The 57671-nt window shown below is 30.2% G+C and carries 57 protein-coding genes (2 of these 57 cut by a window edge); 33 read left to right on the top strand and 24 right to left on the bottom strand.

Annotated elements, in window-relative coordinates:
* The 3 genes from WHD08_RS05785 to WHD08_RS05775 all read right to left on the bottom strand — a co-directional run.
* On the bottom strand, positions 1 to 292 hold the 5' portion of the coding sequence (locus WHD08_RS05785) for a hypothetical protein (protein ID WP_244183239.1). 1301 nt of this gene lie to the left of the window's left edge; only the first 292 of its 1593 coding nucleotides appear in the window; the start codon lies at positions 290 to 292; its stop codon lies beyond the left edge, outside the window.
* Between the two features lie 2 nt (positions 293 to 294).
* Positions 295 to 1887, bottom strand: a complete 1593-nt coding sequence (locus WHD08_RS05780; protein ID WP_208888879.1) for a peptide chain release factor 3 — start codon at positions 1885 to 1887, stop codon at positions 295 to 297.
* A gap of 354 nt (positions 1888 to 2241) precedes the next feature.
* Positions 2242 to 2919 (bottom strand): peptidylprolyl isomerase, encoded by a 678-nt coding sequence (locus WHD08_RS05775; RefSeq protein ID WP_208888880.1) that lies wholly within the window; start codon positions 2917 to 2919, stop codon positions 2242 to 2244.
* A gap of 122 nt (positions 2920 to 3041) precedes the next feature.
* Here WHD08_RS05775 and idi point away from each other — a divergent pair, with 122 nt between their 5' ends.
* From idi to WHD08_RS05740, 7 genes are all read left to right on the top strand, one after another.
* Complete coding sequence (gene idi / locus WHD08_RS05770) at positions 3042 to 3560, top strand: isopentenyl-diphosphate Delta-isomerase (RefSeq protein WP_165730263.1); 519 nt, start codon at positions 3042 to 3044, stop codon at positions 3558 to 3560.
* The gene (locus tag WHD08_RS05765) at positions 3553 to 3966 is read left to right on the top strand and encodes a 6-pyruvoyl trahydropterin synthase family protein (protein WP_208888881.1); all 414 of its coding nucleotides are present in this window, start codon (positions 3553 to 3555) and stop codon (positions 3964 to 3966) included. Before idi ends, WHD08_RS05765 begins: the two co-directional genes overlap by 8 nt.
* Before the next feature lie 31 nt (positions 3967 to 3997).
* Positions 3998 to 4729: a 3-deoxy-manno-octulosonate cytidylyltransferase gene (gene kdsB, locus WHD08_RS05760; RefSeq protein WP_208888882.1), complete on the top strand. Its 732-nt coding sequence runs from the start codon at positions 3998 to 4000 to the stop codon at positions 4727 to 4729.
* Between the two features lie 3 nt (positions 4730 to 4732).
* Positions 4733 to 5431: an HAD family hydrolase gene (locus WHD08_RS05755; protein ID WP_208888883.1), complete on the top strand. Its 699-nt coding sequence runs from the start codon at positions 4733 to 4735 to the stop codon at positions 5429 to 5431.
* A complete protein-coding gene (locus tag WHD08_RS05750) occupies positions 5428 to 6054 on the top strand; it encodes a chloramphenicol acetyltransferase (RefSeq protein ID WP_208888884.1) in 627 nt (208 codons plus the stop codon). Before WHD08_RS05755 ends, WHD08_RS05750 begins: the two co-directional genes overlap by 4 nt.
* 28 nt (positions 6055 to 6082) lie before the next feature.
* The gene (locus tag WHD08_RS05745) at positions 6083 to 6343 is read left to right on the top strand and encodes a hypothetical protein (protein WP_165730272.1); all 261 of its coding nucleotides are present in this window, start codon (positions 6083 to 6085) and stop codon (positions 6341 to 6343) included.
* A 128-nt stretch (positions 6344 to 6471) separates the two neighbouring features.
* A complete protein-coding gene (locus WHD08_RS05740; RefSeq protein WP_165730274.1) occupies positions 6472 to 6666 on the top strand; it encodes a hypothetical protein in 195 nt (64 codons plus the stop codon).
* Between the two features lie 37 nt (positions 6667 to 6703).
* Here WHD08_RS05740 and WHD08_RS05735 read toward each other — a convergent pair whose 3' ends face one another.
* The 4 genes from WHD08_RS05735 to WHD08_RS05720 are packed head-to-tail and all read right to left on the bottom strand — an operon-like array spanning position 6704 to position 9797.
* Positions 6704 to 7165 carry a hypothetical protein gene (locus WHD08_RS05735; protein WP_165730276.1) on the bottom strand — a complete coding sequence of 154 codons (462 nt, stop codon included), beginning with the start codon at positions 7163 to 7165 and terminating at the stop codon, positions 6704 to 6706.
* Positions 7166 to 7175: 10 nt separating this feature from the next.
* Complete coding sequence (locus WHD08_RS05730; protein ID WP_165730278.1) at positions 7176 to 7715, bottom strand: hypothetical protein; 540 nt, start codon at positions 7713 to 7715, stop codon at positions 7176 to 7178.
* Between the two features lie 33 nt (positions 7716 to 7748).
* A complete protein-coding gene (locus WHD08_RS05725; protein WP_165730280.1) occupies positions 7749 to 8297 on the bottom strand; it encodes an RNA polymerase sigma factor in 549 nt (182 codons plus the stop codon).
* Between the two features lie 51 nt (positions 8298 to 8348).
* Positions 8349 to 9797, bottom strand: a complete 1449-nt coding sequence (locus tag WHD08_RS05720; RefSeq protein ID WP_165730282.1) for a TonB-dependent receptor — start codon at positions 9795 to 9797, stop codon at positions 8349 to 8351.
* A gap of 79 nt (positions 9798 to 9876) precedes the next feature.
* Here WHD08_RS05720 and WHD08_RS05715 point away from each other — a divergent pair, with 79 nt between their 5' ends.
* From WHD08_RS05715 to WHD08_RS05695, 5 genes are all read left to right on the top strand, one after another.
* Positions 9877 to 10659, top strand: coding sequence for an MBL fold metallo-hydrolase (locus tag WHD08_RS05715; protein WP_208888885.1), 783 nt, complete (start codon positions 9877 to 9879; stop codon positions 10657 to 10659).
* Between the two features lie 104 nt (positions 10660 to 10763).
* On the top strand, positions 10764 to 11117 hold the full coding sequence (locus WHD08_RS05710; protein WP_165730286.1) for a hypothetical protein: 354 nt from the start codon (positions 10764 to 10766) through the stop codon (positions 11115 to 11117).
* Entirely contained in the window at positions 11118 to 11927 is an 810-nt protein-coding gene (locus tag WHD08_RS05705) for a cell envelope biogenesis protein OmpA (protein WP_208888886.1), read from the top strand. It abuts the gene before it with no gap.
* A gap of 16 nt (positions 11928 to 11943) precedes the next feature.
* Entirely contained in the window at positions 11944 to 12429 is a 486-nt protein-coding gene (locus WHD08_RS05700; protein WP_208888887.1) for a Rab family GTPase, read from the top strand.
* 5 nt (positions 12430 to 12434) lie between these two features.
* Positions 12435 to 13970 carry an ATP-binding response regulator gene (locus WHD08_RS05695; RefSeq protein WP_208888888.1) on the top strand — a complete coding sequence of 512 codons (1536 nt, stop codon included), beginning with the start codon at positions 12435 to 12437 and terminating at the stop codon, positions 13968 to 13970.
* A 50-nt stretch (positions 13971 to 14020) separates the two neighbouring features.
* Here the strand turns inward: WHD08_RS05695 and WHD08_RS05690 are convergent, their stop codons facing one another.
* Entirely contained in the window at positions 14021 to 15877 is a 1857-nt protein-coding gene (locus WHD08_RS05690) for an LTA synthase family protein (RefSeq protein WP_244183240.1), read from the bottom strand.
* 49 nt (positions 15878 to 15926) lie between these two features.
* The gene (gene tsaD, locus WHD08_RS05685) at positions 15927 to 16958 is read right to left on the bottom strand and encodes a tRNA (adenosine(37)-N6)-threonylcarbamoyltransferase complex transferase subunit TsaD (RefSeq protein ID WP_208888889.1); all 1032 of its coding nucleotides are present in this window, start codon (positions 16956 to 16958) and stop codon (positions 15927 to 15929) included.
* Between the two features lie 239 nt (positions 16959 to 17197).
* On the opposite strand from tsaD, the gene WHD08_RS05680 reads away from it, so the two are divergent.
* From WHD08_RS05680 to WHD08_RS05665, 4 genes are all read left to right on the top strand, one after another.
* Entirely contained in the window at positions 17198 to 21583 is a 4386-nt protein-coding gene (locus WHD08_RS05680; protein WP_244183241.1) for a translocation/assembly module TamB domain-containing protein, read from the top strand.
* A 225-nt stretch (positions 21584 to 21808) separates the two neighbouring features.
* A complete protein-coding gene (gene pfkA / locus WHD08_RS05675; RefSeq protein WP_165730296.1) occupies positions 21809 to 22792 on the top strand; it encodes a 6-phosphofructokinase in 984 nt (327 codons plus the stop codon).
* Positions 22793 to 22818: 26 nt separating this feature from the next.
* Positions 22819 to 23820 carry a type I glyceraldehyde-3-phosphate dehydrogenase gene (gene gap, locus WHD08_RS05670; protein ID WP_165730298.1) on the top strand — a complete coding sequence of 334 codons (1002 nt, stop codon included), beginning with the start codon at positions 22819 to 22821 and terminating at the stop codon, positions 23818 to 23820.
* A 96-nt stretch (positions 23821 to 23916) separates the two neighbouring features.
* A complete protein-coding gene (locus WHD08_RS05665) occupies positions 23917 to 24285 on the top strand; it encodes a methylglyoxal synthase (RefSeq protein WP_068449962.1) in 369 nt (122 codons plus the stop codon).
* Here the strand turns inward: WHD08_RS05665 and WHD08_RS05660 are convergent.
* Together WHD08_RS05660 and WHD08_RS05655 are read right to left on the bottom strand one after the other, a co-directional pair.
* Positions 24278 to 24658: a RidA family protein gene (locus WHD08_RS05660; protein ID WP_208888890.1), complete on the bottom strand. Its 381-nt coding sequence runs from the start codon at positions 24656 to 24658 to the stop codon at positions 24278 to 24280. The two genes, WHD08_RS05665 and WHD08_RS05660, sit on opposite strands and share 8 nt — an antisense overlap.
* Before the next feature lie 164 nt (positions 24659 to 24822).
* Positions 24823 to 27483, bottom strand: a complete 2661-nt coding sequence (locus WHD08_RS05655) for a putative LPS assembly protein LptD (RefSeq protein WP_208888891.1) — start codon at positions 27481 to 27483, stop codon at positions 24823 to 24825.
* Between the two features lie 93 nt (positions 27484 to 27576).
* On the opposite strand from WHD08_RS05655, the gene WHD08_RS05650 reads away from it, so the two are divergent.
* From WHD08_RS05650 to WHD08_RS05590, 13 genes are all read left to right on the top strand, one after another.
* Positions 27577 to 28668 carry an N-acetylmuramoyl-L-alanine amidase family protein gene (locus WHD08_RS05650; protein WP_208888892.1) on the top strand — a complete coding sequence of 364 codons (1092 nt, stop codon included), beginning with the start codon at positions 27577 to 27579 and terminating at the stop codon, positions 28666 to 28668.
* Between the two features lie 54 nt (positions 28669 to 28722).
* A complete protein-coding gene (locus tag WHD08_RS05645; RefSeq protein WP_165730306.1) occupies positions 28723 to 29694 on the top strand; it encodes an MlaD family protein in 972 nt (323 codons plus the stop codon).
* Positions 29695 to 29717: 23 nt separating this feature from the next.
* Complete coding sequence (locus WHD08_RS05640; protein WP_165730308.1) at positions 29718 to 31034, top strand: (Fe-S)-binding protein; 1317 nt, start codon at positions 29718 to 29720, stop codon at positions 31032 to 31034.
* A 170-nt stretch (positions 31035 to 31204) separates the two neighbouring features.
* Positions 31205 to 31984, top strand: coding sequence for a (Fe-S)-binding protein (locus tag WHD08_RS05635; protein WP_208888893.1), 780 nt, complete (start codon positions 31205 to 31207; stop codon positions 31982 to 31984).
* 23 nt (positions 31985 to 32007) lie between these two features.
* The gene (locus tag WHD08_RS05630; protein WP_205860165.1) at positions 32008 to 32511 is read left to right on the top strand and encodes a PH domain-containing protein; all 504 of its coding nucleotides are present in this window, start codon (positions 32008 to 32010) and stop codon (positions 32509 to 32511) included.
* Positions 32504 to 34003, top strand: a complete 1500-nt coding sequence (locus tag WHD08_RS05625; protein WP_208888894.1) for a PH domain-containing protein — start codon at positions 32504 to 32506, stop codon at positions 34001 to 34003. The genes WHD08_RS05630 and WHD08_RS05625 overlap by 8 nt, the downstream gene beginning before the upstream one ends.
* The gene (gene menA, locus WHD08_RS05620) at positions 33994 to 34905 is read left to right on the top strand and encodes a 1,4-dihydroxy-2-naphthoate octaprenyltransferase (protein WP_208888895.1); all 912 of its coding nucleotides are present in this window, start codon (positions 33994 to 33996) and stop codon (positions 34903 to 34905) included. The genes WHD08_RS05625 and menA overlap by 10 nt, the downstream gene beginning before the upstream one ends.
* Positions 34906 to 34932: 27 nt before the next feature.
* Entirely contained in the window at positions 34933 to 35610 is a 678-nt protein-coding gene (locus tag WHD08_RS05615) for a metal-dependent hydrolase (RefSeq protein ID WP_208888896.1), read from the top strand.
* A gap of 1 nt (position 35611) precedes the next feature.
* Positions 35612 to 36136, top strand: coding sequence for an SRPBCC family protein (locus tag WHD08_RS05610; protein ID WP_208888897.1), 525 nt, complete (start codon positions 35612 to 35614; stop codon positions 36134 to 36136).
* 98 nt (positions 36137 to 36234) lie between these two features.
* A complete protein-coding gene (locus tag WHD08_RS05605; RefSeq protein ID WP_208888898.1) occupies positions 36235 to 37272 on the top strand; it encodes an o-succinylbenzoate synthase in 1038 nt (345 codons plus the stop codon).
* 2 nt (positions 37273 to 37274) lie between these two features.
* Positions 37275 to 38240 (top strand): CPBP family intramembrane glutamic endopeptidase, encoded by a 966-nt coding sequence (locus tag WHD08_RS05600; protein WP_208888899.1) that lies wholly within the window; start codon positions 37275 to 37277, stop codon positions 38238 to 38240.
* A complete protein-coding gene (locus tag WHD08_RS05595; protein WP_208888900.1) occupies positions 38237 to 39328 on the top strand; it encodes an AMP-binding protein in 1092 nt (363 codons plus the stop codon). Before WHD08_RS05600 ends, WHD08_RS05595 begins: the two co-directional genes overlap by 4 nt.
* A gap of 481 nt (positions 39329 to 39809) precedes the next feature.
* Positions 39810 to 40298 (top strand): thioredoxin family protein, encoded by a 489-nt coding sequence (locus tag WHD08_RS05590; RefSeq protein WP_208888901.1) that lies wholly within the window; start codon positions 39810 to 39812, stop codon positions 40296 to 40298.
* A 125-nt stretch (positions 40299 to 40423) separates the two neighbouring features.
* On the opposite strand, the gene WHD08_RS05585 is transcribed toward WHD08_RS05590, so the two are convergent.
* The 7 genes from WHD08_RS05585 to WHD08_RS05555 form a co-directional block, all read right to left on the bottom strand.
* Complete coding sequence (locus WHD08_RS05585; RefSeq protein ID WP_165730329.1) at positions 40424 to 41524, bottom strand: OmpA family protein; 1101 nt, start codon at positions 41522 to 41524, stop codon at positions 40424 to 40426.
* A gap of 110 nt (positions 41525 to 41634) precedes the next feature.
* Positions 41635 to 42531, bottom strand: a complete 897-nt coding sequence (locus WHD08_RS05580) for a Ppx/GppA phosphatase family protein (RefSeq protein WP_208888902.1) — start codon at positions 42529 to 42531, stop codon at positions 41635 to 41637.
* 6 nt (positions 42532 to 42537) lie between these two features.
* A complete protein-coding gene (locus WHD08_RS05575; protein ID WP_165730332.1) occupies positions 42538 to 43026 on the bottom strand; it encodes a SixA phosphatase family protein in 489 nt (162 codons plus the stop codon).
* A 34-nt stretch (positions 43027 to 43060) separates the two neighbouring features.
* Positions 43061 to 43708, bottom strand: coding sequence for a pyridoxamine 5'-phosphate oxidase (gene pdxH, locus WHD08_RS05570; RefSeq protein WP_208888903.1), 648 nt, complete (start codon positions 43706 to 43708; stop codon positions 43061 to 43063).
* Positions 43709 to 43776: 68 nt separating this feature from the next.
* Positions 43777 to 44964 (bottom strand): NAD(P)/FAD-dependent oxidoreductase, encoded by a 1188-nt coding sequence (locus WHD08_RS05565; protein ID WP_208888904.1) that lies wholly within the window; start codon positions 44962 to 44964, stop codon positions 43777 to 43779.
* Positions 44965 to 45141: 177 nt separating this feature from the next.
* Complete coding sequence (locus tag WHD08_RS05560; protein WP_208888905.1) at positions 45142 to 47697, bottom strand: AAA family ATPase; 2556 nt, start codon at positions 47695 to 47697, stop codon at positions 45142 to 45144.
* 127 nt (positions 47698 to 47824) lie between these two features.
* The gene (locus WHD08_RS05555; RefSeq protein ID WP_208888906.1) at positions 47825 to 49255 is read right to left on the bottom strand and encodes a sodium:solute symporter; all 1431 of its coding nucleotides are present in this window, start codon (positions 49253 to 49255) and stop codon (positions 47825 to 47827) included.
* A gap of 106 nt (positions 49256 to 49361) precedes the next feature.
* Between WHD08_RS05555 and recR the strand changes: the two genes are divergently transcribed.
* Positions 49362 to 49979, top strand: coding sequence for a recombination mediator RecR (gene recR / locus WHD08_RS05550; RefSeq protein WP_208888907.1), 618 nt, complete (start codon positions 49362 to 49364; stop codon positions 49977 to 49979).
* Positions 49980 to 50161: 182 nt separating this feature from the next.
* On the opposite strand, the gene WHD08_RS05545 is transcribed toward recR, so the two are convergent.
* The 6 genes from WHD08_RS05545 to WHD08_RS05520 form a co-directional block, all read right to left on the bottom strand.
* Positions 50162 to 50464, bottom strand: coding sequence for a type II toxin-antitoxin system RelE/ParE family toxin (locus WHD08_RS05545; protein WP_208888908.1), 303 nt, complete (start codon positions 50462 to 50464; stop codon positions 50162 to 50164).
* Positions 50448 to 50681 carry a hypothetical protein gene (locus WHD08_RS05540; RefSeq protein WP_208888909.1) on the bottom strand — a complete coding sequence of 78 codons (234 nt, stop codon included), beginning with the start codon at positions 50679 to 50681 and terminating at the stop codon, positions 50448 to 50450. Before WHD08_RS05540 ends, WHD08_RS05545 begins: the two co-directional genes overlap by 17 nt.
* Positions 50682 to 50727: 46 nt before the next feature.
* A complete protein-coding gene (locus tag WHD08_RS05535) occupies positions 50728 to 51321 on the bottom strand; it encodes a CopD family protein (protein ID WP_208888910.1) in 594 nt (197 codons plus the stop codon).
* A 226-nt stretch (positions 51322 to 51547) separates the two neighbouring features.
* Positions 51548 to 52564 carry a ferrochelatase gene (gene hemH / locus WHD08_RS05530; RefSeq protein WP_208888911.1) on the bottom strand — a complete coding sequence of 339 codons (1017 nt, stop codon included), beginning with the start codon at positions 52562 to 52564 and terminating at the stop codon, positions 51548 to 51550.
* Positions 52565 to 52675: 111 nt separating this feature from the next.
* On the bottom strand, positions 52676 to 53191 hold the full coding sequence (locus WHD08_RS05525) for a TrmH family RNA methyltransferase (protein WP_208888912.1): 516 nt from the start codon (positions 53189 to 53191) through the stop codon (positions 52676 to 52678).
* Between the two features lie 77 nt (positions 53192 to 53268).
* Positions 53269 to 54153, bottom strand: coding sequence for a helix-turn-helix domain-containing protein (locus tag WHD08_RS05520; RefSeq protein WP_165730352.1), 885 nt, complete (start codon positions 54151 to 54153; stop codon positions 53269 to 53271).
* 204 nt (positions 54154 to 54357) lie between these two features.
* Between WHD08_RS05520 and hemA the strand changes: the two genes are divergently transcribed.
* From hemA to hemB, 3 genes are all read left to right on the top strand, one after another.
* Positions 54358 to 55593 carry a glutamyl-tRNA reductase gene (hemA, locus tag WHD08_RS05515; protein WP_208888913.1) on the top strand — a complete coding sequence of 412 codons (1236 nt, stop codon included), beginning with the start codon at positions 54358 to 54360 and terminating at the stop codon, positions 55591 to 55593.
* Positions 55594 to 55604: 11 nt separating this feature from the next.
* Entirely contained in the window at positions 55605 to 57197 is a 1593-nt protein-coding gene (hemC, locus tag WHD08_RS05510; RefSeq protein WP_208888914.1) for a hydroxymethylbilane synthase, read from the top strand.
* Between the two features lie 312 nt (positions 57198 to 57509).
* Positions 57510 to 57671, top strand: partial view of a porphobilinogen synthase gene (gene hemB, locus WHD08_RS05505; protein WP_208891227.1) — the start only. The gene runs 804 nt beyond the window's last position; the window shows 162 of its 966 coding nt (coding positions 1-162); it begins with the start codon at positions 57510 to 57512; its stop codon lies beyond the right edge, outside the window.

Below are 57671 nucleotides of genomic sequence, written 5' to 3'. Positions count from 1 at the left end.
TAAATAAACCACCTTGATCTCCATATACTGCTCCGTGAAAACCAGCACCAGTATATAACCAATCATTTAAAGGAAAATTATAATTTAATCCAAATAAACCCATTCTTGGTTGAAGTGTGTAGGTGCTACCATCTCCGTAATCGTATGTTTTATTGGGTTGGTCTATTAAAATATAATTTAAACGAATAGAATTGTGTAATTCTTTAGGTTTAAAATCTGATAAATCATAAGTCTGTGAAACTCCATTAAAACTGAGAGTTGCTAGCAGTAAAAAAAGAAATTTCTTTATCATAATTATTTTTTAAATTCACTTGTAAAATGCAACTTTACCGTTGGATATTTACTTTGTGTCATTTGTATAGTAAATTCAGAATCTGCTAAAAACACTAACTGACCTTGTTTGTCTTTTGCTAAATAACGTTGTTTAACACGTTTGAATTCTTTAAATTCATCATTCTTAATATCTTCTGGTTCTACCCAACACGCTTTGTGAACACTTAAATTTTCGTAAGAACATTTTGCTCCATATTCGTGTTCTAGTCTGTATTGAATAACCTCATATTGTAAAGCACCAACAGTTCCAATTACTTTTCTACCATTCATATCTAAAGTAAATAGCTGCGCTACACCTTCATCCATTAATTGATCTAAACCTTTATATAATTGTTTAGATTTCATTGGGTCTGCGTTGTTTACGTAACGGAAATGTTCTGGAGAGAAACTAGGAATTCCTTTAAAATTCAATTCTTCTCCTTCAGTTAAAGTATCTCCAATCTTAAAGTTACCGGTATCATGGATTCCTACAATATCACCAGGAAAAGATTCTTCTACAATTTCTTTTTTCTCTGCAAAAAATGCATTCGGACTAGAAAACTTAACTTTTTTACCATTTCTAACATGTAAATAAGGTGCATTTCTTTTAAAAGTTCCCGATACAATTTTAATAAAAGCCAATCTATCTCTGTGTTTTGGATCCATGTTTGCATGGATTTTAAACACAAAACCAGTCATTTTTTTCTCTTTAGAATCTACTAAACGCTCTTCTGCTTTTTTAGGTTGTGGAGCAGGAGCAATTTCAATAAATGCATCCAACAATTCTTTTACTCCAAAGTTATTTAAAGCAGAACCAAAAAATACAGGTTGGAGCGAACCGCTCAGGTACTCTTCTCTGTCAAAATCGGGGTAAACCTCGCTTATCAATTCTATTTCTTCACGTAAAGTATCTGCGGCTTTTTTACCAACTATTTTGTCTAGTTCTGGGTTTGATAAATCATCAAACTCAACACCTTCGGAAATAGAAGTTTTGTTATCACCAGAAAAAAGATTTAATTTCTTTTCCCAAATATTATAAATCCCCTTAAAGTCATATCCCATTCCTATTGGGAAACTCATTGGAGTAACACGCAAACCTAATTTTTGCTCAACTTCATCTAATAAATCAAAGGCATCTTTTCCTTCTCTATCCAACTTGTTGATAAAAACCAACATTGGTATGCTTCTCATTCTACAAACTTCCACCAATTTCTCGGTTTGCGGTTCCACACCTTTTGCAACATCAATTACCACAATAACACTATCTACGGCAGTTAAAGTTCTAAAAGTATCCTCAGCAAAATCCTTGTGACCAGGAGTATCTAAAATGTTTATTTTTTTATCTTGATAAATGAAAGCTAGAACAGAAGTAGCAACAGAAATACCACGCTGACGTTCAATTTCCATAAAATCGGAAGTGGCTCCCTTTTTAATCTTATTATTTTTTACAGCACCAGCTTCTTGAATTGCGCCACCAAAAAGTAGTAATTTTTCTGTTAATGTGGTTTTACCAGCATCCGGGTGCGATATAATACCAAAAGTTCTTCTACGTGCTATCTCTTCTAAAAATGTCATCTACAAAATTTGAGGTGCAAAGATAGGGTTTATTCTATAATTTTTTTAGTGATTTTAATCGCAGATCGATAGCTAAGGATTCAATTCTCTTAGGTTTGTTTCTAAATGAAAAATATTTGCTTTAGAAGTATGTCTAGTATCCTTGATAAAACGTTGTTGATTGGTGATAATAAGAAAAAAAGACACCTTTTTTACAGGCTTTTATTGAGTTTTTCTTTTAACGGACAAAGCACTTAAAAATAGTTATTTGACAAAGTCTTGTTTCTTGTGTCTTTTAGTGCAGCGGTCTTGAGTCCTTTCTTGCTAGACACTATATAGTATCATTTCTTAACAATTCTCTATGGAATAGCTCTTTTATTCTATAATCTCGATGTGCATTTTTACATCATCAAGAGGCCATTCATCTACGCCAACTTCTACTTTAGACATTTTTGTCATGGTATCAAAACCAGAAATGACTTCACCAAAAACAGTATGTTCATTATCTAAATGATGAGCACCTCTTTTACTTTGAACGATATAAAACTCAAAAGGACTTGATAATTTATTAGGGTTATTGTCCCATTGTCTGGCAGCGGCCAATGCACCATATTTATGTTTTCTGTTATTTCTAAATTCGGGTTCTAACAGATAGTTCCCATATTTTCTGCGTTCTCTCTGGGTGTACATTTCATCAGAATTACCACCTTGTAGCACAAAGTTTTTAGCAATTCTATAAAAAACAGTAGTGTTAAAATATTTTATTTTGGTTAAGAAAATAAAATTTGCTCTGTGAATTGGTACATCTTCAAACAAACGCAATTTTATTTTACCAAAATCGGTTGTAATTTCTACAATGGTTTCTGGGTTTTGTTTGCCAAATACGGTTAAAAAAGCCTCTGTATTTTCGCTATTTAGGCTATCCCATGCTTTTACAGCCTTCTCTTCTAGTTTATTTTTATTAGTTTGTTTTTCTACAGGTTTCTTTTCATCTTTACATTGATAAAATGCAATTATGGCAACTATAAAAAAGGCTTTTAAGAAAATTTTCATGAAACAAATTGGGCGTTAAGAATTACAAATATATGTTATCAAAATAAAAGAATAAAAAACTCTTATAGGTTTTGTAATTATTTTATGATTTAATACTCATTGATTTTCTTATTTTTGCGAATATGGAAGAACAAGTAGTTTTAGTAGATGAAAAAGACAATCCGATTGGATTGATGGCAAAAATGGAAGCGCATGAAAAAGCAGTATTGCATAGAGCTTTCTCAGTGTTTGTTTTTAATGATAAAGGAGAATTAATGCTGCAACAAAGAGCTGCACACAAATACCATTCGCCTTTATTATGGACAAATACCTGTTGTTCTCATCAAAGAGATGGAGAAACAAATTTAGCTGCAGGTAAACGAAGATTAATGGAAGAAATGGGATTTGTTACGGAGATAAAGGAAGTTTTTTCGTTTATGTACAAAGCACCTTTTGATAACGGTTTAACAGAGCATGAATTCGATCATGTGATGGTTGGTTATTATAACGATGCTCCCAAAATAAATAAAGAAGAAGTAGAAGCTTATAAGTGGATGACTTTACTTGATGTTAAAAAAGACATGGAGAACAATCCAAATGAATATACAGAGTGGTTTAAAATTATTTTTGATAAATCTTTTGAAAAATTAAAAAATGCCTAAAGTAAAAGTTTATAGAAGAGCACATTTTAATGCGGCACACAGACTATTTAATTCAGAGTGGTCGGATGAGAAAAATGCAGAAGTATTTGGTAAATGCAGCAACCCAAACTATCATGGTCATAATTATGAAATGATTGTGGCGTTGTTTGGTGAAGTAGATCCTATTACTGGTTTTGTATATGATCTAGGCTTGTTAAGAGAATTGATTAAAGAAGAAATAGAAGAGCCTTTTGATCATAAAAACTTAAATATTGAAGTTCCAGAATTTAAAAACTTAAATCCAACTGCAGAAAACATCTCAATAATTATTTATAACAAATTAAGAGCTCACATACCTGCAAACTTAGAAATAGAAGTAACTTTATACGAAACACGAAGAAACTTTGTACGTTATTCTGGAGAGTAATCATTTTACAAGTACCTTTTAAATATAATTTATGAAAATAATTGCCATGATTCCTGCACGATATAGTGCATCTCGTTTCCCTGGAAAGTTAATGAAAGATTTAGGAGGGAAATCTGTTATTTTAAGAACGTATGAAGCCGCTTTGCATACCAATTTATTTGATGATGTTTTTATTGTAACAGATTCTGATATTATTTTTGAAACCATAGAAAAAGCAGGCGGAAAAGCAATTATGAGTACCAAAGAACACGAATGTGGTTCTGATAGAATTGCCGAAGCAGTAGAAAATATCGAAGCAGATATTGTAATTAATGTACAAGGTGATGAACCTTTTATAGATGAAGTTTCGCTTTCTAAATTAATTGATGTCTTTAAAAAAGACGATAAAAAAGAGATTGATTTAGCTTCTTTAAAAGTACAAATTACCAATAAAGAAGATATCGAAAACCCTAATAATGTGAAGGTTATTACGGATGTGGATAATTTGGCAATTTACTTCTCTAGAAGCGTAATTCCGTTTCATAGAGATAAAGATATTGCTGTTAAGTATTATAAACACAAAGGCGTGTATGCTTTTAGAAAGCAAGCGTTAATAGATTTTTACAATACGCCAATGACTCCATTGGAAGCTGCAGAAAAAATAGAAGCCATTAGATACCAGGAAATTGGTAAAAAAATTAAAATGGTAGAAACAGATGTAGAAGCTGTAGGTATAGACACTCCGGAAGATTTAGAAAAAGCGATTCAATTTTTAAAATTATAAATCATGAAAATAAGTAACAACATAAAGGTAATTGCTTTTGATGCGGATGATACTTTGTGGGTAAACGAAACTTATTTTAGAGATGCAGAACATCAATTTGCAAAATTATTAGCAAAGTACGAGACAGAAAATAAAATAGACCAAGAGCTTTTTAAGAAAGAGATTAAAAACTTAGCCTATTATGGTTATGGCGTAAAAGGTTTTATTTTATCTATGGTAGAATGTGCTTTAGAGCTTTCTAATTATAACGTAAATCAAAAAACAATAGCCGCCATTTTAGATATCGGTAAAGATATGCTAGATAAGCCTATAGAATTGCTAGATGGAGTAGAAGAGGTGTTGCAATCTCTACAAGGTAAATATAAATTGATTGTTGCTACCAAAGGAGATTTGTTAGATCAAGAAAGAAAGTTGGAGAAATCTAATTTGCTAAAACATTTTCATCACATAGAAGTGATGAGTGATAAGAAGGCGAAAGATTACAAGAAATTAATAAAGCGTTTAGATATAAAGCCATCAGAATTTTTGATGATTGGTAATTCGTTAAAATCAGATGTTTTACCATTAGTTGCTTTAGGTGCATCTGCAATTCATGTTCCTTTTCATACCACTTGGGTTCATGAAGAAGTGAGTGATCAAGAAAAATCTGATTCAGATTACAAAACAGTTGCTAACATTAAAGACATCGTTCCCTTTTTATGAAGTATTTAGATATTGAAAACTGGAATAGAAAACAACATTACGAACATTTTAGAAATTTAGAAGATCCTTTTTTTGGAGTGACGGTTAATGTTGATGTTACTGCGCTATACAAAAGATCTAAGTTAGAAAAGAAATCTTTCTTTGCCATGTATTTGCATGCTTGTTTGGTAGCGTTAAACAGCATAGAAAATTTTAAGTACAGAATACAAGATGATAAAGTTTTTATCTGTGATACAATTCATGCTTCGGCAACCATTGCAAGAGAAGACTATACTTTTGGTTTTTCTTTTATTCATTATGTAGAAGATTTAGAAATATTCAATAAGAACTTTTTAGAGGAGAAAGAGAGAATTTTAAATTCTACAGATTTATTTCCTCCAATAGTGTCAGATAGTTGTATTTATTGTTCGGCTTTACCTTGGTTTACATTTACGAGTCAAAAAGAACCCGTTTCTGGAGTTAAAAATGAAAGTATACCAAAGTTATCTTTTGGTAAAACTTATCAAGAAAACGATAGAATAATGATGCCTGTAGCTATTGCTGCAAACCATGCATTAGTAGACGGATATCATATTGGTTTATTTTTTGAAGAATATCAGAAACAATTAGATAAAAACACCTAACTTTGCAAAATTAAATTTTAAAGAAGTTATGGCAAGTATAAAAAACTTAAAAAAAGATATCAATTACGTTTTAGGTGATGTTATCGAATATGCATTAGATGTTTCAATCTTAAAAAATGCACCAGAAAAAGGAGAAGCGATTATTGATGAAGCTATCGAAACGTTTGACACTTTAGTTGCTAAAGTTAACAACAGTAAGGTAGAAAACAAAAAAGCGCACTTTAAAGCGATCAACCTAGAATTAGAAGAAAAAGCGAAAGGATTAGTTGAAAAGATTAATACATTATAATCTTAACAATTTTTTAAGCATAATTTAAGACCATCATTTATAAAATGATGGTTTTTTTTCGTTACTTTTGGTAAAGCTACTATAACGATTTAGTAGTTGTGTTTTATTGTCTAATTTAATTAATAGAAATGGCTAGAGCAATGTTTGAGTACACTAAAACGGTACTAAAAAAGGTGAGTTTTAATTCAGATTTGTTTTGTAAAGAACTAGAAAAGGCCTTAAGTCGATTGTTACCTTATGAAGTAGATGAGCTAACGATTTGGTTAAGACAGTTTACTTCTAATAAACCAGAATTATATTCTTGCATGGCATTAATTAAGTAACAAAAAAAAGGAAGCATTTAGCTTCCTTTTTTTTTGTTTAATTTTTAGATTCTGATCTCCTATGTTTGTATTTACTCATTAGTTTTCTACCAAAATCCATTTCTGCTAACTGTAGTTGAACAATCTTTTTATAAGAAATTACTTTTTTAATGTTGTCTATAAAGTTTTTCTGAGATTCGTAAATTTTCTGATCTGTTGTTAATTTTAACATTACTAACTTTTGTGCCTCACTTTCAGAAAAAGCGCTAGTTTCACCTTCTTCTTTCATTGCATTTTTAATTTTATACCTAAGTGTATATCTTAAAGAGTATTGTTCTTTAGAATATGCGTTGTAAATAGGCCAAAATTTTTCAGCTTCACTGGGTGTTAAGTTTAGTTGTTCTGTTAAATAAGAAACTTTAAGTGCTTTAATTTTCTCTTTACTTCCTTTATTGTCTTGAGCAGACAAGGTAAGAGTACAAAAAAGGGTAATGCAAATAAGGGTTATCAATTTTTTCATATTCTTAATTTTAGTTTATTTCATTTAAAAATGAAGTGTTGTCTATAGAATTTATATAATCTTCAATGTTTTCATCTTCTAAAGATGAAAAATAAAAGTCACTTTCTTCTAATAGGTCATTTTCTAATACAATAGCAATGTCATTAGTATGTATAGTAGTAGAATTTAGCCAAAACTCCATATCGTCATCAGACAAAGAGTCTATGGTTAGTTCTTCTGTCTTGTTAAACTCAAAAGAATTTAACCCGATAAATAAAATGATTGATGCCGCAGCAGCAATAGGAATTATTTTTAAAATTCTTTCTTTAAAAGAAATGACTTTAGCTTCTTTTTTAGGTGCTGAAACTTTAGATAGAATATTATCTTCTAAATTTTTAAAGTAATTATCTGGTGTTGCAAAACCATTTTCTTTAGTCAGGTTTTCTTCTGCTAATTTTGTTTCAACAGCATCTTCAATTGTATCAAAATAGTTTTTAGGAAGCGAAAAACTATTTTTCTTTCCTAATATTGAGTTTAAATACTCTTCGCTATTTTTAATTTTGTTTTCCATGATACTCTTTAGACCTTTTAATTATAGAAAGGTTTAATTGGCTTCTTTTTTTATGTAAAGTTCAATTTTTTTAACTGCATGAAAATAAGAAGCTTTTAAAGCTCCAACAGAGGTTTCTAGAATTTCAGACATTTCATCATATTTTATTTCATCAAAATACTTCATGTTAAAAACAAGTTGTTGCTTTTGTGGTAATGTTGCAACTGCTTTTTGTAAAATAATTTGAATTTCATCACCTGTATAAAAATCATCACTCGCTAGAGTAGATGCTAATTCTTGTTGGTAGTCAGCAATGTCTAAACTTCGTTTTTTAGCTCTTTTATTTATAAAAGTAATAGACTCATTGGTTGCAATTCTGTACATCCAAGAAAATAACTTACTCTCCTGGTTAAACTTATCTATATTTTTAAAAACCTTAATAAACGTATTTTGTAAAACATCATCTGCATCATCATGAGAAATCACAATTTTACGGATGTGCCAATACAAGCGTTCTTTATAGAGAGTTATAAGCTCTCTAAACGCTTTATCTTTAGTCTGAATATTTTTTAACTGTTCTATTAAAATAGTTTCGTCTGTCAACTATAATAGTTTATAAAGTTTAGACTTAATAAGTAATAAAAGGTTTAATGCTTATTTTCTGACTCTTGTTCTAGAGTAACCAAAAAGTCTTTTTTGCTTTATGGTATCAGAAATTCCTTCAGGTAACATTTCTTCCCAGCCTTTTTCTCCGTTTAAAATCATTTTTAAGATAGTACGAGAAAAAATATCTAAGATATCTTTGTCAAAATCATCAATATTAACAAGTTTTCCGTTGTTTTTAAAGAACTTGTATAGTTCTTTCATTCTTGGGTGAACCTTTAGTTTTTCTATTGTAATATATTCGTCAGATTCCGTATCATGATAAGGATAGGTATATACTTTTAAGTCTCTGTAAAATAATTTACCAAAAGCTTCTAAGATTCCTCCACTTAAATTACGGTAATATTTTTCATCAAAAAGTTCTATAAGATTTTGACCTCCCATGGTTAAGCCCATTCTTTCTTTGGTAAATTCACTAAAATATTCTACCAATTTAAAGTATTGTTGAAAGCTTGTAATCATTACATTTTGTCCTAGAGAACAAAGTAATTCTGCTCTGTCTAAGAAATCTCTTTCATTAATTTTACCTTCAGAAGTTAGGTTACTTAGGGTAATCTCGAAAATTACTTGCGTTTTATTTTCTTCTACTTTATTTTCGGATAAAAATATTTTTTTAGACTTTTCATACATGTCCATATTTACCTTAGTAACAGGTCTAAAACTTCCACGTAAAGCTAAAATGTTTTTCTTATATAAAACTTGTGCTGGTAATAAGTTATTTCCGTCAGGGCCAAACATAACGGCATTTGTCATACCATTTTTTAGCAACTGTAAACTCATTAAACGGTTGTCTACATACATAAAACGAGGTCCAGCAAAATTAATCATATCAATTTCTAACTGGTCATTGCTTAAGTTGTCGTAAAAAGATTTTACTAAATCTTTAGGATTATCATTCAGATAAAAAGCACCATAAATTAGATTTACACCTAAAATACCTAAGGTTTCTTGCTGTAAACGAGCATCCGTTTCTTTAAAACGTAAGTGTAAAACAATTTCATTGTAGCCTTCTAGAGGGTCTAATTGAAAACGAATTCCTACCCAACCGTGTCCTTTAAATTGTTTTGCAAAATCTATAGTAGTTACTGTGTTGGCGTAACTAAAGAATAATTTATCTGGATGTTTTTGTCTGCTTAATCGATCTTCCATTAAATCGATTTCGTGACCTAACATTTTTTTTAAACGCGGCTGAGTAACATAACGATTGTCTTCTTCTACGCCATAAATAGCATCAGAAAAATCTTTATCATAAGCACTCATTGCTTTTGCTATTGTTCCTGAAGCAGCTCCAGATCTAAAAAAGTTACGAGCAGTTTCTTGTCCTGCGCCAATCTCAGCAAACGTTCCGTAAATATCTCTATTTAAATTAATTCTTAGCGCTTTGCTTTTAATTGTAGGAACACTACTAATCTCTTGATCTCCTTTTAAAGATATTGCCATATAATGCTATTTTTTAAGGTTGAAACAAATGTACTAAAATAGAAGGCTATCAGTCAATTTTTATGCTATTTTTGTTGGAATGAACTTTACCAAGAAACAACTCAATATTACCTTTTTAGGAACAGGGACGTCACAGGGAATTCCTATGATTGCAAGTAATCACCCTGTTTGTTTGTCTAAAAACTTAAAAGACAAACGTTTAAGGTCTTCTGTTTTAATTTCTTGGGACCATGTTTCTTATACTGTAGATTGTGGTTTAGACTTTAGACAGCAAATGTTAAGAGAGAATGTACAATCTTTAAATGGCGTCTTTTTTACGCATGAACATGCAGATCATATTGGTGGTTTAGACGATTTAAGAGCTTTTTGTTATCAAATTGGGGAAATGCCAATTTATTTATTGGAAAGAACCTTGCTAAGTTTAGAAAAAAGATTTGATTATATTTTTAGTGTAGAAAACAGGTATCCTGGTGCGCCGAGTGTATTGCCAAAGTTGGTAGATAAAACAAGTTTTAATGTAGAAGGAGTAAAGGTAACACCTATAGAAGTTTTGCATGGAAAATTACCTATTGTTGCATACAGGTTTGGAGATTTTGCTTATTTAACAGATGTAAAAACGGTTTCTGATGAAGAGAAATTGAAATTGAAAGATTTAGATGTTTTAGTAATAAACGCATTAAGAATAGAAGAGCATCCTACTCATTTTAATTTACAAGAAGCCTTAGATTTTATTGCTGAAGTAAAACCTAAAAAAGCTTACTTAACTCATATTAGTCATAAACTAGGTTTTCATAATGAGGTATCTAAAATGTTACCCGAAAACGTGTTTTTAGCCTATGATGGTTTAAAAATAACAGTTTAAGATTATAAAAACTCTTTTTTGATGTATATTTGTTAGGAGTGCCTAATTTTTACCACTCATTAAGAACAATAACAATTACTTACAGTAACCAACTTTTAGTATAAATGGAAAAAAATTCAGAAAATAAACAACCTGCAGTTGAAAATCATAAAATTGATGATAGAATTGCAGCGGTAAGAGACTTGATTTTTGGAGAAAACATGCAGCAATATAGTACAGAATTTGCTGATGTGTACGACCAGATAAAAACATTAAAGGATCAAACTAATAAAAACCTATCTGAGTCTGTTACAAACCTAGAAAATAAATTAGCAGATCTAGAAAGTTTAATGGAACACAAGTTTCAAGACTTGAATGATGATTTAGATAAAAGATTAGCTGATTTAGATGATGAAAAAGCAGACAGAAAAAAATTAGGTAAAGCTTTAGAGAAAATTGCATTGATGTTGCAAGAATAAATGAAAAAAATGCCTGCAGATAACAATAAAGACAATCGTTTTGAGTTGCTCAGAGACCTTTTATTAGCTGATGATAGAGAGAAATTTGATTCTCTTAGTGAAGAAATTATCCTTAGAGAAAAACTGTCTAAAAGAGTAGCTCCTCTTGTAGATGAAAAAATTACGGACTTACGTAATAATTTTTCAAGAGATTTTGGAGACACCATTACAGAGACAATAAAAGTTCAAATAAGAGACTCTCAAGATGAAGTTGTAGAAGCCTTATACCCAATTATGGGTAAAATGGTTAAGAAATTTATTGTTGCAGAAATTACTAAATTATCAGACAGTATCAATGAAACTGTAAAAGAAAAATTCTCTATTCAACAAATTCTTAAAAGATTTTTTAAAGGAAAAAGAAATGATGCTGGTATTATTTTAGAAGGAGTTTTTGAATTTGTTATAGAAGAGGTTTTTATCATAGAAAAAGAATCTGGTTTACTTTCTGGAAATTATTCTAGAGGGAATATTGCAGATAAAGATATGATATCAGGCATGTTAACCGCTATTAAATCTTTTGCTGAAGACGCCTTTTCTAAAGAAGGTCAGGATTTAGAAAATATAAAGTTCGAAACTTTTCAGCTTTCTATAAAAAACTTTAAAACTATTTATATTGCCATTGCAACTTCTGGTGTTATCACAGAAGAGATTGCAGAAGAATTGTCTGACAATATAAATAACTTATCAGAAATTATTTTAAGAGATCGTTCTTATTTATCGGATGAAGAGCGTTTGAATAATTTAATTTTAAACGAATTGATTAAAGAGTAAAAATTATTCAGAATTTATGATTGCAAAAAAAGTACTACTCGTTGGTAATTTTGGTGTTGGTAAAACATCCTTAATTAGACGATTTGTTTTAAACGAATTTTCTGAAGATTACATTAGTACAATTGGCGTTAGAGTGAGTAAAAAAATAGTGGAATATAAAAATGAAACTATTAAATTGATGATTTGGGATGTTGCTGGTACAAGTGGCAATGATAAAATACCCAAAGCTTATTTTTTAGGTTCTAATGCGGCAATGTTTGTGTTTGATGTAAGCAGAGAAGAAACCTATTTAACTATAGATGAGAATCTAAATATGGTTAAAGAATTGTCTGGTTTGCAAAACATAACAGTGGTTGGTAACAAAAAAGATTTACTTTCTGCAGAAGAATTAGAAAATGTAGTACAGAAAGTTTCTGTACATATAGATTTAATTACCAGTGCCAAAGAAGATGAAAATGTTGAAGATGCTTTTATGAAATTAACCACATTAGCTTTAAAATAATACTATTGATACCTGCAAAAATAGATGATGTTTTTATACAATTAACTACCGATTATTCGGGAGTTATTACAAACATTGTTGCAGGGAGCTTTGCTAAAACTGCATTTATAATTAAAGATTCTATTTACGATTCTTGCCCTTTCTTAGAAGGAACTTTAGAAGCTTTACCGTTAAATGATCCCTTTTTATTAGAGGGAATGGTTATTGTGTCTGAAAACACAGAATATAATATAGATTTAGAACTTTTTAAAGAGGATGCTCAAATCACTATTTTAATACACAATAGAAGCAATGTGTATAAATATGTAAACCAGCTAAATCAAAATAGAAATGATATTTTCTTTATCAAAAGAGAACTTGCAGAGAAAAATATTGAATTAGAAAAATTACGAAAAATTGCGGATAAAGCGAACGAAGAGAAATCTCGTTTTTTAGCAATGATGAGTCATGAAATTAGAAATCCATTAAACTCAATTCTTGGATATTCTGAAATGATTTCATCAGAAAAATTGAATAAGAAAGTTACCGAATACATTAAAAACTTATCATCCGCAGGGAAAAACTTAAAGGTTATAGTAGATGATATTTTAGATTTATCTCGCATAGAAGCAGGGAAATTGGTTTTGGTAAATGAAGAAATTTCTATTTTAGAAACCATTCAGAATTGTAAAAACGATTTTCAGCATATTCATACCAATAAAAATGTAGAACTAATTTTTTTAGCATCAGAAAAACTGCCGGAAATTGTTTTAGGAGATGCTGTAAGAATTCAACAGGTACTATCAAATTTAATTAGCAACGCTATTAAGTTTACCAATAAAGGGAAAGTTGTTATAAGTTTAAAGATAGCTGCTGAAACAAAAAATAAGATTACCGTAATCTTTGAAGTTACAGATTCTGGTAGAGGGATGAGCGAGTCTCAACGTTTAAAAATATTTGAAGAATACCAACAAAACGAATTAAATGACCATCGTGTTTATGGTGGAGCTGGTTTAGGATTGGCTATTGTAAAACGTTTGGTAGAAGCCATGAATGGTAATATCTCTGTGAAAAGTGAATTGAATAAAGGAGCTTCCTTTTTTATTGAAATTCCTTTTGAAAAAAAATCAAAATTAAAGAAGCAGGTAATAATATCAGAAGAGGTTAAGAATAAAAATATTGATTTAAAAGGAAAAAATATTTTAGTGGCTGATGATGACCTGATGAATCAAACAATAGTTGCGCATATTTTGAAAAAGGAAAAAGTGAATGTAACCATTGTAAATGATGGATTAGAGGCGCTTTCTAAAATAGAAAATGAAGTTTTTGATGTTGTTTTATTAGATATCAACATGCCAAATATGACTGGTGAAGAATTGATGAAAAAGAAAGCGACTATTACAAACGTTAATGCTACAAGTCCTTTTTTAGCATTAACAGCCAATGCTTCTACCGAAGATATTGAAAGGTATTTAACATTAGGTTTTTCTGGAGTTATCTCCAAACCTTATACTATTGTTGAATTTATTGAGAAAATTAAAAGTATTTTTCTTCCTCAATAATCGATTAAATAAAAGAAATCTTATAATTTTTAGTATTACTTTTTATAAACCTAATCACGTTCTAGAAAATCTTGAAAAGCTTCTTGAGAAATCGATTTTCCTAAAGAGTCTAATTTTGCTGCTTCCTTACCTTCTTCTAAAATTGCTTTCTTGCTAACATGATCAAATAAATAGAGCCCGTTTTTAGAAAGTGTTCCAAAACCTTTGTTAAAGATATAATGTGCGTATTGTTTATCGGAAGTATTAAAGATGTTTTTGCTAAATTTAAATTCAGAATTATCTCCTTTTAGTAAGTCTAGAAGCGTGTAAGACAAATCTACCTGACTAGCAATATTGTCTATTTCAATTCCTTTTTTGTTTAGAGCGCCACCTAACCATAACATAGGTATTTGAAATTTTATAGGCGCATTAAAGGTGCCTTTGTGTGCTGGAGAACGGTGCCCGTGATCTGCTATAATAACAATTAAGGTGTTCTTGTACCAAGGTTGTTGTTTTGCAAAATCAATAAATGTACCAATGGTTTTATCGGTGTAGGCATGCGCACTTCTAAATTTATTTTCTTCAGTATCTTTTCCAAATTTGTAGGTGTCAGGGAACTCATAAGGCTCGTGACTTGTAAGTGTTAACGCTATTTTAAAGAAAGGTTCGTTTTGTTTTTTAGACAAGTCGTCTGCTAAACGTTTCATAAACACGTGGTCGTGCGCTCCCCATTTAGAGTTCCAGTCTTTTTCATCAAAATCATTACCATCTACAAAATCGGTAATTCCTGAATTTCGTAAATAGGTATTCATGTTACCAAAGTTTAAATCGCCACCATAATAAAATGAAGTATTGTAGCCTAAATCCATCATTTTTTTAGGTAACATTGGTAGGTTTCTACTTTTATTTGGCATTTTCATAATGCTCTGCGATGGTTGCGGATAGTAGCCACTTAAAATAGCAGGAATCCCTTTGTCCGTTCTATCTCCGTTCGCATAGTAGTTGGTAAACAAAATACCTTCTTTAGATAGCTTGTTTAGGTTTTCTGTTACATTAGGTTCGCCTCCTAAAGAGCCTACAACTTTGGCTGTTAAACTTTCCCATATAATAAAGATTACGTTTGGTTTTGTGGTGTTTAAAATACTGTCAGTATCAGCTGTTAAAAGTTGAGATCTTCTTTTTTTGATGGTGTTTTTAGCTATTTCACTATCAAAAAATTTATAAGGGTTTTTTCCGTCCGGTTTATGTGTAAGTGCGTTAAAAAAATTCCAAGCGTAATTTATGGATGCATGGTTTGCAAACATATTACTAGAAAAGTAAACATTACTTTGGTTAACAGGTATGGTTTGTAAACCGCCTCTTACTGGTATAATTAATGCCGCTGTTATTAAGAAAAACAGCACCGCTTGTAGCCAAAAACCTTTTTCTACCTTTGCTATTTTCTTTGAAATAATGTTGTTGAACCATTTTATAAAGACAAAAGAAGTTGCAATCCAAAATAGAGTTCCGGTTATCTTTTGAAAAGTAGAAACAGAAGCAATCATAATTTCTGGAGTATTTAAATACTTTAGTAAAGCAGTATCTAAACGCGTTCCCCAAGATTGATATAAGCTAGCATCTATAATGAGTAATAAACTTAAAATAACAATCATTATAGCCGAATACCATTTTATAATGGTTCCAATTATTTTTGAATTGATAAAAACAGAAAAAATGATGATTAAAAACGGAATGAAACATAAATATGCGGCAAAAGAACTGTCTAATCGTACACCGTAAAGAAATGTTTTTAGTGTCGTTAAAAAGTCTAACTCTTTTGTTTTATCAACATAAAAAAGAAGGAAAAATAATCTTGCAAACGCAAAATATCCTATCCATAATAGAAAATAATAAATATTGAATAGAAATCTGTTTTTTAATGTTTTCAAGGAGTAGAAATTCAGTTTGTTAATTATGTTTGTTTTATTTAAAAAGCTTCTAAGAATTCTCAGTAACTTTTAATCGCGCTTTTGCGGTTACAGAAACATCAGAATAATCGTTGTTTAAGTATTTTAAATAACCAGTAATGGCAATCATTGCGGCATTATCAGTGGTATATTCAAATTTAGGTACATAGGTGGTCCACCCAAAATGTTTTTCGGCTAATTGTAAGCGGTGTCTAATTTCCGAATTTGCAGAAACTCCACCAGCAATAGCAATATGTTTAATGCCTGTTTGTTTTACCGCATTTTTTAATTTATCCATTAAAATCTCTACAATTGTATATTGTATAGAAGCACAAATGTCATCTAAATTTTCTTCGATAAAATTTGGGTTTATTCTTACTTGTTTCTGAATAAAATATAAAATCCCCGTTTTTAATCCGCTAAAACTAAAATCTAAATCGCCTACTTTAGGTTTTGTAAACTGAAAAGCTTTCGGATTTCCTAGTTTTGCATGTTTGTCTATTAAAGGACCTCCAGGATAAGGAAGGCCTAAAATTTTTGCAGATTTATCAAAAGCTTCACCAACAGCATCATCAATGGTTTCACCTAAAACTTCCATTTCAAAATGATTGGTCACTTTTACAATTTGTGTGTGTCCGCCACTAATGGTTAAACAGATAAAAGGAAAAGGAGGCATTTTGCTATTTTCATCCTCAATAAAATGAGATAGAATATGAGCTTGCATATGATTTACATCTATTAAAGGAACTTGTAAACCTAAGGCTAAAGATTTTGCAAAAGAAGTACCTACAAGCAAAGATCCCATTAAACCAGGACCTCTTGTAAATGCAATTGCAGATAAATCTTCTTTAGTTATATTTGCTTGCTCTATAGCTTGTTGCACTACGGGAACAATGTTTTGTTGATGCGCTCTAGACGCTAATTCTGGAACAACACCACCATATTTAGAATGTATTTCTTGGTTAGCAACAACATTACTCAGCACTTTTGCGTTACAAATTACTGAGGCACTTGTGTCATCACAAGAAGATTCTATCCCTAATATATAAACCTGTTTTTTCATTAAAAATGATAATTTAAAGCAAAATTAAGGATTATTTTATGTTGTCTTCCTTTTTTAAGAATAGAAATTTAATTCTTTGTTAAATTTGCACGTTCTTTGTAGTAATTGGCAATGTTTTTGATTACTATATATCATCTTTGTTACACTCATTTTAAATAGAAAAAATTATCAAAAAAGTTGGAAAAATAATACTGAAATGGCTTGGGTACTTTGTACTCTTTTTACTGTTCATTTTTATTTTGATTTCTTTACCTGTTGTACAAACAAAGTTGGGTAGTTATGCCACACAAAGACTTAATGCAGATTTTAATACGAATATCTCTATAGAAAAAATAGACTTATCCCTTTTAGGGAATATTCAGTTAAAAGGAGTGGATATTAAAGACCATCATCAAGATACTTTAATCTATGTTAAAAAATTATCGAGTTCCATTCTAAATGCCAAGAATTTTTTAGATAATAAAGTAAATCTTGGTAGTATTTCTTTAGACGGTGCTTATGTTTATATGAAAACCTATAAAGGAGAAAAAGATGACTCTATGGCTGTTTTTATAGATAATTTTAATGACGGCACTCCAAAAGACTCTCTCTCCAAACCCTTTATCTTAAAGTCTGATAACGTTTATGTGAGCGATTTAAATTATAAATTGATCAACGAAAATAGTAATAATCCTATTTTGTTTTCCGCAAGTAATGGAGGTGGAAATTTACAAGACTTATTGGTTTATGGACCTGATTTTTCATCGAACATAAGAGGTCTTTTTTTTGTGGATAATAGAGGTTTAGAGGTTACAAACTTAACAACAGATTTTTCGTATTCTAGAACGGAAATGCATTTTGTAAATACATCATTACAAACTAGAGAATCAAATATTAAAGGTACCATAGCTTTTAACTACAAAAGAGAAGATTTAATAGACTTTAATAATAAGGTAGATATTATAGCAGATTTTAATAAAAGCACCATTTCTATACCAGATTTAAAGAAGTATTATAAAGAGTTGTATGGAAATGATATCGTTACTTTTACGGGAGACTTTAAAGGAAGGTTGAATAACTTCTCATTAAATAATCTTAAATTAAGCTCTAATAGAGGCATTAAAGTAATTGGTGATTTAGGTTTTGTAAATGCGGTAGATTCTGAAAAAGGTTTTATTTTTAATGGTAATTTAAGAGATGTAACAGCTACTTATTATGACTTAAAAAGTATTTTACCTAATGTTTTGGGAAAGACACTGCCATCGGAATTTGCTAAATTTGGAAGATTTACTTTAAAGGGGCAAGTACATGTTACTTCTAAAGAAATTAAAGCTAATTTAGATTTACAATCTGAAATAGGAAATGTAGTATCCGACTTGCAAATTTCTAATATAGACGATATTGATTATGCCGCCTACAGTGGAAAAATAGCGTTAAATACGTTTGATATTGGAGAGCTGTTTAATGACCCTTTATTTGGTAATGTTTCCCTAAAAGGAGATGTAAAAGGGAGTGGTTTTAAATTAGATAATATTAATACTTCTTTTATAGGTACTGTTGCAGAGCTTAATTTTAAAAAATATACCTATAAAAATATTGAAGCAAATGGTCAATATCAAAATAATAAATTTGATGGAGATTTAAATATAGATGACGTTAACTTTAAAATGAAGTTTAACGGATTGGCAGATTTGTCTACAGATATTAATAAGTTCGATTTTAAATCGAATATAGAATACCTTAATTTAAAAGAAACAAACCTTTTTACAAGAGATAGTATTGCTGTTTTAAAGGGAGATATAGTATTAGATGTAGAAGGAAATACTTTTGATGATATTACCGGAAAAGCAACTTTTACAAATATTTTATACACAAACCAAAAAGAAGAATTTAATTTTAAAGAATTTAATGTATTATCTTCTTTAAAAGATAGTATTAAAACAATAGAAGTAGTCTCTAAAGATATTGCAGAAGGATACCTTACGGGTAAATTTTCTTTTTCAGAATTGTTACCCGTTGCACAAAATGCATTGGGTAGTGTTTATACAAACTATACACCTTTTACTGTAGCACCAAATCAGTTTCTAGATTTTAATTTCACGATTTATAATCAAATTGTTACGGTGTTTTTTCCTGAGATTTCTATTGATAACAACACAAAGATAAAAGGTAAAATTAAAGCAGATAAAAACCAATTAAGGTTAACGTTTTCTTCGCCCAAAATAGAAGCTTATGGTAGTGAAGTAAAAGATATTTTGTTAAGAACAGACAATCAAAATCCGCTTTATAATTCACATTTAACAGCATCCGAAGTAAATACAAAATATTATAATGTTTCTAAGTTAAATTTATTAAGTTTAAATCAGAATGATACCTTGTACTTTAAATCAGAATTTAAAGGAGGTAATAAAAAGAACGAAAATTTTAATCTCGATTTTTTCTATACATTTAATCCGGAAGGAAAATCTGTTGTTGGTCTCGAAAAATCATCCTTAATATTTAAAGAAAATACTTGGGAGATTAATCCAGACGTATTAAATAAAAATAAAGTTACTTTCAATATCAAAGAAAATGATTTTAACTTTAGTCAGTTTAAATTTACTTCTGGAGAGCAAAAAATAGAGTTTTCTGGGAGTGTAAAAGGAGATTCTGAGAAAGTGCTTTTAGCCGATTTTACAAAAGTGAAGTTAGAGAGTTTTTTACCTAAAATTGATAGTCTTGCGTTAAAAGGAGTTTTGTCTGGTCATGTAGATTTTGTTCAAAGTAAAGGTGTTTACAATCCGGAAGCATTACTTTCTATTGCAGATTTTCAAGTCAATAATTTTAAACAAGGAGATTTATCCTTAAATGTAAAAGGAAACAATTCTTATAAAAAGTACCAAGTAGATTTATCTATAAATAATGAAAAGGTAAAAAGTATTGCCGCAACTGGTTCTTTAGATTTCTCAGAAAAAAGGCCTTTAATAGATTTAGATGTTTACTTAGAAGAGTTTGGCTTAGACGCTTTCAGTCCGCTTGGGCAAGACGTTTTATCCTCTATAAGAGGTACTGCAAATGGCGACTTTTCTTTAAGAGGTTTCTTAGGGAATCCTGAAATGGAAGGAACTTTAGCGCTAAGAAATGCGGGGTTAAAGTTTCCGTATCTTAATGTAGATTATGATTTTGAAGGAGAATCTATAATCAGTTTACAAGAACAGTCGTTTATTTTTGAAGAAGTGAAATTGGTAGACACCAAGCATAAAAGTCGTGGGAGGCTTATTGGAGATATTACCCATTTGAATTTTAAAAAGTGGTTTTTAAATATAGAAATAGAGAGCAATAATTTATTAGTTTTAGATACTAAAAATACTGATGAATCACTCTATTATGGTTCTGCTTTTATAGATGGTACTGCTAATATTACAGGGTTAACAGATCAATTAACAATAGATATTAATGCTAAAACAATGCCTGGTACTGCATTTGTTGTTCCTTTAAAAGATATAGAAACCGTAGATAGCTATAATTTAATTCATTTTAAAACAAAGGAAACTGGAATTCAAGAAAAACAAAAAGAGGTTGCTTTAGAAGCTATTAAAGGATTGTCTTTAAATATGGATTTAGATGTAACAAGCGATGCAACGGCTCAGGTGGTTATAGATGAGGTGAATGGGAGTCAGTTAACTGGTAGCGGTAAAGGAAATCTAAGGATAGAGATAAATACACGTGGTAAATTTAACATGTTTGGCGATTATATGATAGATAGTGGTGTTTACGATTTTAAATATGGAGGCATTGTAAGTAAACCATTCTTAATACAAAAAGGAGGTACGGTTTCTTGGAGCGGAAATCCGTATGAAGCCAATTTAGATGTAACAGCAATTTATAAGGCAAAAGCCAACCCGGGAGTTTTATTGCAAAATTTTAATTCTAATAGAAAGATTGAGGTAGATCTAGTAACCAAAATTACAGGAGGTTTATTTAGTTCTAAACAAGATTTAGACATTCAATTAACAAATGTAGATCCATCGATTGCGAGTGAGTTAGAGTTTATTTTAAATGATAATAATGTAAACGAGAAAACAACCCAATTTATATCATTACTTGCTTTTGGTAGTTTTGCAAACCCAGATAGAGCAGATTTTAATGCAGGTGAAACTTTTTCTAATACAGCTTCTAGTGCAGTGTCTGCCGCTTTTTCTAGCTTATTAAATAATCCTGATGGTAAATTTCAATTAGGAGTAGATTATCAACAAGGAAATAGTGGTACTGATATAGGAAGTTTATATACAGATAATCAAGTAGATGTTTCTGTAAGCACACAATTGGGTGATAAAGTTGTTATTAACGGTAAAGTGGGAGTCCCGGTTGGTACACAAACGCAATCTAGTGTTGTTGGTGAGGTAAAAGTTGAAATTCTATTAAATAAAGAGGGGAATTTTAGAGGTGTTATTTTTAATAGACAAAACGAAATACAATATTCTACAGAAGAAGAAGGCTATACGCAAGGTGTCGGACTTTCTTATCAGGTTAATTTTAATACACTTTCTGGCTTGTTAAGAAAAATTAAAGGAAAGAAAAGAGTTGTTAGAGAAAACGAAACTTTCATAAAAAGAGATTCTACCTTAAGATTAAAGGATAAGTTAATAAATTTCGAAGGAAACTAATAAACTTACAATTTATTAAAACAAAAGTGATTTTTATCATTTAATTTTTTCGAGTTCATGGTTATTTTTGCGTCTGAAAAAATAATAACAAAACAATAATGTATACCATTAAAATAATTAAAAAAAAATAGCTACTTTTCACTTATAATAACGAAAATTAGCCTAAAACGATTTCGTAATTTTATTATTTTAAATGGTTATAAAGCAGTAAATTTACATCAGGATATGAAGAAAATTAAAAAAATAGCAGTTATGACTTCTGGAGGAGATGCTCCAGGAATGAACGCCGCAATTAGAGCAGTAGTTAGGTCTTGTGCCTATTATAGTTTAGGTTGTGTAGGTATATATAGAGGATATGAAGGTTTAATTGAAGATGATCTTGTAGATTTAAATGCAAGGAGCGTTCATAATATTATTAACAAAGGAGGAACAATCTTAAAATCTGCTAGATCTAAAGGGTTTAGAACCAAAGAAGGTAGACAGAAAGCTTACGAAAACTTAATTGAACGTGAGGTAGATGCACTAGTTGTAATTGGTGGAGATGGATCTTTTACTGGAGCAGTATTGTTTAACGAAGAATTTGGTTTCCCTGTAGTAGGTATTCCAGGTACTATTGATAATGATATTTTTGGAACTTCACATACATTAGGGTATGACACAGCTTTAAATACAGCCGTAGAAGCAATTGATAAAATTAGAGATACAGCATCTTCACATAACAGACTTTTCTTTGTTGAGGTGATGGGGCGTGACGCAGGTTTTATCGCTTTAAATGCAGGTGTAGGAGCAGGAGCAGAAGAAATCTTAATTCCTGAAGAAGATTTAGGATTAGATAGAATGCTAGAATCTTTAGAAAGAAGTAGAAGAGCAGGTAAATCATCTAGTATTGTAGTAGTTGCAGAAGGTGATAAATCTGGTAAAAATGTATACGAACTAGCTAGTTATGTAGAACAAAACTTACCAGAATATGATGTTCGTGTTAGTATTCTTGGTCATATGCAAAGAGGAGGTTCTCCTTCTTGTTTCGATAGAGTTTTAGCAAGTAGACTAGGTGTAAAAGCGGTAGAGTTATTATTAGATGGTAAAACAAATCTAATGGTAGGTTTAAAAGATAATTTAGTAATTAGTACAGATATTAAAGTAGCAATTGCTGGTGGACATTCTATAAACCACGAGTTACTTAGAATTTCTGATATCATAACAACATAAAAAATAATTAATTAAAAACTAGTAAAATGATTAAAATAGGAATTAACGGATTTGGTAGAATTGGAAGATTAGCATTCAGATCTACAGTAAATAGAAAAGACGTACAAGTAGTAGGAATTAATGATTTATTAGACGTAGATTATTTAGCTTACATGTTAAAATACGATTCAGTTCACGGAGCATTTGATGGTACTGTTGATGTAAAAGACGGTAAGTTAGTTGTAAACGGAAACGAAATTAGAATTACAGCAGAAAGAAACCCAGCAGATTTAAAATGGGATGAAATTGGAGCTGAATATGTAATCGAATCTACAGGATTTTTCTTAACTGAAGAAACTGCAGGGAAGCACTTAGAAGCAGGAGCTAAAAAAGTAGTATTATCTGCACCTTCTAAAGATCATACACCAATGTTTGTTATGGGTGTTAACAATACAGAATTAAAAGCAGATCAAAAGATTTTTTCTAATGCATCTTGTACTACAAACTGTTTGTCTCCTATAGCAAAAGTATTAAACGATAACTGGGGTATCTCAGAAGGTTTAATGACAACTGTACATGCTGCAACTGCAACTCAAAAAACTGTTGATGGTCCTTCTATGAAAGACTGGAGAGGTGGGCGTTCTGCAATTGGTAACGTAATTCCTTCTTCAACTGGAGCTGCAAAAGCTGTTGGAAAAGTAATTCCTGCATTAAACGGAAAATTAACTGGTATGGCTTTTAGAGTTCCTACTATGGATGTTTCTGTTGTAGATTTAACTGTGAAGTTAGAAAAACCAGCAACGTATGCAGAAATTTGTGCTGCAATGAAAGCTGCTTCAGAAAGTGATGCAATGAAAGGTGTTTTAGGATACACTGAAGATATGGTAGTTTCTCAAGACTTTGTTGGAGATACTCGTACTTCTATCTTTGATGCTAAAGCTGGTATCGCATTAAACGATAACTTTGTAAAAGTTGTTTCTTGGTATGATAACGAAATGGGTTATTCAACTAAGATTGTTGATTTAATCGAATATGCTGCTTCTTTATAATATAAAGTAGCTTACACATAATAAAAAGCCTGATAGAATTAATTTTCTATCAGGCTTTTTTTTTATCTTTAGATTAAATAAATTTAATACTATTTTATGGAAATAGCAATTATTGCACATGATGGCAAAAAAGCAGAAATGGTTCAGTTTTTAAATGAACATAAAGAAGTTTTGCTTACAAAAAATATAAAGTTAGTTTCTACAGGAACTACAGGTTCTAAAGCAGAAAAAGCGGGTTTTGTAGTTACAAAATTCTTATCTGGTCCTATTGGAGGCGATGCGCAAATTGCAGCAAGAGTTGCAGAAGGTAAATGCAATATGGTCTTATTTTTTAGAGATCCTCACGCAAAACACCCTCACGAACCAGATATTATAATGCTATTAAGAATTTGTGACGTACACAATGTTCCGTTAGCAACAAACCCTGCTTCTGCAGACTTGTTAATGAAGGCAATTGCTATTTAATAGCAATTGCACTTATTTCTACATTTACAAACTTCGGTAAGTTAGCTACTTCTACGGTTTCTCTTGCAGGAGCTATTTCTTCGTTAAAATAGTTTCCGTAAATAGCATTTATTTCTCCGAAATTATGCATATCAGAAATAAAAATAGAAGTTTTAATGACGTTTTCGAAAGTCATATCAGCGGCAGCCAATACTTCTTTTAGATTTTCCATAACCTGAGTTGTTTCTTCTTTTATAGAAGATAAAACCAATTCTCCATTTTCTGGATTGATGGCAATTTGACCAGAAGTGTATAAAGTATTTCCGCTTAATACAGCTTGATTATATGGTCCTATTGGAGCTGGTGCTTTTGTAGTTGTTATTATTTTTTTCATTAGATTTTATGTTTCTAAATTAGAGAATTCTAAAGTAACAAAGTTAATAAGTTTTAACGATTGTTCGTATGAGAGAGTCTAAGTATTTTAGTTTTGAATACTGAATACTGAATACTGAATACTGAATACTGAATACTGAATACTGAATACTGAATATTGTTTTTTTAAAACAACGTTCTATCCGCAGGTTTGCTTTTATCCCATTTAAGATCTGATAAGACAGAAGATTTTACACCAATAAAAAAGGTGTAAGATGAATTTGTACCAAAAGGAACCCAATTAAAATTAAATTGCCAGCTATCTAAATCTCTCGTGAAATTGAATCTAGAAAACGTAAAAGCACCTCCTTTAACATCGTAACCAGAAGAATAGCCCATTTTCCATTTTGGAGAGAGTTCTAAATTACCACTAAACATAATACTGTGTACACCAATACTACCGCCGTCAATACCATTATTTGTATAATTAGTAGAGTAGGCTAAATTGATAGACCAAGGGATGTCAGCTTTATATAGCTGGGTTTCTTTCTTTTTATCTGTTTCTTCTGTATTACCAGCGTTGTTTCTATTATCTCTACCAGTAGGATTAATATCTGCACCAATAACATCTACATTATTGTCTCCTCCGTTGCCGCTTTGTTTAGATTTGTCCTTTTTGTCTTTATCAAAATCGGTACTAGATATAGAGTAATTTGCAGTTAAATTAGCATTTGTTAATCTTAATATATTTGCATTAAACTCGTTAATTCTTACACCGTCGCTATTTACTTTATAAGGATCCATAGAACCACTTAAATTAACAGATAACTTATCTTTAAACAAACGTGTACCTGCAGAAAAACTAACCGGAGACCATCGTAAACTATCTGCGGCAATATTATAAGAACTACTAAAATTTAAATTATTTAAAATCGTTATTTTTTCATCTTCCTCATCGCTATCTGGGTCTTTGGGAGCCATTTTTGCTTCTAAAACGTTGTTTAAAGAAATACCGATAGAATTACTTAATCCAGAAGACGGAGCACCATAAATACCTTGGTCATAAACAGTGTAGTCTAATAAGTCTGTAGCATCTGCACTTTGTTGTACTTGTTTTATGTATTTATCTTTAAAATCGGGTCTGTAAGAATAAGAAACAGAAGGTCTAAAAGTATGACGAATGGTCTTTAATCTTCCTTTCTTAAAATTAAAAGTACCATAAATATTTGTAGATAAACTAACTCCTGCATTGTACTCTCTGTAGCTTTTAAAACCTCTAAGCGTGTCAGTTACTACAACATTATCGGTAACATCATAATCTTTCTGAATATAATCAAACTGCCAAGTTTCTTCATAATTAGCACTTGGAGATAATGTAAAGTATTTAAAGGCTTTTATGTTAGTACTGGTTCCTGTTTTATGTTGCATTCCAGATCTTGCTGTTTCAAACATTTTTGGTGTAAAAAACTCATCATCTGTAGTGTTAATTAAATACTGACCTTGCATGGTGTAATTAAACCCCATTTTTTGAATAGGAGTTTTTTGTATACCATTTTTTCCTGCAAATGGGTATATCCTATTCATATTTACCGTTAATGAGGGTAAAGTCATTGTTATAGCTTCTGTATTTGTATTTTGTTGATGACTAGCGGTAAGGTTCATGTTAAACGGCGTACCCACAAAAGTTTTGCTATAGTTTATAGAAGAGTTAAATGTATTAGTTAATGTCTCTGCTATATTATATTGATTTTGAGATTCTCTAAAAAACTTACTACTACCTAGGTTTACAGAAGCAGAAAAACTAGAATTAGGACTCGCCTTAGCATCCTGACTATGAGACCATCTAATGTTAAAATTGTTAGATTTACTATAATCATCAAAACCTCTAATTCCACTTATATTGTTTTCGAAATTTAAACTAAAAGAACCATTAAAACGGTACCGCTTTCTATAGTTAGACGATATTATTGAACCCCAACTTCCGTTAGAATACACATCACCTAAAACCGTTAAATCCATATAGTCACTAATAGCAAAGTAATAACCACCGTTCTGAAAACCAATACCTCTATCACTACTACCAGTATCAAAAGACGGAATTAAAAACCCCGAAACACTTGTTTCTGTTATTGGAAAATAGGCAAAAGGTAAAAATATAGGTGTAGGTATGTCTGCTAAAACTAAATTACTAGTTCCTACAATAATCTTTTTTCCAGGCACTAATTTAGCTTTGTCAGTTGCTATGTAATAATCCGGATTCTTCTTCTCTGAAGTCGTAAAACGAATGTTTCTTATATAAATAGTTGAGTCATTTATACGTTTGGTTTTTTCTCCATACGTAAACATTTCTCCTTGTTTTGTTTTTAATCCGTAGATTAAAGCTCTTTCAGTTTTAAAATTATAGATAATAGAATCTTGTTCAGATTCCTGACTTCCTTGTTTAAATATAGGACGTTGCACATAGCCTGTACTATCTATAATTCCTTTTGCAAAAAGAGTGTTTTTCTTATAATCAACAACAATTAAACCTGCTTTTAAATCAATATCTGTATACGTGATGTTTGCTTCGTTATAAAGAGTAACCGTTTGGTCTTTTGCGTTTTGTATGGTGTAGTCTGTAGCAACATGCACAATAATGTCTTCTATAGTCTCTTTAGGTTTTATAGAGTCTAAAGAAATAGAATCTGTGTTTTTTAATGCCAAAGAATCTCTCTTACTTTTAAATAGAGAATCTTTCTCAACATTAGTAATTGCTGTTTTTTCTTCAGATTTTAGTTCTTGAGAAAAGCCTATTTCTATAAAAAATATGCCGCAAAATAAAAGAATGTATGATAGGTTTGTTTGCAAGGCTTTAAATGCTATTTTTGTATAAAGGTTAAAAGTATGGCTCAATATTTGAAACACCAAATTTACGAAGCCAAAATTAGTTAAATTTTATTGATGCAAATTAAAGAAAATCACAAAATTAATATCAAAGTTAAAAATCTTCTATTTTTTCTCTTTGTGTTCTCATTTTTAATGAACCCATCATTAGTCTTTGGGCAAAAAGAATATGTAGTTGTTATTGATGCAGGCCATGGTGGTAAAGACCCTGGTAACATGGGTAACGGTTATAAAGAGAAGAATATAGCGTTAAAAGTTGCGTTAATTGTCGGTAAAAAATTATCTAAAACGAGTGATATAAAAGTTGTTTATACCAGAGATGATGATGTTTTTATAGATTTATGGAAAAGAGGAGAAATAGCAAATCATGCAAAAGCAGACTTATTTCTGTCTATTCATTGCGACTCTCATACCTCTAATGCATACGGTGCTGGTACTTTTGTTTTAGGGTTAAGAGGTAATAAAAAGAACCTAGAAATTGCCAAAAGGGAAAATGCTGCCATTTTTTATGAAGATAATTATGAAGAGAAGTATAAAGGATTTGATTCTAATTCAGCAGAATCTGTAATCGGATTATCGCTTTTACAAGAAGAAAACTTAGATAGAAGTTTAGCAATTGCGAGTTTAATTCAACATAGTTTTACCTCTAAACTAAAAAGACACGATAGAAAGGTAAAGCAAGATAATTTTCAGGTTTTAAGAGAAACAATTATGCCAAGTGTTTTGGTGGAATTAGGTTTTTTAACTAATAAAACAGAAGGTAGATACCTAAACTCTAAAAAAGGTCAGGAACAAATGGGAACTGCCATTACAGCGGCTGTTTTAAATTATATAGGTAATTTAAAACTAAATACTGTAAACAATAATGTGTCAGAAAGCAAAGTAGTAGGTAATGTAGAATACAAAGTGCAAGTTGCTTCAGGAAAAAATAAAATAGAAACAAAAGCATATAATTTTAAAGGTTTAAGAGATATAGAAAGAGTTCCTGTGGGGAGTTTTTATAAATATTATTTTGGAAATACGTCTAACTATAGTAGTGTAAAACAATCTTTAAGGGTGGCAAAATCTAAAGGATATACATCTGCTTTTATTGTTGCTTTTAAGAATGGAGAAAAGATCTCTGTACAAGAAGCGCTTAAAATACAATAGATTTGATGGTTTCAACCAAAAATTATTAGTAGTTTTGTTATTAAACTTTTATGGATGTCTAAAGAATTAAAAACAGGAATTGTAGCTATTGTTATTATATTCATATTTATATGGGGATATAATTTTTTAAAAGGTCAAAACTTGTTTGATGGAAGTACCCGTTACTTCAAAGTAGAATACACCAATATTGGTGGTTTAACGGAGTCTAGCTCAGTAACTATTAATGGGTTAAAAGTAGGTAAGGTTATAGATATTGCTTTTAATAAGTCAAATGATAAAAAAGGGCAATTAGTAGTTAATTTCGCTATTGAAAAAGATTTTGATTTCTCTAAAAAGAGTATTGTAAAAATATATTCTCCAAGCCCTTTAGGTGGTTCTAACTTAGCAATAATACCTAATTATGAAGGAGAAATGGCTGTTTCTGGAGATTATCTTAAAGGTGAAATTGAATCTAGTTTATTTACTTCTATTGGTGAGCGTTTAGATCCTATACAGGCAAAGTTAGAGACAGTAATGGTAAGAGCTGATTCATTGTTTAAAAATGTAAACAATATTTTAGATACAAACACACAGAATAGTCTAAAAAATTCGGTTTCTAGCTTAGAAGCTACTTTAAATGAAGTAAATAAGATGATGTCTTCTGTAAACGGAATGATAGATGCTACTTCTTCAGATTTAAAAGCAAGTGTAAAAAACACAAAAACAATTACAGAAAATTTTGCAAAAGTTTCAGATACGTTAGCAAATGCAGATATTGGCAGGATTGTGAAAAAAGCAGAACATACGCTTACTTCTGTTAATACAATATTAGAAGGTATCAATTCTGGTAAAGGTACTATTGGTAAATTAATTACTGATGAAGCGATGTACACAAATTTAGAAAACGCTTCTAAAGAACTAGAAGAATTGCTTAGAGAAATGAAGTTGAACCCTAAGCGATTTGTACACTTTTCATTATTTGGTAAAAAAGCAAAGCCTTATACACCTACTGAAGACGACGAATTAGACAACGAAGAAAACAACTAATTTCACATAAACCCTTTACGAATATGCAATACTTACCAAACATAATCTTTGCTTTAGCATTAGCTTTAGGACTTAGTTTTTTTGTGATGAATATTCGCAAATTATTTAGAAATATAAAATTAGGAAAAGAGGTTAATCGTACGGATAAAAAGCCTGAGCGTTTAAAAAATATGATGATGATTGCTCTTGGGCAATCTAAAATGGTAAAAAGACCTTTTTCAGGAGCGCTTCACATTATTGTGTATGTTGGTTTTATCATTATAAATATAGAAGTTTTAGAAATTATTATTGATGGGTTATTTGGAACTCACAGAGTTTTTCAAGGGCTTTTAGGTAATGGTATATATGGATTTTTAATTGGTGTTTTCGAAGTATTAGCAGTCTTAGTTTTTGTAGCTGTTATTGTTTTTTGGTTACGTAGAAATATATCTAATATTAAACGTTTCTTAAGTAAGGAAATGAAAGGTTGGCCTAAAAATGATGGAAATTATATCCTTTATTTTGAAATGGTGTTAATGACATTGTTTTTGGTTATGAATGCTACAGACGCTAGTTTTCAGCAAGCAGGAGTAGGGAATACAATCAGTCAGTTTATAGCACCGTTATTTGATGGTTTTTCTCCAGAAGGTTTACATACAATAGAAAGAACTGCATGGTGGATTCATATTTTAGGAATTTTAGTTTTCTTAAACTACTTATATTACTCAAAACATTTACACATCTTATTAGCGTTTCCAAATACCTATTTTGCAAATTTAAACCCAAAAGGGCAGTTTACCAATTTAGATTCTGTTACTACAGAAGTAAAATTAATGATGGATCCAGATGCAGATCCTTATGCAGCTCCAGCTGAAGGAGCGGAAGAAGCAATTCCAGAAAAATTTGGAGCATCTGACGTTGCAGATTTAAACTGGGTACAATTATTAAACGCATACACCTGTACGGAGTGTGGTAGATGTACATCATCTTGTCCTGCAAACCTTACCGGAAAAGAATTATCACCAAGAAAAATCATGATGGATACTCGTGATCGTTTAGAAGAAGTTGGTAGAAATATCGATGCTAATAAAGGTGTTTTTGTTGATGATGGTAAACAATTATTAAACGATTATATTTCTCCAGAAGAACTTTGGGCGTGTACAAGTTGTAATGCTTGTGTAGAAGAATGTCCTGTAAACATAGATCCTCTTTCTATAATTATGGATATGAGAAGATATTTAGTAATGGAAGAAAGTGCAGCGCCACAAGAGTTAAATATGATGATGACAAACATCGAAAATAATGGAGCTCCTTGGCAATATAATCAACAAGACAGGTTAAACTGGGCTAACGAAGAGTAAAAAATAGTTGGCAGTTTACAGTTTTAATTGTCAGTGAAAAGCTATTGTTTTAAAAATTAGTATTCAGTCTCAGTTTTCAGTTCCTGTTAGTTCGAGTAAATTTAAGAGGAACGAATAAATTTGTATCAAGAACACACGATTAATCATTTAAACGAATAAACATCAAAGTTATGAACGTACCAACAATGGCAGATATGATGGCTCAAGGAAAGCAACCAGAAGTGTTGTTTTGGGTTGGCGCAGCAGGAAGTTATGATGATAGAGCAAAAAAAATATCGAGAGCATTTGTAAAAATATTACATCAGGCTAAGGTAGATTTTGCTGTTTTAGGAACGGAAGAATCCTCTACTGGAGATGCCGCAAAAAGAGCAGGAAATGAGTTCTTGTTTCAAATGCAAGCAATGATGAATATTGAAGTGCTAAATGGTTACGAAGTGAAAAAGATTGTTACTTGCGATCCGCATTCATTTAATACTTTAAAAAATGAATATCCTTCTTTAGGAGGAAAATATGAGGTTTTTCATCACACACAATTCATACAAGACTTAATAGCAGAAGGTCGTTTAAAAATTGATGATACTACTTTAAAAGGTAAAAGAGTAACGTTTCACGATCCTTGTTATTTGGGTAGAGCCAATGATGTTTATGAGTCTCCTAGGGAACTTATAAAAAGGTTAGGTGTCAATTTAACAGAAATGAAACGCAATAAATCCACCGCTTTATGTTGTGGAGCAGGAGGAGCGCAAATGTTTAAAGATGCAGAAAAAGGGGATAAGGAGATTAATGTTTTAAGAACAGAAGATGCTTTAGAAACCAAGCCAAATATTATAGCAACTGGTTGCCCTTATTGTAATACCATGATGACAGACGGAATTAAATTTAAAGAAAAAGAAGCAGAAGTTGTTGTTAAAGATATTGCTGAGTTAATTGCAGAAGCTAATAATTTGTAGATAAAAACATTAAAATAATTTAAATGTTTGAAAACGAATTGGTTTCTAATTTACCAAATATTACCGAGATAGCCTTTAAACCGATTCATAAGAATTATTTAAAAGTCATTTTATTTAATGTATTATTAATTTTTACTGCTGCCTTATTAGGGATTTACTTAGCAAGTTATTATAATTTTCTTGAAGGAATTAGTCCTTATGTTTACCTTATCTATATCGCCTTTATAATTGTTTTTATTTTCACAGTACTTTTACTTTACTTCGGATTTAAAAAAAGAAAATACGCAGTTAGACAAAAAGATATTTCTTATAAAAGTGGTCTGTTCTACAAAAAAATAACAACAGTACCGTTTTCTAGAGTTCAGCATATAGAAGTAGATGAAAGTCCTTTTTCTAGGTTTTTTAAATTGGCTTCCTTAAGTGTTTTTACGGCAGGAGATAGTAGTGACGATTTAGAAATAAAAGGTATAACCAAAAAAGAAGCTATAGAAATAAAAGAATTTATCAGTCAAAAAATCAATGAATAACACGTTTGATTTTAGCCAATTTTCTAAGCAATCTAAAAAAGGAATACTTGTAATTTATCTTAAGTTACTGTATAAAGTATTAAAAGCTTTTTGGGTTTTGCTGTTCTTATTTATTCAGAAGTTTTCTGAGCTTAACGAGAGTACATTTTTCTATATCTACTTAGGACTCGGGTTTTTGTTTTTATTTTTTCTGATTAGAGCTTTTTTGATTTATGAAAACTTTCAGTTTAAGGTTCAAAATAATCACTTTATCTTAAAACAAGGAATTTTAAACAAGACAAATACTTCCATTTCTTTTGATCGAATTCAGAATATTAATTTTAAGCAAAATATTATTCAGCAAATTATTAATGTTCATGAAGTTAATATAGAAACTGCTGGGTCTAATAAAACAGAAATTTCTATAAAGGCATTGTCTTTTCAAAAAGCAAAAGCACTTAAAAGTCAACTTTCATCTTATAATTCAAACATACTTAAAGAGGAAAGTATTAAAGAAAAGCCATTTTTAAAAATAAGTTTATTAGAATTGTTAAAGGTTAGTTTAACAGAAAATCACCTACAAAGTTTACTTATTTTTCTAGCATTATTATTAGGTCTTTATCAGCAGTTAGAGCAATTATTTAGCGGTATTGGAAAAGATTATTTGCTAAATGAATACATAGAGAAGAGTGGTAATTCGTTTCATAAAAGCGTATTTGTATTTATTGTGCTCTTTATTTTACTGGTTTTTATAGCTATTTTAAGTTCTTTTGTAAGAGTGTTTTTATTTCATTTTAATTTAACTGTTTTTATAAAAGACCAGAATTTTGAAATCTATCAAGGATTGCTTACCAAGAAATCTATTATTTTAAAAAAGGATAAAATTCAAAGTATTACTGTTTCTACAAATCCAATAAAAAAGACTCTAGGCATTTCTTTTATCACATTTAAACAAGCTGTTAGCGGTAAGGTAAGTGGAAAAAGAAAAGATAAATTAATACGTATTGTTGGTTGTAGGAGAACTCAGGTTAATAAGGTTAAAGAACTGCTTTTCAATTTTTCTGAAGTAGATCATTTAGAAAAAAAGCAGGTGCATGTTTATTTAAAAAAGAGAATGTATTTTTTGTCTTTTATACTTTTGTTGATATTAAACGGAGCTCTTTATCTTACTTTTTTAGATGGATTGGTTTTCTTAGGGAATGTTTTATTGGTTCCTTTATTTATCCTTTTTGTCAGTTTAATTTTCAATAAAAGATTTTATAAAATAAGCGATGATGTTTTGCTAGTTGGTTCTGGATTTTTTGACACTCATTTAACATATTTACCGTTTTTTAAGGTTCAAAATATTAAAATGATGCAAACTTTTTTTCAAGAAAGAAATAAGGTTGTAGATTTGGTCTTTCAAACCGCTTCTGGAGAAATTAAACTTCCTTGTATAGAAAAAAGCCAGGCGATAAAAATTTACAATTATACTTTATTTAAAGTGGAAAGTAGTACAGATTTATGGATGTAAAAAGTTATGTAAAAGCAGCACGATTAAGAACTTTACCTTTATCGGTTTCAGGAATTATTGTTGGAAGTTTTTTAGGGAGTGATCAATTAAATAATCAGATTTCTATTTTAGAATCGCCTATTTTTTGGTTAGCAATTTTAACCACTATCGGTTTTCAAGTATTGTCTAATTTTGCAAACGATTATGGAGACGGAATTAAAGGATCTGATAAAAATAGAACAGGAGAAGCACGTATGGTTTCATCAGGAGCAATTACTCCGAAACAAATGAAATCTGCCATGATAATTACAACGATCATTACGTTGATAATTGCGTTATTGTTAATTTATGTTTCTTTCGGAAAAGAAAATTTCGGGTATTCAATACTGTTTTTAGGTTTAGGAATTGCTTCTATTGCAGCAGCTATAAAATATACAGTTGGTAATTCAGCCTATGGATATAGTGGTTTTGGAGATGTTTTTGTTTTTCTATTCTTTGGATTACTAAGTGTTATAGGTAGTTATTTCTTATTTACAAAACAGATAGATTTTACTGTTTTTCTACCCGCAATATCTGTTGGGTTGCTAAGCACAGCGGTTCTAAATCTAAATAATTTACGAGATAGGGAAGAGGATCAAAAAAATAATAAAAATACGTTAGTGGTAAAGTTAGGAATATTAAAAGCAAAAAAATACCATTATGGATTGATTTTTGGTGCTTTAATTACTGCTTGTGTCTATACTTTTTTAGATTTTAAAACTGTTTATCAACTTATTTTCTTAATGGCTTTTGTGCCATTACTTAAAAACGTAAAAACGGTTGCAAACAACACGGTACCTTCGGAATTAGATAGTGAATTAAAGAAAGTAGCATTGAGTACTTTTTTGTTTGCAATCCTTTTTGGAATTGGACAAATATTGTAAATTAGAATTCAATTATAATTGTAAGATATGGAGATTAAATATTTAGGGCATTCTTGTTTTTCTATAGAAATTAATAAAGTAACTATTTTAATAGATCCGTTTATTTCGGGTAATGCATTGGCTTCTCATATAGATATTTCTAATTTGAAAGCAGATTTTATCTTATTAACCCATGCGCATCAAGACCATGTTTTAGATGTAGAAATAATCGCAGAAAGAACAAAGGCAGTCATTGTTTCTAACTATGAAATAGCCATGTACTATGGAGCAAAAGATTTAGAAGTAACAGCATTAAACCATGGAGGAACTTTTAAAACGGAGCACTTTTCTGCCAAATATGTAAATGCAATTCATACCTCTTCTTTTGTAGATGGCACGTATGGCGGTGAGCCAGGTGGTTTTGTTATTTCATCTAAAGATAAAAACTTATATGTTGCAGGAGATACTGCTGTTACTATGGATATGAAATTAATTCCTTTAACAACAAAACTTGATGCGGCTATTTTTCCTATTGGAGATACGTTTACAATGGGAGTTGAAGACGCAATTATTGCAAGTGATTTAGTGAAGTGCACTAAAGTAATAGGTTGTCATTTTAATACTTTTCCTCCAATTGAAATAGATGTAAATGATGCCAAAATTAAATTCTCATCAAAAAATAAAGAATTAGTTATATTAGAAATAGGAGGAAATATAAATTTATAAAATGAAAACAATAAAAGTAATATTAATAATCATCTCTACCTTTATAGTGATTTTTTTACTAACAGGTTTAATTGTAAAAGAAACAACGTATACCGCAGAAGTGTCTATAGATAAGTCTGTAGACGAGGTTTTTACAGCTTTTAATAATTCTGAGGATGTAAATAACTGGATTCCAGAAGTACAGTCTTTTGAAGTTGTTAATGAAAACCCTGGAAAAATAGGAAGTATCTATAAAATTGTTGTTTTAAACCAAGGGCAAGAAATAACAATGACGGAAAAAGTGTTGGCGTATGTACCCAATGAAAAAGTAACCTTGTTTTTTAATGCACAGGGTATGCTTAAAAAAGACGATTATATATTTACAGAAAAAGACGGAGTTACAACCGTTACTTTAAATGCAAGTTGCCAAAGTGATACTTTTTTAATGGCTTGTGTTTTTCCATATTTTAAAGGAACATTCATGGAGCAAGATCAATCTTATTTAGATAATTTTAAAGCTTTTGTAGAAGATAAAAAAGAAGATTAATTTTTCTTCTTTCGTTGATAAGACCGTTAAAAATATTTTATTGGCTGTGGTAAAGCACAAAAAAATCGGTATTCATATTTTATAAAAAATAAATTCTTTTGATACACGCTACTCACAAAAAATATACGCTCAATTTTAAAAATCCAAGTGGTACTTCACGAGGAATTTTAAGAACCAAAGAAACGTGGTTTATTATTTTAGAAGAAAATGATAAAACAGGTATTGGAGAAACTGGTTTGTTTAGAGGTTTAAGTATAGATGATGTAGTTAATTATGAAGAAAAACTAATTTGGGCTTGCAGCAACATAAACAAAGGTTTGGTGTTTTTGCTTAAGGAGCTACGTGAGTTTCCGTCTATACAATTTGGATTAGAACAGGCTTTTTTATCGCTTAAAAGCGAAGATCAGTTTACATTGTTTCCATCAGAATTTACAAAAGGAAATGAAGCTATTGCTATAAATGGACTTATCTGGATGGGAGAAAAAGCATTTATGAAAAAGCAAATCAAAGAAAAATTAGAAACTGGTTTTTCTTGCATCAAAATGAAAATTGGTGCTATCGATTTTGAAGCTGAAATAGCATTGCTAAAATCCATTCGAAAAGAATTTTCATCTGAAGAAATAGAATTAAGAGTAGATGCTAATGGTGCTTTTAATCCTAAAAATGCGTTAGAAAAATTAAAGCGTTTATCAGAATTAGAAATTCATTCTATAGAACAACCCATCAAACAAGGGCAAGTGCAAGAAATGGCTGCTTTATGTGCTAAAACACCTTTGCCAATTGCATTGGATGAAGAGTTGATTGGTATATTTTCATCCGAAGATAAAAAGCAGTTATTACAAACAATTCAACCTCAATTTATCATTTTAAAACCGAGTTTAATTGGCGGTTTTGCGGGGAGTTTAGAATGGATTAAATGTGCAGAAGCAATAAATACTGATTGGTGGATAACTTCTGCATTAGAAAGTAATATTGGGTTGAATGCTATTGCGCAATTTACACATACCTTAAAAAGTAATTTACCACAAGGCTTAGGTACTGGTGGCTTGTTTACAAATAATTTTACGAGTCCGTTAGAAGTTAAAAATGGAGCTTTGCATTATAATCAAACTCAAAATTGGGATTTTAATTTATAAATATGAATTTTATACAACAAGCATATAAAGGAAACAATGAATGGTTTCATTGGGTATTAACTATTATAGTCGTTTTTGTTGGCTGGCAAGTTATTGGTGTGTTGCCTTTAACAGCTTTAGCTATTATGCATTCTGCAAATTTTTCTGAATTTATTGCCGCTGGAGAAAATAACTTTATGACGTTAGACATCGATAAAAATCTCTTCCTTTTTTTTATGATTTTAATGTTCTTTTTTGGCTTAGTCAGTCTTTTAATAGCAATTAAGTATATTCATAAAAGAACTTTAACATCGTTGGTTACGAGTAGGAAATCGATAGATTGGAAACGTTTTTGGTTTGGCTTTATTACATGGGGAATCGTTTCTGCCGTTGTAATTATGAGTGGAATTTTTCTATCACCAGAAAGTTATGAGTGGAATTTTAAACCGATCCCTTTCTTTACTTTAATAGCAGTTTCTTTTCTATTTTTGCCTTTTCAAACTAGTTTTGAAGAGTTGTTGTTTAGAGGATACTTTATGCAAGGTTTGGGAATTTTAGCTAAAAATAGATGGGTGCCTTTATTTATCACTTCGGTTTGCTTTGGGTTATTACATGGCGCAAATCCAGAGGTGGAGAAACTAGGTTACATTTCTATGGTTTTTTATATTGGAACAGGGTTCTTTTACGGCATTACCACTTTAATGGACGAAGGAACCGAATTGGCAATTGGCCTACATGCTATAAATAATATTGTAGCAGCATTTTTTGTAACTACCAATTGGACTGTTTTTCAAACGGATGCTTTGTATGTAGATACTTCAGAACCTTCTGTAGGATGGGAAATGTTTTTCCCTGTGTTGGTTTTATATCCAATTCTATTATTTATTTTTTCTAAGAAATATGGATGGAAAAATTGGAAAGAAAAACTAACGGGCAAGATTATTGAACCTGTTAATTTAAAAGAAAATTATAGAATTTTAGAAGATTGAAAATAGATAAGTTTCATAATTGCTTTCAGTTAAATGGTGTTTCTTTTACTTCTGTAGATGAAATTCTAACCTATGCATCACGTTTTACGGATGAAATACACCCGTTTTTAGAAACATGGTTTTCAGACGATTATTTTATCACAGTTAAAACTTCTGGTTCTACAGGTGTTCCAAAAAACATAAAATTACATAAAAGGCAAATGATTAATTCTGCTTTGGCTACCGGTAGTTTTTTTGATTTAAAAGAAAATACTACAGCATTATTATGTTTGCCTACAGAATATATTGCAGGTAAAATGATGCTGGTTCGGGCTTTAACTTTAGGCTGGCATTTAGATATAGTGGCACCAACTTCTTATCCACTACGTGGGATAAAAAAACAGTATGATTTTTCTGCAATGGTTCCGTTACAGTTAGAGAATTCTATCAATTCCTTAAATCAAATTAATAAATTAATTGTTGGTGGAGGCGTGGTTTCAAATCAATTACAAGATAAAATTCAGAGCGCTAGTTGTAGTATTTTTGCTACTTACGGAATGACGGAAACCATTACTCATATTGCCGTTAAAAGGTTGAATAACTTTTCTTCATTACAAAAAAATAATAGTAATGAATCTTCACAAAAGGACTTTTATGAAACATTACCAAATGTAGAAATCTATAAAGATGTTAGAAACTGTCTGGTAATTAAAGCACCAAAGGTTTCCAATGAAGTGATTTTTACAAATGATATCATTCATTTAGTTGCTGATGATCAATTTGAATGGTTAGGGCGTTTAGATAATGTGATAAACTCTGGAGGAGTAAAATTGCATCCAGAAAAAATAGAAGAAAAGTTATCTAAAATAATTAGCAACCGTTTTTTTGTAGCAGGTTTAGCAGATGATAGGTTAGGGCAGAAGCTTGTTTTAATTATAGAACAACCATTTGCTTCATTAGAGGCAGAAGTTGCTTTAAAATTAAAAATAAAGCAATTAATAGCACTTACTAAATTCGAGATTCCGAAAGAAATTTATTTTGTTGCTAATTTTATAGATACAGAAACAAATAAAATTCAACGTACCAAGACCTTAGAGTTATTACAATAAGAAGTTAGGATTATACATTCATTTTCAATATTTTGTAATATTATATCCGAAAGAGAAACTTTCTCTCTGAAATAATAAAAATATAAATTCTATACATTTAAGATTCATATAATAGTGCTCTAAATTTCTTCACTATTTAATAATATTATATTATTCTTATCATTATTTTAAATTTACCATAATTAATAACTAAATGTAACAGTTATCTTGAAAAATGTTTAAATTTTTTATATATTTGTATTTATTCTGACGATAATACATAATAATTAAATTGGGGGATTGAATTTATTATATTCTAAGAATAACCTAAGGTCGTAATTTTTTAATTACGGCTTTTTGTTTTTTCATTCCTAATGTTCTTTACCAGATTTACCTTTTAAATGGAGAGATATTATCCTTTTTAAATTCCTAATTAAGGTGAATTTTCTATGGAGTTTTTTTTATGGTATTATTTTTGATATTTTTGATGAAATTACCATTCATGAAAAAAGTTATTTTAGGATTTATTATTTGTTTTTTTTCCTTTACATATATTGTGGCACAAGAACAGCCTACAGAAGAGCAAGAAGTTAATTTAGAAGAATCAGTTCATATAAACTGGGAACCTTCTTATACTGATGCTTTAAAGAAGTCTAAAAAAGAAAATAAACCAGTACTTATTTATTTTACAGGATCAGATTGGTGTGGTCCATGTATTGTTTTAGATAAGAAACTTTTTCATACAGAAAAATTTAAGGCTATTGCAGATAAAGACTTAGTATTGTATGAGGCAGATAGTCCTAGAAATATAGATTTAATTTCTCCGGAGATGTTAGAGGCAAATAATGAATTAAAAAGAAAATTTAAAATAAGATCTTTTCCTACGTTAGTGTTTGTAAATCACAAAGGAAAAATGATTGGCTATAAAAAAGGGTTAATTCTTACCGATTATTATTACCCTTTTATTCAATCTGTTATCGAAAATTATTGAAAAAATATACTTATAACTTAACAACACTTTCTGTTATAGGTTCTTATATCTAGTTTTATTGCATAAAAAAACCGAAGCAATATGCTTCGGTTTTTGTTGTTCTAAATTATATTAGAAAAATAAAATTATTTTTCATTTACTACTCTAAATGTAGTTCTTCTATTAGCTCTGTGTTGCGCCTCTGTACAAGAAACACCATCAGCACATCTGTTAGTTAATTTAGCTTCACCGTAACCATTACCAGTTAATTTACTTGGGTTAATACCTTTAGAAATTAAATAGTTAGTTACTGCTTGAGCTCTTCTTTCAGACAAGTCTTGGTTAGATGATTTAGTACCTCTAGAGTCTGTATGAGATTCTAAAGCTACAGATACACCAGTTTTTAAAACAGGTAATAATCTTGTATCGATAATTCCTTTTGCTGTAGAAGTTAAAGTAGCGCTTCCTAAATTCCAGTTAATTGGTAAAATTGTATTGTTTACTAATTCACATTCAACCTCTTTCCAAGTTGTTAATCCACCTTTATTAACTAAAATTTCTTTAGTAACCGTTTTGTATTTAGCATCAACAGTAACTTCTTCTTGCCATGCATCTTTTACTAAAACTGTTTTATTGATGCTTCCATATTCTGCAGGAATCTCAATAGATTTAGTAGTAGGTGGCGTTACCATTACTTTAGTAGTATATGTTTTATCATATCCAGGAACTTTGTTAGATACAGTAGTTGCGTCTTTATCTAATTTAGTTAAAGGTACTGTTACATATTGAGCAGCAACAGGTACAAAACACCAGTATCTACAATCGTTAGGATCGCTAGATTCACAATCAGGTGCTTTTTCACTCATTTCCCAATTAGCAGAAGCAGCTTTTGTTTCTATTGTTTGAGAATCTGAATTAAAAGTAGCATTAACTACACTTAACTTATTTGCATCTACTTTGGCAGTATAGCTAACTGTTTTGTTTTCCCATACAGCAGGTACAACAACTAAACGTTGTCCAGCTTCTTTAACTAATACTCTTTCAGTTACTGTATTGTATTCTGCAGGATGCGTAACAATTTTCTTGTAAGCCGGAGCTACTTCTATTGTAACATCTTCGTTTTTCCAAACTTCTGGAGTTTTACATCGAACATAACACTTTCCTGGTTCTGGATTCTGTGGTAAGTCTTGAGCAAACGCTGTTGCTCCAAACATTAATAATGTAGCACTTAGTAAAATTTTTTTCATAATAAACTTGTATTTTGTGTTAATAGTTCAGTTTTATGACACAAACTTTTTTAGTAAGTCACATCACGTTACCCAAAAATACAAATTATGTTAAAGAAATCATAAAAAAATCACAACTTATTGTAAAATAAGCTTTTAATGATACCGTCAGACAGTCCAATTTTAGGGACATAAATTTTTCTAGCTCCACTCCATTTCATAGCAGACAAGTAAATTTTGGTTGCTGGTATAATAACATCTGCTCTATCTGGGTTTAAACTTAACTCAGAGATGCGTTCATCATACGTCATTTGTTTTAAGAATTGATACTGAGCATTCAGATAAATATAAGAAATAGGTTTTCCTTCTGCTCGTCCAGACATTTTAAATAACTTATTAATGTTACCGCCAGAACCAATTAAAGATACTTTCTTTAAATCTTTAGTATTTTTCTTTATCCATTTTTCTACGTTGGCAAAAATTTCTTTGTTCACAGCTTTTTTGTTACTTAACAAACGTACTGTTCCCATTTTAAAAGATTTAGAAGTAAGAATTTTACCTTCAGAAAATATGGTAAACTCTGTACTACCACCACCAACATCAACATAAAGGTAAGAGTTATCACCTTGTATTAATTGATTTAGATCTGTAGATGAAATTATAGCGGCTTCTTCTTTACCTCCAATAATATCAATTTTAACACCAGTTTCTTTAAAAATTTTTTCAACAACTTCCTTACCGTTTTCTGCTTCTCGCATCGCAGAAGTTGCACAGGCTTTATATCTTTCTACACCATTTACATCCATTAATAACTTAAATGCTTCCATAGCATTAATCATTCTGGTGATGTTTTTCTCGCAGATAATTCCACCAACAAAAGCATCTGCTCCTAAACGAATAGGAACACGTACTAAAGAAGATTTTTTAAACTGAGGCTCTTTGTCGTCAGATACTATAACGTTGGATATTAGTAATCTAATTGCATTTGATCCAATATCTATAGCTCCATATTTCTTAATTTCTAACAAACTATTTTATTTATGGTTCTTAGGGAATTCTATCATAAACGTTTTCCCTTTTTTTATGTTTTTCCAATGTTTATCTTCAAACTGAATACCTACAACTCCGCAAGTAGATACATGCGAAATAGGTTTGTTACCAAACTTATTTACAAAGGTATTAATACCGTGATCATGGCTAAAAATGATAGCAGAATTAAAACCATCGTCTAAAGCATTTACTGTTTTTACTAAATAACCGTCGCTAAAGCTGTACAATTGTCTTTTTACTTGAAGGTTAGATAAAGGAAACTCGAAGTTTTCACAAAAAATAATTGCTGTATGTAGCGCTCTGTTGGCACTACTTGATACAAAAACATCTGGTCTGTCTATTTCTGTTGATAAGAATTTAGACATTAAATGTGCGTCTTTTATGCCGCGTTTTTTTAGAGGTCTGTCAATATCTTCTATTCCTGAGTATTCCCAAGAAGATTTTGCGTGCCTAACAATGTATAAAGTTTTCATTCAATTCTAATTGTTGAGTTGTAAATATAAATATTTATGGTGCTAATCTTTCTTTTTTCCAAGAAAAATCTTCTTCTAAGGTATATCTTATTCTATCATGCATTCTATTTGGTCTCCCTTGCCAAAATTCTATAGAAATTGGTTTTACCAAATAACCGCCCCAATGCTTAGGTCTAAGTATTTCTTTTCCTTCAAATTGGTTTTCAAAAGTCTTTAAATTACCATCTAATTCTTCTCTAGAGCTAACTACAGCACTTTGGTTAGATGCCCAGGCACCTAATTTGCTACCGTCTGGTCTAGAATCAAAATAACCGTCAGATAAGTTTTCGGCTAATATTTCTGCGTTTCCCTTTATAATAATCTGTTGTTCTAGCGCAGGCCAGAAGAAAGACAAACAAATATTGTTATTGGCAGCAATTGCTTTTCCTTTTTCCGAATTGTAATTGGTGTAAAATATAAAGCCTTCCCAAGTGAATTTTTTTAATAAAACAACTCTACTTTTAGGGAAACCATCTAAACCAATGGAAGATACAGTCATGGCATTACTTTCATCTACCATGTTTGATGTATCGGCTTTTAGAAACCAAGTCTGGAAAAATTCCATGGGATTTTCTGGACAAGTACTTTCTAAAAGTTCTTGTTTTTCGTAGGATTTTCTGTAATTACTTAAATCTTTAGACATTATATATAAATTCTATACAGTAAAAATACAGAATATTTTAAGAGTATTAACACTCTAAAACAGCCTTTTTAAAGATTTTTATTGATATGTTTTGCTAGATAAACTCCAGAACTTGCACAACCCTGAATTAAATATCCTCCAGTTGGAGCATCCCAATTTAACATTTCTCCAATACAAAATTGATTTGGGATTTTATCTAATTGAAAATGAGTGTCTACAGCATTTATGTCAATTCCACCAACGGTAGAAATCGCTGCATTTAACTTACCTAAGTCTGTAATTTCTAAAGGAAAATTTTTAATGTTTTTTGATAAAACTGCTGCATTTAAATAGTCTTCTTTAGAAAGATAAATTTTAAGTAAATCTATTTGTGAAGTGCTTAATTTTAATCCTTTCTTTAAAATTTGAGTAGTATTTTTAAAAGATGAATTTACAATTTTATTATTTACATCTTCCAAAGAAAAAGTAGGCTTAAAATCGATGTAAACCATTGCTTTTTCTTCGGATTTTAGTTGTGCTCTAATCTGCGGACTCAAGGCGTAAATAGCATTTCCTTCTATTCCGAATTTGGTAATTACAGCTTCTCCTTTTTGTGTTTTGTCAGCACAAGAAATAGCAATATTTTTCAAAGGATTTCCTTCATTCTGTTTGATGAATTCTGGATTCCAATCAATTTTAAAAGCACAGTTAGAAGCTTCAAATGGTAGTGTTTTTATGCCTTTTTCTTGAAATGTTTCTAACCAACTTCCGTCAGAACCAGTAATTTTCCAACTAGCGCCACCTAAAGAGAAAGCCGTGTAATCAGAATGAATAATCTTGTCATTGATTATTAAATTACTTTCTACATCCCAACCAGAAAAAGTGTGTTCGTATTTAAAAACGATTCCTTTTTCTTTTAAATGATTTAAAATAGTATTTAAAACGGTTATTGGTTTTATTCCTTCTTCTGGATAAATTCTCTTGCTACTGCCGATATAGGTAGGAATTCCAATGGATTGTAGCCAATTTCTAAAATCATCATTGGTGAATTTTAATAAAGCATTTTTTAAAACATCATTAGGAGTATAACGTTCAATAAAATCTAGAATAGGTTCTGAATGTGTCAAATTAAAACCACCTTTTCCGGCAACCAAAAGTTTTCTACCTGCTGTTTTATTTTTTTCATAAATAGTAACATCAAATTTTTTAATATCTAAAAACGCTGCTAAGAGTAGGGCGGAAGGTCCGGAGCCAATGATTGAAATTGATTTTTTCATATTATTTATAAAATGATATATGCTTGTTTTTTTTATTGAATTTGCTAACGGTTTAGAATATGGAAAGTTGCGCTTTTGAAAACGCAATTTTCCGATGTTTAAAATTATGTTTTTATGTTTTATCTTATTTAATTTAGCGATTTTTTAGCCCCATTGTTACCTGCTGTGCATTTTATACTAATTTAAAAAAGAACTTCTTATCGCGATAAAATTATCAAAATCTGATTTTAATTCGATAAGAGTAGGGTCATTATGAATCTGTTCAGGATTACTATGCCCTTTAATATAACCGCAACATCTTTCAAATATCTCATTAAGTTTTTCTTTATGCTGATTCAGTTTTATTCCGTCCACTTTAAGAAAAGATGTTAATGCAATATTTTTCTGATATCTTTTTACAGTTCCTTGAAATATATCAATTTCTACAAATAATTCTATTGCAGAACGTAAATACCCATAACCATCTTCTGCTAAATCAGTTTCAGATTTTCCTTTAGGGGTATTATTTAGAATGGTATTTATTTTACCGGTATAGCTTTTAACTTTATTAATTTCTTCTTCGGCTTCAGTAACAAACCCTGTTTCTTTAAAATTATTTTTAGTGTTGTAAAATTTATATTTGAGTGATTTAAAACTTGATTGTTTACTAAAATGTAAAAAACTATTGAACAATAAAACACTGTGTGTAAAAATAACTACTTGCCTTTCCTTTGAAAGTTTAATAAGTCTTTTTGCTACATCATCGATTATATTATGATCTAAACTATTAACGGGATCATCAAAAATAACAGGAGCTTTAATATTGTCTAATTGTAATTCAGTTAGAAATTCTGAAAGTGCAATCGCCTTTTGTTCTCCTTCGCTCAATATATCTGTAAGAGAATATGAGTTGATTTTATGTGAAATTTTAGAATTACCTCGATTTGTCCCAAAACTTAAATCAATTTTAAGATGTGATTTTCTGAACGATTTAAGCTCATCTTTAAAAAGGACTCCAAAATTTGATTGAACTAATTCATCTCTTGCTTCGCTGGTTTTTCGGCTAATTGAATTAGTATTAAATTTATTTATATTCGAATTTAGAATTGAAAGAACTTTATGATTCGAAATTACTTGTTTAATTTCAGTTGTTTTTTTTGATATAAACTTTCTATCTTTAAGTTCATTAATTTTACTCTTTAATTGAGTTTCTTTTTGACCTAGGTTAAGTAATAATTCTTTTTTTATTTTTAAAGTTTCGTTTATATTTTCTTTTTTCTCGTTGAATATTTTTAAGTATTTGTCATAATCAAAATTAAAGGTTGATTCTTTATCAACTTTTTCTTTTGTAAAGGTAGTTTTCAGTTTATCCAAAATTTTATTGTACTCTGTAATTTCATTAGGTTGGATAGCTTCATTATCACAATTTAATCCATAAGTTGATTGATGAAAATTTAAACTAGTATCAATTTTTTTAATTTGATTTATTAAAAGTAATTTTTTCTCTTTGATGACTTCTAAATTTGCCTCTGTCTTATCATTCAATAAATTTCTATAATTGTCTAGTAATTCTTTAGCTGTACTTTGAAGCGGTTGTAAACAATAAACACAATTATCTTGTTCCGTTGGATAATCAGGTTTATCAATAATTTTAATATATTCCTCTGCGGATTTAAGAAATGTTTGGAATTGTTGAGTTTCGTAAAAATCAATTCCATTTGATTCTGCAATTTCTTTAATCCCTTTTTTCGTTTTACTCTCTAAAACCTTAATTTGTTCGTTAAAATTAATTAAGATTTCCCAATTTTCTTTATTTAATAGGGTTTTAGCTTCATTAATACTTTTTTTAATCGTAGATAACTCTAGAATGGAGGAATTAATATTTTCAATTTCTTTTTGAAGAAGTGTTTTATTTAAATCCTTTAATTCATTCTCACTATCTTTTAATTCGTTCTCTCGTAAGTTAGAAAAAGTTGATATTTGAGTTAGAGTTAAATCTGAGGAAGTTTTAGATAAAGATGAAATATATTTTTTCTGGATCGTGTCTTTATTCAAACTATCTACCCAAGGTAATAAAGTTGGATAGTTACTAATTTTTATATTAAATAAATCTTGTAATTTATTTAATTCAGAAGTTACTAAGTTAAATAGATGAAAACCAATAGGAGTAACTATCAGTTGTCTATCAGATAGTGTGATTTGAACACAATTATTATTAAAAACAGAAATATTTTCTAAATCGGTATTTTTGTTACTTCCATTCCAATTAAAAACTTGACTGTTACTATTTGTTTTGAATTTTATATCAGCTGATTGAGGTTGGCTACCTGAATAAATATCTGAAAGTATATTGTTGTGGCTGTCATAACTATAACCAAGAGTTTTTAATATTCTTCCATATCCTGTTTTACCTGTTCCATTCTCTCCAAAAATAACAGTAAGATTTTCACTAAATTGTATTGATTGATTTTTGGCGAGTCTATTAACTCCTTGAATATTTGATAAAGTTTCTAATTCAATTTTTTTATTAGTAGGAGTATAACTTGGTTTTATAGTTTTTAAAGGTGTTAATCCTGAATGTAGTTTTATGGATTGCAAGAAATAGTCAAATACTAATTGTCTATCTGTATTAATTAAATCATTTTCTGTTTGTACAATCTTGCTTATTAAAAGTTTACTCCACTCTCCATTATTTTCAGCCCATTCCCATAGAAAATCAACTATGGTTTTTTTATTAGTTGTTGTTGAAGCCATATTTTATTTATCTTTTTCATTTATTTTTTTTAAGCCTTGTAGGTAGCTAAATTGTTATCAAACGGTTTAATGTTTAACATCACAAGTTAACGAATTTATCTAAAAATAAGCTTAGAAACAACCCAAATTACTTCTTTGCTAAATACAATCCAATAAAGGTTAAAAAGCCGTTTAAAACCAATACAAAAAAGCCAAAGTCGAAACCAAGTTTTTCTTTAGAGTAAAAACTAATTACATACGTAAGAATCGGAGCAATGATGCAAATGGCAGGTATCAATTTATCTTTTACTTTTATTTTAGTAAACATTCCAAAAGCATATAAACCTAATAAAGGTCCGTACGTATAACCTGCAAACGTGAATATTTTTGCAATAACACTAGCATCAGCAATAAAATATTTAAAGATTAGAATGGTTGCAATCAATACAAAAGAGAATATAATATGAATCTTCTTTCTAATTTTTTCTTGTTCGTTTTTATCTTTCTTTTTATCAATCTCTAAAATATCGATACTAAAAGAAGTGGTTAATGAAGTTAAGGCCGAATCTGCACTAGAATAAGCTGCTGCAATTAAACCCAATAAAAAGAATAGGGCAGTAGCCAAACCTAAGTTTCCTTGTGTTGCAATAATTGGAAAAAGCTCGTCTTTGTGAGCTTCAATTCCTGCTTGTTGTGCGTAATCTGTTAATAAAATACCTAATGCTAAAAAGAAAAAGTTGACAATTACCAACACAATTGTAAACCAAAACATGTTTTTCTGCGCATCTTTTAAATTTCTACAGGTTAAGTTTTTTTGCATCATATCTTGGTCTAAACCCGTCATTACAACAGCAATAAAAGCACCCGATAAAAACTGCTTCCAGAAATAATTTCCAGCTTTTATGTCATCAAAAAAGAAAGTTTTAGACATTTCGCTATCGGCAACATAGGTAAATAGATTGTCAATTTTCATTTCGCTAGAAATGGTGTAGATACAAACGCCTACCGCAATTAGCATAAATAAAGTTTGTAAAGTATCTGTCCATACAATGGTTTTGATACCTCCTTTAAAAGTATATAACCAAATTAATAAAATAGTAATGGAAACAGTTACCCAAAACGGAACGCCGTAAGCATCAAATAAAATTGCTTGTAACACATTTGCAACTAAAAAGAGTCTGAACGCAGCGCCAACGATTCTAGAAAGTAAAAAGAAACTAGCGCCAGTTTTGTAAGAATAATTACCAAAACGATCTTGTAAATAGGTGTAAATAGAAGTTAGATTCAGTTTGTAATACAACGGAAGTAAAACCAAACCAATAATTGCATACCCAACAACATACCCTAAAACCATTTGAAAATAGCTCATAGAATCTGTTTCTACCCAACCAGGAACCGAGATAAAGGTAACGCCAGAAAGTGAAGCGCCAATCATACCAAAAGCAACTAAATACCAAGGTGAAGAGTTATCTGCCTTAAAAAAGGTTTTATTGTCTGCAGATTTTCCGGTGAGGTAAGAAATACCGATTAATACCGTAAAATAAGCGACTATTAAAAGGAGTATGTAAAGTGGTTGCATTAGATAAATTACGAATTACGATTTAACAATTACGAAGATATACTTTTTAAAAATTTTAAAGGATTAATTCGTAAATGATAATTGATAATTCGTAATTTTGACGGCTATGGATTTTTCATCAAAACTTTTAGAAAACGCCGTAAATGAAGTTTCTCGCTTACCAGGAATTGGTAAAAGAACTGCATTGCGTTTGGTATTACATTTATTAAAACAACCTTCGGATAATACCAAGTTTTTATCGGAGGCTTTATTGCATTTAAGAAATGATGTAAAGAATTGTGAAAAGTGTCACAATATTTCTGATACAGCTTTGTGTGATATCTGTAATAATGTAAAAAGAAATCCAGAGATAGTCTGTGTGGTAGAGGATATTAGAGATGTAATGGCGATAGAAAGCACCTCTCAATTTAATGGATTGTATCATGTTTTAGGAGGAAAGATTTCTCCTATTGAAGGAATTGGTCCTCAGAATTTAAAAATAGAAAGCTTAGTAAAAAAAGTGGAAAGCGGAGAAGTAAAAGAATTGATTTTTGCTTTAAGTTCTACCATGGAAGGCGATACAACCAATTTCTATATTTTTAAACAAATAGAAAAATTTGAAATTACTACGAGTACAATTGCACGTGGAATTTCTGTTGGTGATGAATTAGAATATGCAGATGAAGTTACTTTAGGTAGGTCTATAGTAAATAGAATTCCGTTTGAGCAAAGTATAAGAGGGTAATTTAGTTTACAGTTTTCAGTAGCAGTTTACAGTGAGTAACTGAGACTGTTTACAGAAAAAGATCATGTTTTTATTCTGAAAGTTACGTTGTTTTTAAGTAATTAGTTTACTACATAAAACATAGATAAAAAAGACGTTTATTTTTATAAGTAAACTACAAGTAGCAATTTTTAATAATGGTATTATAATTTTATTTTATTCGGATTTTTATGATTTGAAAATAATGATATAATCTCAATACTTTCATTATTTATTAGATAGTACAAAGTGTTATGTTTTTCCACAACTGCTCTTCGAATTCCTTTTTTACCTAACGAAGTAGGGAATATTTCAGGTGATTTTGAAATTAATTCTATTGTATGATCTAGTTTGGCTGAAAATATTCTCAATTCTTTTTCTGTCCATTTGTTTTCTAAATATCCTATAGTTTGTTCTAATTCAGAAAGTGCGTGGTCAGTCCAAAAGATTTTAAAGCCACTTTTCATAAATCTTTTTTGCATTAGAATGAGAAGTTAATTTTCCATTTTCCGCATCAAGTAAACCTTTTTTAATAGATTCTCTTTCTGCTACTGAAATTTCATTCCACCAGTCTGTTTTCTCTTTTTCTCTAATTTTTATTAGTTTGTCAATTAAAGAAACATCGTTTAGAGTTGATAACCATTGTATCAATTCAATTTTTTTATTTTGAAGATTTATATCCATATTGTAAAGTTACAAATTTCATTTTATATTCTTTGTAAGAGTGTTTTTACTTGTGCTCATTTTCTTTGATGTCTTCCAACACCTCTCTCTCGGCTTTTTCCCAAGATTTCTTTTCTCTAATTTTTTTGTAGAGTCTAATACCTAGCATTAATAAAACTCCAAAAAGAATGATTCCTGCAACGCCCCAAATCCAGTTGATGGCAGATTGTAACGTAACTAAAAAGACCACTGCAAAAAGGATAAGTGTTGCCACCTCATTCCATATTCTTAATTTTAAAGCAGAATATTTTATGATATCGTTTTGTAGTTGCTTGTATATTTTCTGACAAGAGTAATGGTAGAAGTATAAGGCTAAAACAAAGGTTAGCTTAACGTGCATCCAAGGCATCTCTAAATAAATTGGATTTTTATACAACATCCAAAATGCAAAAAAACTTGCCAAAATTGCGGAAGGCCAAGTAATCATATACCACAACCTTTTGCTCATTAATTTATATTGCGTTTGTAAAATTTCTTTAGCAGGTTCTGGTTTTTTTTCTGCTTCTACATGGTAAATAAATAAGCGAATTATGTAAAATAAACCCGCAAACCAAGTTACTACGAAGATAATATGTAATGCTTTTACGTAAAGGAAATCCATAATATGGGTATAATTTTAAATTAAGCTTTTAGCCTGCAAACAAGTTTAGCCCTGATTGAAATGGCATCCTTTTTTCTGTCAGTTCGAGTGAATTTGCTTTTTTTGCAAATTAGTATCGAGAACAGAAGAAAAAAGATATAATGTAAAGCAGGAAATAGCTTCTAATAATTTTACTAGAATTAATGTTTTTTACAAACTTCAGTTGCTTACAGAGACTGACTACTGTTTACTTCTTTCTCCAGTCGTTAATCCATTTTACCATCACATCTACCCAATCGTCATTATCGTTCATACAAGGGATGTGTTTATAATCTGTACCACCAAATTTTAAGAATTCGTCTTTTCCTTCCATTGCAATTTCTTCTAAAGTTTCTAAACAATCTGCAACAAATGCAGGGGTAATTACGGCTAGTTTCTTTTTACCTTCTCCTGGAAATTTCTCGATTTCAAAATCGGTATATGGTTTTAACCAAGGGTCTTTTAATAAACGAGATTGAAAAGAATTGCTGTACATACCTTCTTTTAAATTTAAGGTTTTCGCAATTTCTTTGGTCGTTTCAAAACACTGGTGTCTGTAACATGTGTGGTGTGCAACCGAATTACGTTCGCAACAAGAACCGTCTATTTTACAGTGGTTTTTGGTAACATCAGATTTCATGATATGACGCTCTGGAATTCCGTGATAAGAAAACAAAATATGATCATAATCAAACCCTTCTAAATGATTTGCAATGTTGTTACTCATTGCTTTTATATAATCTGGTTCATTATAAAAAGCAGGTAAAACGTCTAATTTTACTTGCGGATATTTCTCTGCTAAAATTTCTTCAGCCTTTACAACAACCGTTTCATAAGAAGACATGGCGTAATGCGGATATAATGGTGCTAAAAAGATTTCTGTAACTCCTTTATCGACCAATTCTTTAATCCCTTTTTCCATGGTCATAGAACCATAACGCATAGCTAAAGCCACCGGAAGGTCTACTTTTTTAATTACTTTATCTGTAAATCTTTGAGATATTACCACTAACGGAGAACCTTCTTTCCACCAGATTTTTTTATAAGCAGCACCTGCTTTTTTTGGTCTTGTTTGTAAGATAATTCCGTTAATTAGCAACCAACGTTTCCAATACGGAATGTCAATTACACGTTCATCCATTAAAAATTCTCCTAAATAATTTTTAACGTCTTGTGTCTCTGTAGAGTCTGGTGATCCTAAATTGTTAAGTAATATTCCCTTCATTTAAAAAAGTTTCAAAGCTTCAAAATTTCAAGTTTTTAGGTTGAAAAATAGACTTTTGTTATTTTGTTTTTTGTTCTGAACTTGTTTCAGAATTTAATTTTTGCTTACTGCTTACTGCTTACTGCTTACTGCCAACTGGTTTGTAACTTCATACAACGTAATCGCTAAACTATGTATTACATTCATACTAGAGTTTCTACCGTACATTGGTATTGCAATTGTTTCGTCTAGTAAATTGATGTTTTCAATTCCGTTTCTTTCGCTCCCCAAAAGTAATACGATTTTTTCATAATTTTTAAAATTAAAATCTTGAATATCGATACTTTTATCAGTAATCTCTATACCAATAATGGTGTTTCCTTCTTGCTTTAATTGCTGTATTAGCGCATCAAAATTGTTGTAAACGTCATGTTCAATTTGATTTACGGTATTTCTTGCCGTCTTTTTTACAATTCTATTTTCTGTGGTAGGTGAATTCTCATGAAAATAAATTTTTTGCACTCCAAAACTTTCCGAAATTCTAAAACACATTCCTATGTTTTCTGGTGTTCTAATGGCATCACAAACAATTGTTATTGGAAATTGCTTTTGATTATTTTCTATGTCGTAATGTGTAAGTTGTTCCAATTTTTTAATTTTGATTACTGATTACTGATTACTGATTACTGATTACTGATTACTGATTACTGATTACTGATTACTGATTACTCTTTCAAACTCATTACATACTTCTTAGGCGTTGTGCCAAATTTCTTTTTAAAGGCTGCAATAAAATGGCTAGAGGTACTATAACCAACTTTTACACCAACTTCATTTACATTATATTGATTGCTCTCTAGTAATTTTCTAGCGTATTCCATTTTATAATCAAACAGAAAACTATAAACGGTATCTCCGTAAATTTGTTTAAAACCTTCTTTTAATTTTTTAATGTTCAAACCAATTTCATTCGCTAGTTCTTGTAAACTTGGTGGTTCAGATAATCTTGCAATAATAATTTCTTTGGCTTTTCTAATTTTTAAAACATTTTGTTCATCTACTAAAAACGGACAAAATTCACCTTCCGGATTTTCTTCTTTCTGAAAATGGATGCTTAACAATTCGTATACTTTACCTCTAACATATAAATCTCTAATAGAGTTATTTGTTTTAGAATTGATAATTTGTTGTAAAATAATAGAAACAGTTGGTTTTATTTCTGTGTCGTCGTAATATTTCTTGTTACTGTTCTCATTACTTAAAAAAGGAATGTAACCAGATTCTTTAGAAAATAAAGAGTGAAATTTTTCGATAGAAATTAACAATGATACCAATGTAGTTTTTGGTTGAATCTCTAAATTGATTGGTAAAACCCCTTGAGGATTGTATAATAAAATTGCTCTATTGTCTAGAACGTCAAAAGAGTAGGTGCCATTATTGAATAAAAATTTAGATTTACCTCTTAAACAAAAGTGGATTTGTATAAAGGCATTATTTATTTTCCTTTCAAAGTTTTCTACTTCTTTACTTTCGTTCTGAAAATGAAGCACATAAAACCCTTTTTCTAAAGTAATTTCTTCAAATGTACTTTCTCCGACATTTTTGAACATATCTTATCTTTTTAGTTTCATTTTTTTTATTTAGAATCATTCTATATAAAAAGAAATAAAAACTCAATTACGTAGCAAAAGTAATGCTTTTCGGGTGTTTTATGGATAAAAATTAATTAAAAAACATATAACGATATAAATAGTCCTTTAAGCGACATTTTTTTCTAATTGAAGTTTATACTTTTGTCCAACTTTTAGAATAATATGCAAGAGCACAGGCAAGAGCACTTTTATAATATTGGCGTTAGTTACAAAAAAGCGGATGCTAACACACGTGGAAAATTTTCTTTATCAAAAGAAAATCAAATTTCGTTGTTAAAACTTTCAAAAGAGAGAGGGTATAAAGGGGTCTTTATTATCTCTACCTGCAACAGAACAGAAATAAGTGGTTTTGCAGAAAGACCATGTCAACTAATAGAATTGTTGTGTGAGTTTTCTGAAGGAACCATTCAGGAGTTCTCTAAAGTTTCTAATGTTTATAAAAACCAAGAAGCAATACATCAGTTATTTAGAATTGGTACCGGCTTAGAAAGTCAGATTTTAGGAGATTACGAAATTGTAGGGCAATTAAGACAGTCTTACAAAGTAGCAAAATCTTTAAAAACGACCAATGCGTATTCAGAAAGGTTGATTAACTCTGTATTGCAAGCAAGTAAAAGAGTTAAAAATGAAACAAGATTAAGCTCTGGGACAACCTCTGTTTCTTATGCTGCTATTCAATATCTTATTAAACATTTACCAGATTATAATTCTAAAAATATTTTAGTTTTTGGTTTGGGTAAAATGGGGAAGTACACTTGTAAAAACCTAGCAGAATACACACAAAATAAATCTGTTTGTCTAATTAATAGAACGGAAGAGAAAACAACAGAATTTGTAAAAGAACATGCTACTATTAGAAAATCAGTAATAGAAAACTTATCTGATGAAATAGAAAAAGCAGATGTTTTAATTGTTTCTACAGGAGCAGATAAACCTACTATTACAAAAGAACTTATTGCTAAAAATAAAGATTTATTAATTTTAGATTTATCGATGCCCGAAAACGTGGCAAAAGATGTTGCTGATTTTAAAGATGTTACTTTAGTAAATATAGATGAGCTTTCTAAAATTACACATGAAACTTTAGCGGTTCGTCAGCAAGAAGTACCGTATGCAGAAGCAATTATAGAGACTCATAAAGCAGAGTTTAATGAATGGTTAAACCATAGAAGGTTTACGCCTGCAATTGCTGCTTTAAAGAAATCATTAGAAAATATTACAACTGACGAAATTAATTTTCAGAAGAAAAAAATAGCTGGTTTTGATGAAAGTCAGGCAGAAATTTTAACGTCACGTTTTATACAGAAAATAACCACCCAATTTGTGAAACACTTAAAAGATGAAGAAACATCTGTTACACAAAGCTTACAAGTAATTAATAAGGTTTTTAAATCTTAATCAAAAACTCCATGCAGAAAATAATAAAAATAGGAACTCGTGATAGCGAATTAGCGCTTTGGCAAGCTAATAAAGTGCGCAAAGAATTAAAAGAATTAGGCTATGAGTCTGTAATTGTTCCTATAAAATCTTTAGGAGATATTGTTTTAGACAAACCCTTATATGATTTAGGAGTTACAGGTGTCTTTACTAAAAATTTAGATGTTGCTATGTTAAATGGTGATATTGATATTGCTGTACATTCTCTTAAAGATGTACCTACAGTTTTACCAGAAGGAATTACACAAGCAGCTGTTTTAAGGCGTGATGATTATTCTGATGTTTTACTATTAAAAGGAAATGAAGAGTTTTTTGGACAACCAGGTGGAATTATTGCAACCGGAAGTTTGCGTAGAAAAGCAATGTGGTTAGATAGATATCCAACACATAAGGTAGAAGGTTTAAGAGGAAATGTAAATACTCGTTTACAGAAATTAGAAGAAAGTGAAACTTGGGATGGAGCTATTTTTGCTGCTGCAGGTTTATACCGTATTGGAAAAAAACCAGAAGACGCTATTAGTCTTTCTTGGATGACTCCTGCACCAGGACAAGGTACAATTATGGTTACTTGTTTACAAAAAGATGATTATTCTTTAGATGCTTGTGAGCAATTAAACCATAAAGAAACAGAAATATGTACAACAATAGAACGTGAGTTTTTACATCTTTTAGAAGGTGGTTGTTCTGCACCAATTGGTGCTGTTGCTTATATTGATGGAAAAACAGAAGAGATAAGCTTTAGAGGCGTTTTATTAAAAAAAGATGGTTCTAAAAAGATTTCAGTTGCTAAAACAGCAAAAGTTGGTAGCCATCGTTATTTAGCTAAAGATTGTGCAGATTATGTAATTAACAAAGGTGGAAAAGAATTAATGGCAGAAGACGCAGAAGATGCTGTTGAAACATTACAAAATATATTTTCTACAAAGAAACTTTCTGAGCTTCAAAAAGAAATTTTATCAGAAGAAATTGGTATAAAAGATAGCGATTTTATTAAAATCCGTTTTAATAGAATTCCTGCTAAGGTGATGAAAAACGAAATAAAAAACGTTATTATCACAAGTCAGAATGGAGTGGAAGCACTTTTAAATTCTTTCACAAGAGATGAAATGAATTTTAAGAATATTTACTGTGTAGGTAGAAGAACTAAAAAACTGATTGAAAACAGAATTGGTAAAGTTGCACATGCTGCAAAAAATGCTAAGAAATTAGCGGAATACTTAGCAGAAGAATTAGACACTAAAAAAGTAACTTATTTTTGTAGTAATCTAAGGTTAGATGTTTTACCAGCTTCTTTAAAAGCTGAAGGTATACAAGTAACTGAAATAGAGGCTTACAAGACCATGTTAAGTTCAGAAAAAATTGATGATGAAGTTTCTGGAGTTTTGTTTTACAGTCCATCAGGAATTGAAAGCTATTTAGAAGAAAACAACCCAGATAGAGTTGCTTTTTGTATTGGAGAAACTACAGCAGTAGAAGCAAGAAAATATTTTGAAAAAGTAGAAGTAGCAAACATGCCAAGTGTAGATAGTCTTCTAGAATTGGTGAACTTGTATTATTCAAGATAAAGACGTATTTCCTGCAAGGGATATAAATTTATAGGTATTAAAAAAGATAATTATTTGGGCGTTTTAATGGGCTTTACACTATATCTTTTTTCGAATAAGAAAAAAGGAAGAAGCCTGTGTTGAGGGAAGTCGAAAGGTTTCAATCTCTAATGCATATTACAAGTTTACAAATATTCTGCAAGTTTTTTAAATCCTTGTAGAATTGGTGAACTTGTATTATTCAAAATAATAAAGAATGTCTCCTCGAGCGCAGTCGAGAGTTTTTTATAAATTAGGTCTCGACTGCGCTCGACCTGACATAAGTAAAAATTGATGTTTAGAACTCGTAGATTAAGAAAAACAGAAGGAATTAGAAGATTAGTTAGAGAAACTAAAGTATCTGTAGACGATTTTATTTATCCACTTTTTATTGAAGAAGGAGAAAATATAGAAACTGAAATTGTTTCTATGCCAGGAATCAAACGTTTTTCTTTA

The sequence above is a fragment of the Polaribacter sejongensis genome, from assembly GCF_038024065.1.
Lineage (GTDB): Bacteria > Bacteroidota > Bacteroidia > Flavobacteriales > Flavobacteriaceae > Polaribacter > Polaribacter sejongensis.
This window is presented reverse-complemented; position numbering and strand designations above follow the sequence as displayed.

Excerpts from the sequence above, each read along its gene's own strand:
- WHD08_RS05780 (WP_208888879.1), bottom strand. The coding sequence starts at position 1,887 with ATGACATTTTTAGAAGAGATAGCACGTAGAAGAACTTTTGGTATTATA.
- WHD08_RS05545 (WP_208888908.1), bottom strand. The coding sequence starts at position 50,464 with ATGAAAAGTGGCTTTAAAATCTTTTGGACTGACCACGCACTTTCTGAA.
- hemH (WP_208888911.1), bottom strand. The coding sequence starts at position 52,564 with ATGAAGGGAATATTACTTAACAATTTAGGATCACCAGACTCTACAGAG.
- WHD08_RS05750 (WP_208888884.1), top strand. The coding sequence starts at position 5,428 with ATGAAGTATTTAGATATTGAAAACTGGAATAGAAAACAACATTACGAA.
- WHD08_RS05765 (WP_208888881.1), top strand. The coding sequence starts at position 3,553 with ATGCCTAAAGTAAAAGTTTATAGAAGAGCACATTTTAATGCGGCACAC.
- WHD08_RS05755 (WP_208888883.1), top strand. The coding sequence starts at position 4,733 with ATGAAAATAAGTAACAACATAAAGGTAATTGCTTTTGATGCGGATGAT.
- WHD08_RS05560 (WP_208888905.1), bottom strand. The coding sequence starts at position 47,697 with ATGGCTTCAACAACAACTAATAAAAAAACCATAGTTGATTTTCTATGG.
- WHD08_RS05610 (WP_208888897.1), top strand. The coding sequence starts at position 35,612 with ATGAAAACAATAAAAGTAATATTAATAATCATCTCTACCTTTATAGTG.
- WHD08_RS05590 (WP_208888901.1), top strand. The coding sequence starts at position 39,810 with ATGAAAAAAGTTATTTTAGGATTTATTATTTGTTTTTTTTCCTTTACA.
- WHD08_RS05600 (WP_208888899.1), top strand. The coding sequence starts at position 37,275 with ATGAATTTTATACAACAAGCATATAAAGGAAACAATGAATGGTTTCAT.
- WHD08_RS05730 (WP_165730278.1), bottom strand. The coding sequence starts at position 7,715 with ATGGAAAACAAAATTAAAAATAGCGAAGAGTATTTAAACTCAATATTA.
- WHD08_RS05575 (WP_165730332.1), bottom strand. The coding sequence starts at position 43,026 with ATGAAAACTTTATACATTGTTAGGCACGCAAAATCTTCTTGGGAATAC.
- idi (WP_165730263.1), top strand. The coding sequence starts at position 3,042 with ATGGAAGAACAAGTAGTTTTAGTAGATGAAAAAGACAATCCGATTGGA.
- WHD08_RS05630 (WP_205860165.1), top strand. The coding sequence starts at position 32,008 with ATGTTTGAAAACGAATTGGTTTCTAATTTACCAAATATTACCGAGATA.
- WHD08_RS05700 (WP_208888887.1), top strand. The coding sequence starts at position 11,944 with ATGATTGCAAAAAAAGTACTACTCGTTGGTAATTTTGGTGTTGGTAAA.
- WHD08_RS05710 (WP_165730286.1), top strand. The coding sequence starts at position 10,764 with ATGGAAAAAAATTCAGAAAATAAACAACCTGCAGTTGAAAATCATAAA.
- WHD08_RS05565 (WP_208888904.1), bottom strand. The coding sequence starts at position 44,964 with ATGAAAAAATCAATTTCAATCATTGGCTCCGGACCTTCCGCCCTACTC.
- tsaD (WP_208888889.1), bottom strand. The coding sequence starts at position 16,958 with ATGAAAAAACAGGTTTATATATTAGGGATAGAATCTTCTTGTGATGAC.
- WHD08_RS05745 (WP_165730272.1), top strand. The coding sequence starts at position 6,083 with ATGGCAAGTATAAAAAACTTAAAAAAAGATATCAATTACGTTTTAGGT.
- WHD08_RS05645 (WP_165730306.1), top strand. The coding sequence starts at position 28,723 with ATGTCTAAAGAATTAAAAACAGGAATTGTAGCTATTGTTATTATATTC.
- WHD08_RS05775 (WP_208888880.1), bottom strand. The coding sequence starts at position 2,919 with ATGAAAATTTTCTTAAAAGCCTTTTTTATAGTTGCCATAATTGCATTT.
- WHD08_RS05540 (WP_208888909.1), bottom strand. The coding sequence starts at position 50,681 with ATGGATATAAATCTTCAAAATAAAAAAATTGAATTGATACAATGGTTA.
- gap (WP_165730298.1), top strand. The coding sequence starts at position 22,819 with ATGATTAAAATAGGAATTAACGGATTTGGTAGAATTGGAAGATTAGCA.
- WHD08_RS05660 (WP_208888890.1), bottom strand. The coding sequence starts at position 24,658 with ATGAAAAAAATAATAACAACTACAAAAGCACCAGCTCCAATAGGACCA.
- WHD08_RS05740 (WP_165730274.1), top strand. The coding sequence starts at position 6,472 with ATGGCTAGAGCAATGTTTGAGTACACTAAAACGGTACTAAAAAAGGTG.
- WHD08_RS05705 (WP_208888886.1), top strand. The coding sequence starts at position 11,118 with ATGAAAAAAATGCCTGCAGATAACAATAAAGACAATCGTTTTGAGTTG.
- WHD08_RS05640 (WP_165730308.1), top strand. The coding sequence starts at position 29,718 with ATGCAATACTTACCAAACATAATCTTTGCTTTAGCATTAGCTTTAGGA.
- hemC (WP_208888914.1), top strand. The coding sequence starts at position 55,605 with ATGCAGAAAATAATAAAAATAGGAACTCGTGATAGCGAATTAGCGCTT.
- WHD08_RS05585 (WP_165730329.1), bottom strand. The coding sequence starts at position 41,524 with ATGAAAAAAATTTTACTAAGTGCTACATTATTAATGTTTGGAGCAACA.
- WHD08_RS05715 (WP_208888885.1), top strand. The coding sequence starts at position 9,877 with ATGAACTTTACCAAGAAACAACTCAATATTACCTTTTTAGGAACAGGG.
- pdxH (WP_208888903.1), bottom strand. The coding sequence starts at position 43,708 with ATGTCTAAAGATTTAAGTAATTACAGAAAATCCTACGAAAAACAAGAA.
- WHD08_RS05650 (WP_208888892.1), top strand. The coding sequence starts at position 27,577 with ATGCAAATTAAAGAAAATCACAAAATTAATATCAAAGTTAAAAATCTT.
- WHD08_RS05615 (WP_208888896.1), top strand. The coding sequence starts at position 34,933 with ATGGAGATTAAATATTTAGGGCATTCTTGTTTTTCTATAGAAATTAAT.
- WHD08_RS05535 (WP_208888910.1), bottom strand. The coding sequence starts at position 51,321 with ATGGATTTCCTTTACGTAAAAGCATTACATATTATCTTCGTAGTAACT.
- kdsB (WP_208888882.1), top strand. The coding sequence starts at position 3,998 with ATGAAAATAATTGCCATGATTCCTGCACGATATAGTGCATCTCGTTTC.
- WHD08_RS05520 (WP_165730352.1), bottom strand. The coding sequence starts at position 54,153 with ATGTTCAAAAATGTCGGAGAAAGTACATTTGAAGAAATTACTTTAGAA.
- WHD08_RS05625 (WP_208888894.1), top strand. The coding sequence starts at position 32,504 with ATGAATAACACGTTTGATTTTAGCCAATTTTCTAAGCAATCTAAAAAA.
- hemA (WP_208888913.1), top strand. The coding sequence starts at position 54,358 with ATGCAAGAGCACAGGCAAGAGCACTTTTATAATATTGGCGTTAGTTAC.
- recR (WP_208888907.1), top strand. The coding sequence starts at position 49,362 with ATGGATTTTTCATCAAAACTTTTAGAAAACGCCGTAAATGAAGTTTCT.
- WHD08_RS05735 (WP_165730276.1), bottom strand. The coding sequence starts at position 7,165 with ATGAAAAAATTGATAACCCTTATTTGCATTACCCTTTTTTGTACTCTT.
- WHD08_RS05665 (WP_068449962.1), top strand. The coding sequence starts at position 23,917 with ATGGAAATAGCAATTATTGCACATGATGGCAAAAAAGCAGAAATGGTT.
- WHD08_RS05555 (WP_208888906.1), bottom strand. The coding sequence starts at position 49,255 with ATGCAACCACTTTACATACTCCTTTTAATAGTCGCTTATTTTACGGTA.
- menA (WP_208888895.1), top strand. The coding sequence starts at position 33,994 with ATGGATGTAAAAAGTTATGTAAAAGCAGCACGATTAAGAACTTTACCT.
- WHD08_RS05720 (WP_165730282.1), bottom strand. The coding sequence starts at position 9,797 with ATGGCAATATCTTTAAAAGGAGATCAAGAGATTAGTAGTGTTCCTACA.
- WHD08_RS05635 (WP_208888893.1), top strand. The coding sequence starts at position 31,205 with ATGAACGTACCAACAATGGCAGATATGATGGCTCAAGGAAAGCAACCA.
- pfkA (WP_165730296.1), top strand. The coding sequence starts at position 21,809 with ATGAAGAAAATTAAAAAAATAGCAGTTATGACTTCTGGAGGAGATGCT.